Below are 56,409 nucleotides of genomic sequence, written 5' to 3' on the forward strand. Positions count from 1 at the left end.
TTTAGTTGCATAAGCGTGCGCCAATTCAACAAATCATAGTCGAACCTGGACTGGCGGGTCCGGGCCGACCCATGGACTACGAAGGAGGCTGGAACGATGAGCGTGGGGCTGTCGGGCCATGCGGAATGGGATCGCATCAAGAAACGCCTGCGGGCGGAGCTTGGCGAGGATGTCTTCAACAGTTGGTTCGCAAGGGTGGATCTGGAATCGATCGCGGACGGCGCGGCGCATCTGTCGGTGCCGACGCGCTTTCTCAAGAACTGGCTGCAGAACCGCTACCGCGACCGTCTCCTGGCCCTCTTCAAGGAGGAGTTCGAGGGGGCGCGGCAGATCGAATTCACCGTCCGCTCGGCGATCCGTCCGCGGACGCCCGGCGCGGCGGTCGGCGCCGAACCCTATGACGGACCGACGCTCGATCCGCGCCCGGTCGCCCAGGCGCCGCAGCCGCTCAAGGTGCAGCGCGAGGCCGTCTTCGCCGAGGTCAGGACCGACGACGCCCTCTATGGCTCGCCGCTCGACCCGCGCTACAGCTTCGACACCTTCGTGGAAGGCCGTTCGAACAGCCTGGCGCTGGCCGCGGCCCGGCGCGTGGCGGATTCCCGTCCCGGGGAAGCCGTCGGCTTCAACCCTCTCTATCTTCATGCCGCCGTCGGGCTCGGCAAGACCCACCTCCTGCAGGCCATCGCCCGGGCGGCGAAGGAGCAGGGCCGGCGCGTGCTCTACCTGACCGCCGAGCACTTCATGTACCGCTTCGTGGCGGCGCTGAAGTCGCAGACGGCGATCGCCTTCAAGGACGGCCTGCGCGGCATCGACCTCCTGCTGATCGACGACATGCAGTTCCTGCAAGGCAAGCAGGTGCAGCAGGAGTTCTGCCACACCTTGAATTCGCTGATCGATGGCGCCCGCCAGGTCGTCGTGGCCGGTGACCGGCCACCGGTCGAGCTTGAAACGCTCGACGAACGGGTTCGCTCGCGGCTCGGCGGCGGCCTCTTGATCGAACTGCATGCGCCCGATCTCGACCTGCGCCGGCGCATCGTGTCCGGCCGGATCGCGGCGGCGCGGCGCAGCTATGCGGCGCTCGCCGTCTCGGACGCGGTGATCGACTATGTCGCCGAGAACGTCACCTCGAGCGGTCGCGACCTCGACGGCGCGGTCAATCGCCTAGTCGCCCACAACCAGCTGACCGGCGAGCCGATCAGCGTCGAGATGGCCGAGACGGCCCTGCGCGACCTCCTGCGCGTGCGCGAGGCCAAGCGCGTCAAGATCGAGGACATCCAGCGCATCGTCTGCAAGCAGTACAACGTCTCCAAGGCCGATCTCCTGTCGAGCCGGCGCACGCGCACCGTGGTGCGGCCGCGCCAGATCGCCATGTATCTGTCCAAGACGCTGACGCCGCGCTCCCTGCCGGAGATCGGCCGCCGCTTCGGCAACCGCGACCACACCACGGTGCTGCATGCGGTGCGCAAGATCGAGGACATGATCAAGACCGACCGCGCCTTCCAGGACGAGGTCGACGGGCTGAAGCGCCAGATCGATCTCTGAGCCTGCCGACCTGCGCCACATTCGGAAGCCGCCCCCGACCGAGGGCGGCTTTCGGCGTTTCGGCGCCTGGCAGGCGCCGGTCGGCACCGGCCACCCCTGCGAAAGGCGCGACCGCGCCCCGCGCCCGCGCGGTTGCGCCGCAGAGGCGGGCTCTCTATAGCTCCAGCCTGGACAGGAGGAGCGCCATGGCCGACATGCGGCTGATCGTGGTGGGAGCGGCCGGCCGGATGGGCAAGACCCTGATCCGGACGATCGCCGGCATGGAAGGCGTGACGGTGGCCGGGGCCGTGGAGCGGGCCGGCTCGCCGGAGATCGGGCGCGACGCCGGGCTCCTCGCCGGGCTCGAACCGCTCGGCGTGACGGTCACGGACGATCCGCTGCCGCTGTTCGCCGCGGCCGAGGGCGTCCTCGACTTCACCAGACCGGCCGCGACGCTCGAATTCGCCGAACTGGCCGCGCAGGCGCGCATCGTCCATGTCATCGGCACGACCGGCCTGTCCGACGCCGACAACGACCGCATCCGCGCCGCTGCCCGCCACGCGGTCGTGGTCAAGTCCGGCAATATGAGCCTCGGCGTCAATCTGCTCGCGCTCCTGGTGCGACAGGCCGCCCGCGCGCTCGATGCGGATTTCGATATCGAGGTGGTCGAGATGCACCACCGCATGAAGGTCGACGCGCCCTCCGGCACAGCGCTGATGCTCGGCGAGGCCGCCGCGCGCGGGCGCGGCATCGATCTCGGGGATCATGCGGTCAGGAGCCGCGACGGTCATACCGGCGCCCGCCGGCGCGGCGACATCGGCTTCGCGACGCTGCGCGGCGGGACGGTCATCGGCGAGCACGCCGTGGTGCTGGCCGGCGAGTTCGAGCGCGTGGAACTGGTCCACAAGGCCGAGGACCGCTCGATCTTCGCCCGCGGCGCCGTCAAGGCCGCGCTCTGGGGCCGCGGTCGCAAGCCGGGCCTCTATTCCATGGCCGACGTGCTCGGCCTTTCCGACGACTGACCGGAGTCTCTCGATGGACCGTCTCCTGGTGCTGTGCCGCCACGGCGAAAGCGAGTGGAACAAGCTCAACCTGTTCACCGGCTGGAAGGATCCGGGCCTGACCGAGAAGGGCGTCGCGGAAGCCCGCGCGGCCGGCCAGAAGCTGAAGGCGCTCGGGCTCGGCTTCGACCTCTGCTACACCTCCGCCCTGAAGCGGGCGCAGACCACGCTCGACCTGATCCTCGCCGAACTTGGCCAGACCGGCCTGCCGATCACCCGCGACCAGGCGCTCAACGAACGCGACTACGGCGAACTGTCGGGCCTCAACAAGGACGACGCCCGCCAGCGCTGGGGTGAGGAGCAGGTCCATATCTGGCGCCGTTCCTACGACATACCGCCGCCGGGCGGCGAAAGCCTGAAGGACACGGCCGCACGCGTGCTGCCCTATTTCGAGGCCCATATCATGCCCGACGTGATGGCCGGCCGGCGCGTGCTGGTCGCCGCCCACGGCAATTCGCTGCGCGCGCTGATCATGAAGCTCGAAGGCCTGACCGGCGAAGAGATCATCAAGCGCGAACTCGCCACCGGTGTGCCGATCGTCTACCGCTTCGCCGAGGACGGCTCGATCCTGTCGCGCCAGGACCTCGCGGCCTGACCGATCGCGACATCCCGTTGCCGGCCCGGGTCTCGGGCCGGCCCGGACCGCCGTGCCGGCTCGGAACCGCCCTGCCCATGCGGGCGAGCGGCACGATGCCCGGATTCGGGACAGCACGCCACCCGTCCGGATAAAGGCCTACCGGGTCGAGACTCTGACCTCGGTCAAGGCATCCGCCCCTCAAATCGCTAAGATGAGTTATGGTCGCCGTGAAGGGCGGCCAACGGCATTCACGGCCTGACACAGCATGCAGCCGCCGTGCACCGGACGGTTGTCCATGGGGCGCCGCGGGATCCGGCAGACGGCCTTGGGCCGAACGGGAGTTCTGAAGGTGAGCCGGATGCCTCGGCGCAGGTACGACCTAGCCACGACGGCAGCGCTCGGTGCCGTTCGCCGCGAGGTCGCATCCGCCCTCGGCATGCTGGTCGTCCTGGCCAATCTCGTCGTCGCCATGGCCGTCGCCGCCGGTGTCCCGGCGGCGGGGGCGCAGGCCGCCACCGCCCGCGCGCTCGATCCGCTCGGCGGCGGCCGCATCGTCATCTGCACCGGCGCCGGCCTGGTCATCCTCGACCGCGACGGCCGCCCGATCGGCGAGGAGCCCGGCGGCGCGGTCTGCCCCTATTGCCCGCCCCTGATGGGCGGATCGATCGACCTCCCAGCGGAACTTCCGCTCGCCGAAAACGCCCGAACGACGACTGCCGCAGGGTTTGTACCCGCTCCGGCGCGCGTCCGGCCGACCATCGCTCGCAGCCGCGGCACGCCGCCGACGGGCCCTCCGGCCCTCTGACGGCAATCTTCCGTCGCCGGCCTGTGCCGCCCCGACCGCCCCGCCTTGCGCGCGCGACGGATCACGAGCCGGCCGGCCCCGTCTCCTCGCCGCGAGGTTTTCCCATGACCGGCTTTGCCGCCGCACTGGCCGCGTTTCTGCGCGCCGCGATCCGCCCGCAGACCCCGCTGGCCCGCGCGATCGTCGCCGCCCTCGCCCTCAAGCTCTGCGTCGTCATCGCGATGCGGGCCTATCTCATCGGGACCGATGCCGTCGTGCCGGTCGACGAGGCGGCCATGTCCCGCCTGATCGCCCCGGCGCCGAACCGGTCCCTCCCCTGACAGTCGGGGCCTCCGAGCCCCTTGCCATAAGGACAAGCCATGCTGGATATCGATCCGGTGGGGCTGGCGCGATTGCAATTCGCCGCAACCGCCCTCTACCACTTCCTGTTCGTCCCCCTGACGCTCGGCCTCTCCCTTCTGCTGGCCATCATGGAGAGCGTCTATGTCATGACCGGTCGCGTCATATGGCGCGAAATGACGCAATTCTGGGGCAAGCTCTTCGGCATCAACTTCGCCCTGGGCGTCGCGACCGGCATCACGATGGAGTTCCAGTTCGGAACCAACTGGGCCTACTATTCGCACTATGTCGGCGACATCTTCGGCGCGCCGCTGGCCATCGAAGGCTTGATGGCCTTCTTCCTGGAGAGCACGTTCGTCGGCCTGTTCTTCTTCGGCTGGGACCGGCTTTCAAAAGTCGGTCACCTGACGGTGACATGGCTCGTCGCCATCGGCTCCAACATTTCGGCGCTCTGGATCCTGGTGGCCAATGCCTGGATGCAGAACCCGATCGGCTCGGCCTTCAACCCCGACACAATGCGCATGGAGCTGACCGATTTCGGCGCGCTGCTGCTCAATCCGGTGGCCCAATCGAAATTCGTCCATACGGTCTCGGCCGGCTACGTCACCGGCGCGGTCTTCGTCCTGGCGGTGTCGGCCAACTATCTCCTGCGCGGGCGGCATCGCGCCTTCGCCATGCGATCGATGATCGTGGCCTCGGCCTTCGGGCTCGCCTCGGCCCTGTCGGTGGTCGTGCTCGGCGACGAGAGCGGCTACACGGTCAACGAGCATCAGCACATGAAGATGGCGGCCATCGAGGCCATGTGGGAGACCGAGAAGGCCCCGGCGGGCTTCACCCTGTTGGCGCTGCCCGACCAGCAGCGGCAGGCCAACACGGCCGAGGTCAAGATCCCTTGGGCGCTCGGGTTGATCGCCACGCGCTCCACGAGCCAGGAAATTCCCGGCATCAAGGATCTGGTCAAGAAGACCGAAGCCCGGATCCGCGACGGATTGGTCGCCTACGACGCCTTGGAGCGCCTGAAGACCGACCGGACCGACAAGACCGCCCGGGCGACCCTGGTCGCCCATGCCGACAATCTCGGCTATGCACTGCTCCTGAAGCGGCATATCGACGAACCCCGCCGGGCCGACGATGCCACGATCGCCCGGGCCGCCCTCGACACCGTGCCGAACGTCGTGCCGCTATTCTGGGCCTTCCGGATCATGGTCGGGCTCGGCTTCTTCTTCATTGTCCTCTTCGCCATCGCCTTCTGGCTTTCGACCCGGCGCCGCTTCGAGCATCCCGCCTTCCTGAGGCTCTGCCTGTGGAGCCTGCCCCTGCCCTGGATCGCGGCGGAACTCGGCTGGTTCGTCGCCGAATACGGGCGTCAGCCCTGGGCCATCGACGGTGTCCTGCCGACCCGGCTCGCCGCCTCGGCGCTGTCGCTGCCGCAGGTCTCCTTCACGCTGGCCGGCTTCGTCCTCTTCTACACGACGCTTCTGGTGATCGAGGTGAAGCTCATGCGCAAATATATCGTCATGGGTCCCGTCGCCGCGCTCGACATCCGTCCGCGCCCGGCCGGCGCCGCCCTTCAGCCCGCCGAATGAGGAGGGTCGCCCCATGAACATTCCCGTCGACTATGAAATCCTCCGTCTGATCTGGTGGCTGTTCCTCGGCATCCTCCTGATCGGCTTCGCGATCATGGACGGCTTCGATCTCGGAGCGGCGACGCTCCTGCGCACCGTCGCGCGGACCGACAACGAACGCCGGCAGGTGCTGAACGCCATCGGCCCGGTATGGGAAGGCAATCAGGTCTGGCTGATCCTCGGCGGCGGCGCCATTTTCGCCGCCTGGCCGGCCGTCTATGCGACGGCCTTTTCGGGCTTCTACATCGCCATGTTCCTGGTCCTGGCGACCCTGATCCTGCGTCCGGTCGGGTTCGAATATCGCAACAAGATCGCCGATCCACGCTGGCGCACATCCTGGGATTGGGCGCTTTTCGCCGGAGGATTGGTGCCCTCGCTGGTCTTCGGCGTCGCGATCGGCAACCTCCTCCAGGGCGTCCCGTTCCGCATCGACACCGACATGCGCGTGCTCTACGAGGGATCCGGCCTGTTCGAACTGCTGAACCCCTTCGGACTGCTGTGCGGACTGGTCTCGCTCGCCATGCTGACCGGGCACGGCGCCGTCTTCGTCGCCCTGAAGACCGTCGGGCCTGTCGCGGACCGAGCCCGGTTGGCCGGCGCCTTGTTCCCTCTTCTCCATGTGCTGCTGTTTACCCTGGCGGGCCTCTGGATCGCCAAGGGCCTGCCGGGCTATGCGCTCGTCGGTGCGGTCGCTCATGACGGACCGTCCAACCCCCTCGTCAAGGAGGTGGCGATCGTGCCGGGCCAGTGGCTGAAGAACTACGAAGCCTGGCCGCTTCTGAAGATCGCACCGATCGCCGGTCTCGCCGGATCGATTCTGACCGCCGTCCTGGTCGTCGTCAAACGGCCTGGCCTCGCCTTCGTGACCTCGGCCGCCGCCATCTTCGGCACGATCGCGACCGTCGGCGTCAGCATGTTCCCCTTCCTGATGCCGTCCTCGATCGAGCCCAAGGCCAGCCTGACGATCTGGGACTCGTCCTCGAGCCAGTTGACGCTGTTCGTCATGCTGTGCGCGACCCTGCTCTTCCTGCCGATTGTCCTCGCCTACACGGCCTTCGTCTTCCGCGTCCTGCGCGGCAAGATGACGGCCGAAGCGATCGAGGCCAATTCCACGCACCTCTACTGAACCGGGAGACCGTCAAGATGTGGTATTTCACCTGGGTGCTCGGCCTCGGCTTCGCCTGCGGAGCCGCCATCCTCAATGCCATGTGGCACGAGTTGCACCTGCCCGATCCCGGTCACACGGACTGACGGCGATCGGCGGCAGGCCGGCTCCCGCGCCGGCCTGCGCAGCCCGAACGGACGCGGGCGGCGGCCGCTGTCCGCCCGCCCTTCGCCGACGATGCCGGCCGGTCGCCGGGGTCAGACAGGCAGGGCGCCGTTGGCCTTGAGGACTTCGCCGGCGAGATAGAGCGAGCCGCAGATCAGGATGCGCGGCGCCTCGTCCGACTGCCAGCCGGAGGCGAGGCGGGCGAGCGCCGCCTCCAGGCTGTCGACCGGCTCGGCCGAGAGCCCGCCGGCGGTCGCTGCCGCGGCCAGATCCTCGGGCGTCCGGGTCTCGTGCCCGCCGTGGATCGGCACGGTGAAGACATGGCGGGCCAGCCCCGCGAAGGGCCGGAAGAAGCCGACCGGATCCTTGGTCTTGAGCATGCCGGCGACCAGGAACAGCGGGCGCGGCACGCGCTCTTCCAGATCGCCCATCACCTGCGCGACCACCTCGCCGGCGCCCGGATTGTGGCCGCCATCGAGCCAGACCTCCGCGCCGGCCGGCGCCAGCGCCGTCACCGGCCCGGGCCCGAGCCGCTGCATCCGCGCCGGCCATTCGACCGTATCCAGGCCGCGCCCGATCGTCTGGTTGTCGGGCGCGATCCCGGCCGCGCGCAGGGCCGCGACCGCCGTGCCGGCATTGACGAACTGGTGCGCGCCGAGGAGGCGCGGCGCCGTCAGGTCGAGCAGGCCGTCGGCGTCCTGGTAAACCAGCCGGCCGTTTTCCGGACCTGCAATCCAGTCCTGGCCGCCGAACTGCACGCGCACGCCCTCGCGCGCGGCGCGCCGCTCCAGGATCGTGACCACCTCGGGCGTCTGCGGCGACGAGACGGCCACCGCGCCGCGCTTGATGATGCCGGCCTTCTCGGCGGCGATCTTCTCGATCGTGTCGCCGAGGAACTTCTCGTGGTCGACCGAGATCGAGGTGATCACGCTGACCAGCGGCGCCGGGATGACGTTGGTGGCGTCGAGACGCCCGCCGAGGCCGACCTCGAGCAGGGTGTAGTCGGCCGGATGCTCCGCGAAGAGCCGGAAGGCGGCGACCGTCGCCAGTTCGAAGAAGGTGATCGGCCGGCCCGCATTGACCTGTTCGGCCTCCAGGATCGCGGCGGCCAGCACGTCGTCATCGGCGAGCCGCCCGCCGCCCGGATGGGCGATGCGGATGCGCTCGTTGAATCGGACCAGATGCGGCGAGGTGTAGACGTGGCAGGTCTTGCCGGCCGCCTCCAGGATCGCGCGGCAGAAGGCCGTCACCGAGCCCTTGCCGTTGGTCCCGGCGACATGGATCACCGGCGGCAGGCGGTGGTGCGGATTGCCGAGTTCGGCGAGCAGGCGCTCGATCCGTTCCAGGCCGAGATCCCACCCTGCCGGGATCGCCATGGTCAGGCGATCCAGGAGGGCATCGAGGGCCGAAGGGGGCATCGCCAGGACAGCTCCGGAAGGGGCGCGGACGGGCATCCGCGGGCCGGGCACGGCAGACGGCGGTCAGGCCGCGGGCTGCTCGACCTCGACGGGTTCGAGTTCGACGACCTCGACCTTGGGCGTCTTGGTCAGGACGTGGCAGAGGCGCGACAGGGTCGCACGCAGGTCCTGGCGTTGGACGACCATGTCGACCATGCCGTGATCGAGCAGATATTCCGAGCGCTGGAAGCCGTCGGGGAGCTTCTCGCGGATGGTCTGCTCGATGACGCGCGGCCCGGCGAAGCCGATCAGCGCGCCCGGTTCGGCCAGATGCACGTCGCCCAGCATGGCATAGGAGGCGGTCACGCCGCCGGTGGTCGGATTGGTCAGCACGACCAGATAGGGCAGCTTCGCCTCGCGCAGCGCCTGGATCGCCGCGGTCGTACGCGGCATCTGCATCAGCGACAGGATGCCCTCCTGCATGCGCGCGCCGCCCGAGGCCGCGAATAGGATGAACGGCGCCCGCCGCTCGACCGCCGCCAGCATGCCGGTAACGATCGCCTCGCCGGCGGCCATGCCGAGCGAACCGCCCATGAAGTCGAAATCCTGCACGGCGGCGACCACGGTCATGTCGTCGAGCTGGCCGATGCCGAGCAGGACCGCATCCTCGTTGCCGGTCTTCGCCTTGGCGTCCTTGAGGCGGTCGGTATAGCGGCGCTCGTCACGGAACTTCAGCGGGTCGACCGGCGACGGCGGCACGGCGATCGACTCGTAACGGGCACCGTCGAACAGGACCTCCAGCCGGCGCCGGGCCGGCATGCGCATGTGATAGCCGGAGGAGGGAATGACGAACTGGTTCGCCTCCAGGTCGCGATGGAAAACCATCTCGCCGGTCTCCGGGCACTTGATCCAGAGATTGTCCGGCGTCTCGCGCTTGGCGAGCAGGCTCTTGATCTTGGGTCGGACGACGTTGGTCAGCCAGTTCACGGGGGTCGGTCTCCGAGGCCTCGACGAGGCCGGTCAGGCGACGGCTCGACGGCCGGACGCTGTGGCGTCGCCGGTCGTCGAATAGGACTGAATTCCGGCCATCCGAGGGCCGGCCCGCCGCATGCGGGGCCTCTCGAATAGGCCGAAGCGAGGCCGGACGCAACGCTGCCGCCGACATCGGCTCGCCCGTGGGCGCCATGTCGCGGGACGGGCGGCGCCGGCGGTTCGGATCAGGCAGCGGAGCGCTTCGCCGCCCGTACGCCGGCGGCCAGTTCGCCGACCAGCGCCTCGACGGCCGGCACGGTCGCCCCGGTGGCGCGGTCCTCGGCATCGAGGCTGCCCTTGATGGCGGACACGATGGCCGAGCCGACCACCACGCCGTCGGCGTCCTGGCCGATCCGCTGCGCCTGCTCGGCGGTCTTGACGCCGAAGCCGACCGCGACCGGCAGGCCGGTGTGCCGCTTGATGCGCTCGACCGCGCCGCCGACCCGGACCGCGTCCGGCGAGGCCGTGCCGGTGATGCCGTTGATCGAGACGTAGTAGACGAAGCCGGAGGTGTTGGTGAGCACGGCCGGCAGGCGCCGGTCGTCGGTGGTCGGCGTGGCCAGACGGATGAAGTTGATGCCGCGCGCCATGGCCGGCAGGCAGAGTTCATCGTCGGCCTCCGGCGGCAGGTCGACGATGATCAGGCCGTCGACCCCGGCCGCCTTGGCGGCGTCCAGGAAGGCCTCGGGGCCCCAGGAGTAGATCGGATTGTAGTAGCCCATCAGCACGATCGGGGTCGTCTGGTCGGTCTCGCGGAAGGCGCGCACCATGGCCAGCGTCCGCACCATGGTCTGCCCGGCCTTCAAGGCGCGCAAGCCGGAGGCCTGGATGGCGGGGCCGTCGGCCATCGGATCGGAGAAGGGCATGCCCATCTCGATCACGTCGGCCCCGGCGCCCGGCAGCGCCTTCAGGATGGCGAGCGAGGTGTCGTAGTCGGGATCGCCGGCGGTCACGAAGGTGACCAGGGCCGGCCGCCCGGCGGCGGCGGTCTCGGCAAAGCGTCGGGTGATGCGGCTCTCGGTCATGACGGATCCCACGGATTTCTCGCCGATGTCATCGACGAGGAAGGGGTCGAATGCAAGGGGTCGGCGGGCCCGCGACGAGGCGGGCCCCCGGACGGGTGCCGTCACATGTCCTGGCCGAGATGCTTGGCCACGGTGAACACGTCCTTGTCGCCGCGGCCGCACATGTTCATCAGGATGATCTGGTCCTTGGCCATGGTCGGGGCGAGCTTGATGACATGGGCGAGCGCATGGCTCGGCTCCAGGGCCGGGATGATGCCCTCCAGGCGGGTGCAGACCTGGAAGGCGTCAAGCGCCTCGCGGTCGGTCGCCGGCACGTAGGAGACGCGGCCGGTGTCCTTGAGCCAGGAATGTTCCGGCCCGACGCCCGGATAGTCCAGGCCGGCGGAGATCGAATGGCCTTCGAGGATCTGGCCGTCGCCGTCCTGCAGCAGATAGGTGCGGTTGCCGTGCAGCACGCCCGGCCGGCCGCCCGCCATGGAAGCGGCATGGCCGTTCGGCACGTCGAGCCCGTGGCCGCCGGCCTCGACGCCGAAGATCTGCACGTCGCGGTCGTCCAGGAACGGATGGAACAGGCCGATCGCGTTGGAGCCGCCGCCGATCGCCGCCACCAGCGCGTCGGGCAGGCGTCCCTCGGCCTCCAGCATCTGCGCCTTGGCCTCGGTGCCAATCACCGACTGGAAGTCGCGCACCATGGCCGGATAGGGATGCGGGCCGGCCGCGGTGCCGATGATGTAGTAGGTGTCCTCGACATTGGTGACCCAGTCGCGCAGGGCCTCGTTCATGGCGTCCTTCAGGGTGCCGGCGCCGGAGGTGACCGGATTGACGGTGGCGCCGAGCAGCTTCATGCGGAAGACGTTCGGCTTCTGCCGCTCGACGTCGGTCGCGCCCATATAGACCGTGCAGGGATAGCCAAAGCGGGCCGAGACGGTCGCCGAGGCGACGCCATGCTGGCCGGCGCCGGTCTCGGCGATGATCCGGGTCTTGCCCATGCGCCGGGCGAGCAGGATCTGGCCGAGGCAGTTGTTGATCTTGTGGCTGCCGGTATGGTTCAGCTCGTCGCGCTTGAAGTAGATTTTCGCGCCGCCGAGATGCTCGGTCAGGCGCTCGGCGAAGTAGAGCGGGCTCGGCCGACCGGTATAGTGCTTGCCCAGATGCTCCAGCTCGGCGTGGAAGGCCGGATCGTTCCGAGCTTCGTCATAGGCCTTCTCCAGTTCCAGGATCAGCGGCATCAGCGTCTCGGCGACGAAGCGGCCGCCATAGAGGCCGAAGAAGCCGCGGTCGTCCGGGCCGGAACGGAGTGTATTGGGCGTGATGGTCACGGGAGCGGTCCTCGGGCAGGTCATTCTGTGGGAAGGTCGGTCAGGCGGTCGCGGCAGCCGGCGCCCGCCATCGTACGGCGCTCACGAAGGCGCGGATGAGATCCGGGTCCTTGACGCCGGGGGCGCTCTCGACGCCGGAGGAAACATCGACGGCCGGCGCGCCGGTCAGGTCCAGCGCCTCGGCAACATTCGCCGGGTCCAGACCTCCCGACAGCATCCAGGGCCGGCCCGGATCGAGGCCTCGCACCAGGCGCCAATCGAAGGATAGGCCGTTGCCGCCCGGCAATGCCCCGACCAGACCGGGCGGCGGCTTGGCGTCGAACAGGAAGCGGTCGACATGGGCGGCAAACGCGGGCACCGGCGCCAAATCGGCCGCCTCGCCGACCCGGATCGCCTTCATCACCGCAATCCCCATTCGCGCCCGGATCGCGCCCGCACGCGCAGGCGTCTCGGCGCCGTGCAATTGCAGGATATCCGGCCTGAGGCCGGCGACGATCGTATCGAGCGCCTCATCGGTGGCGTCGACCGTCAGCGCGACGACCTGCGCGCGGCCCCGCGCCGGGGCCGCCAGGGCGGCAGCGGTCTCGATGGCGACGTGGCGCGGGCTGCGCGGAAAGAAGACGAAGCCGAGCATGTCGGCGCCCGCGTCGAGCGCGGCAGCGACGGTTTCGGCGGTGCTGAGCCCGCAGATCTTGACGAGGGCTGGCATGGTCTTCGCGGCCGGGGGCTCCATTGGGGCGGTGATCACTGACACGGAACGGCGGCGGCGTCCACCTTTGCGTCGGACGCGGACCTGGCAACGCCTTTGCCGAAAGCGGTCGTCCGGTCAGTCTTCGGACAGGCGGTGTCAGTTAGACTGGGCAAGAAGGATCTTTCGATGCCTCGTCTGCGCCATTCCGTTGCGGTCGCACTGCTGGCCGCCATCGCCACACCGCCTCCGTTCGCCGCCCCCGCCGAACCGGGCCGCGCGTCTTCGCGGCCGGGCGCCGCACCGGCAGGGGACCGACCGGGCGGCGTACAGCGCCCCGAATCGGTTGCCGCCGATCACGAAAAAGCGCGGCAGGCCCTGGCACGCGGCGAGGTGAAATCGTTGGATGAAATCCTTGGTCTCGTCACATTGCGCGGGCACGACAACTTCGTCGAGGTCTCCCTCGATCGCACAGATGGCCGTTGGATCTACGCCATGACGCTGCTGACCGCGGGCGGTCGCTACCGGGTCGTGACGATCGACGCCGCAACAGCAAAAGTCCTCAAAGAAGAGCTCAAATAGATGCGCGTGCTCGTCGTGGAAGACGAAGACCGGATCCGCCGCGATCTGGCCGTCCAGCTCAAGAATGCCGGCTATGTGGTCGAGGAGGCTGCAGACGGCGAGAATGCCTGGTTCCGGGGCGACACCGAGGAGTTCGACGCGGTCGTGCTCGATCTCGGCCTGCCCAAGATGGACGGATTGCAGGTGCTGAAGCGCTGGCGCGACGCCGGCCGCGACATTCCGATCCTGATCCTGACCGCGCGCGGCAGTTGGACCGACCGGGTCGAGGGCATCGACGCCGGCGCCGACGACTATCTGGTCAAGCCGTTCCGGATGGAGGAGGTCGTCGCGCGGGTGCGCGCCCTGATCCGCCGCTCGGCCGGCCGGGCTAACCCGGTCCTGTCCGCCCATGGCATCACGCTCGACACACGGCGCGCGCGGGCGACCGTCGACGGCCAGCCGATCCCGCTGTCGCCGCTTGAATTCCGCCTGCTGTCCTATCTGCTGCACCATCGCGGCCGCGTGGTCAGCCGGGCCGAACTGGTCGAACACATCTATCACGAGGATGTCGAGCCGGATTCGAACGCGCTCGAGGTTCTGGTCGGACGCGTCCGGCGCAAGGTCGGCTCCGAGGTGATCGAGACCCGGCGCGGCCACGGCTATCTGGTCTCGACCGACTGATCCTCGCGGTCCCGCGGCAGTCGGCAGTCGGCAGTCGGCAGTCGGCAGTCGGGGCGGATATCCCGGCCGCGGCCCTTGCACGCCTGCGGTCCCCGGCTATCTTCCGCTGAAGCCTCAACCGACCGGGTCCGACGGATCCCGGTCAGACCCCGCACCTATGGACGGCCTTTGGTCCCCGGCTCGCTCCGCCTCAGGCTGATTCTCTCGGCCGTGATCTCGTCCGCCCTCGCGGTGGCGGCGGCCGGCGTCGCGCTCGTCGTGCTGGCCGACCGGCATGTCGAGCGCCGGCTGGTGCAGGAGGTCGGCGCCCATCTCGACCAGCTGACGGCGCTCCTGCGCGTCGGCTCGCGCGGGCCGGAGGTGATCGACGACCTTGCCGATCCGCGCTTCGTGCGTCCCTTCTCGGGCCTCTATTTCCAGATCGTCGAGGGTGGCGAGGTCAAGATCCGGTCGCGCTCGCTCTGGGACCAGACCCTGCCGGTGCCGCCGGAGGCGCCGGAAGGCGAGGTGCGCGAACTGAAGGGACCGCGCGACCAGGCGCTGATGACGCTGGAGCGGCGCGTCGCGATGGCGGCGGAGGGCGGCGACCTGCGCAATTTCCGCCTGTTCGTCGGCGAGGACCGCGCCGAGATCGACGGCTTGGTGTTCGACTTCGCGCTCGAAGCCGCCGCCTTCCTGTTCGTGCTGGTCGCCTTCCTGACGCTGGCCGGCTGGGCCTACATCACCGTCGGCCTCAAGCCCCTGGAAAATCTTCGCGATCTCGTCCTCCAGGTGCGCCGCGGCAAGACCCGCCGTCTCGACGGCGCCTTCCCGAACGAGGTCCTGCCGCTGGTCGAGGAGCTGAACGGGCTGATCGACGCGCAGGAACAGGCGGTGGAGCGGGCCCGCGCACGCGCCGGCGACCTCGCCCATGGCCTGAAGACCCCGCTCGCCGTGCTGTCGGCCGAATCGCGCTCCTTGCGCGAGCGCGGCGAGACCGAGGCGGCCGACGCGATCGACATCGAGGTCGCCGGCCTGTCGCGCTTCGTCGAGCGCGAACTCGCCCGCTCGCGCGCCGCCGCGGTGCCCTATCTGAACCGGCTCGATCTCTCGCGCGCGCTCGACCGCATGGTCGGCGCGATGCAGCGCCTGCCGCGTGGCGACGAGTTGGACTGGCTGGTCGAGATCCCGCCCGGGCTGACGGCGCCGCTGCATCCCGAGGACGCCAACGAGATTCTCGGCAATCTCCTCGACAATGCCCGCAAATGGGCCGTCAGCCGGATCGAGGTCAGCGCCCTGGCGGCCGGCGAGCGTATCGAGGTGGTCGTCGCCGACGACGGGCCCGGCGTGCCGGAGGCCCGGCGCGAGGCGGTGCTGAAGCGCGGCATCCGGCTCGACGAGACCGTGCAGGGATCGGGGCTGGGCCTCTCCATCGTCGACGATCTGGTCACCAGCTACCGCGGCACGCTGGCGCTGTCGGAGACGCCGGGCGGTGGCCTGACCGTTCGGGTCGAACTGCCGCGCAGCGGGAGCGCAGCGGAGGCGGAGTGATCCGCCCCCGTTCGGGCCAAGGGTTGTCCCCCGGCGACTTTCAAATCGGCCAAAGCCGCCCCGCCCGTTTCAGCGCGATCAGGGCTTAGCGGCCGGAGCCCCACCGCGTTGCGCGCCCGACAGTGCCCCGCCGAGAATCGCCGCCGCTCCGGACAGGCCCGACCCATCCGAGGTGACGACCGTCTGCGGCACCAGCCGGGAGATCAGCCCGACGATCTCGGGCTTGCGTTCCAGGGTCAGCAGCACCTTCTCGAGCGCCTGCAGCATGGCGACCCGGTCCTGACCGAGCACGCCGGCCTGGGCCATCTGGCCCTTGGCCAGCTCTTCCAGGAACTTGCGCTCGGCGCGGCCGAGGGCCTCGCGCTCCTGTTCGCGCTGGCCGGCGACCTGCACGGCGATCTGGCTCTCCACCAGGCGCGGCTGCTCGTTGGCGGTGGCGCGCGCCTGCTCGGTCTCGATGCGCTTGGTCTGGGCCGCCGTCTCGCGGACATAGGATTGCGACAGCTGGTCGGCGAGTTGCTGGCGCAGCCGGGGGATCAGGATTTCGGGCGGGATGGAGGGCTCGCCAAGCCGGATCTCGCGGATGTCGACGCCGGCCTTGCGGCCTTCCACGCGGATGATCGACGCGATGGTCTGCTCGATCGCCTCGCGGTTCTCGATCAGGTCGAGCACGCGCGTGGAACGGACCTCGAAACGCGCCGGCTGGGCCAGCGATCCGTCGGCGTTGCGCACGGGCACGCGGATCGCCGAGCCGGAGACGGTCCTGACCACCGAGCGGATCGCCGGGACCAGGATGCGGTCCTCAATCTCGCGCAGGCCGCCGACGCTGCCGACCACGATCGGTGCGTCCTGCGGATCGACCTGGACCAGGACGCGCAGTTCGATCGGGATGTCCCAGCCCTCGATCTTGACGAAGACCGCGCGGTCGGCGGCGCTCTGGGGCACCGGCTCGTTCGACGAGCGTTCGTTCTGGCGGATGTTGCCCTGCTGGTCGACCGACAGATCGACCGCGCGCTTGAGGTAGCCGCCCTTGAACTCCCAGGTCTGCACGCGGGTATCGACCAGGGTGACCTCATAGGCGCGCTTGTTCATGTAGAAGGCGCCGGGCAGCAGCGGCTCCTTCCAGATGCCGACGCAGCCGCGCGGCACCAGCGGCACCGACAGGCTCTCCGAACTCGGCACCTGCACCACCGCCGGCGTCGCCTGCCCCCCGACCACCGGCGCGGCCGTGACGCGCTCCTCGCGGCAGACGACGCCGGGGGTCGCGACGTTGGACTTGACCACGCCGACATGGCCGGCCGGGATCAGCGTGGCGGGCGTGTCCTTGTCGACCTTCACGTCGAACAGATAGCGGTTCAGCCGGTAGGAGCCGGGTTTCAGCACCGTCTCCTGGGGGCCGCGATAGCCGCCCTTGCGCAGGAAGCTCTCCGCATCGAGCATCTCGGCGAGCCGGTCGTCCGGGATGGTCGGCGCCATGAACATGCCGGCCGGCATCGGCGCGCCGTCGACCGCGGTGACCTGGCCGTAATAGCCCTCGGGCACGTCGACCAGCGGCAGTTCCTCGATCTGGTAGAGCACGCGCACGAAGGGGATGACGTGGAAGCCGGGGCCGAGCACGGTCGCCTGCGGCCCCTTCTGGCCCGGCAGCGCGACGACATGGCCGGGCGGCAGCTCCTGGAAGGCATAGACCCGCTTGAGATGCCCGACCTGATCGGCCGCGACGTAAACGAAGGATGTGTTGGCCAGCATCAGGAGGCCGAGCGCGATGAAGCCGAGCCCGATCACGCCGCGCCCGAGGCCGGCCATCAGCGCCAGCACCGGGTTCTGCGGCCCCGCCGCGGCACGCCCGGTGTCGGATGCCGAGCCGTGGCGGAAAAAGAGATAGAGCCCGATCGCAATGGCGACGGAGCCCGAGAAAATCCACATCATGGCCGGGTCTCTCCCGAAGACCGCATCCCCCGGGATCAGACTATGCTGACGTTACGACGCTCACGCAACGCATGCAGACATTCATTCTGAAGCATGCTTCCCGGCGCCCGGTCGGACCGCGAGCGCAGCCGCGAGCCGCGTCCAGGCCGCTTCTGATCCGGGCAGGCCGAAGCGCAGCCAGGTCGGCTCGGCGAAGGCGCGGGTCAGGATGCCGGCCTGCGCGAGCCGGTGATGCAGGTTCGCCGCGTCGTCATGGCGGGCGAGCCGGAACAGCGGCGTGCCGCCGACGATCGTGCAGCCGGCTCCGACGAGCAGGCGATCGAGCCGTGCCGCATCGGCCTCCAGCCGCGCGGTGGCGACTTCGAGCCAGGCCCGATCGGCGAGTGCCCGCGCCCCGATCTCGAGCGCCGGCCCCGGCACCGCCCAGGGGCCGAGGGCGGCGCCGAGGCGTGTGACCAGCGCGGCATCGCCGAGCGCGAAGCCGAGGCGCAGGCCGGCCAGCCCATAGGCCTTGCCGAAGGAGCGCAGCACCAAGGTCCCCGCCGGCCGGAGCGGCAGGAGGCCGGCCGGAAACGATCCGGGTTCGGGCCGGATCACGTCCATGAAGGCTTCGTCGACCACCAGTGTGCCGCCGGCCGCCACGACGGCGCGCGCGATCTCCGCGAGCGCCGCCGGCGCGATCAGCCGGCCGTCCGGATTGTTCGGATTGACGATCACGGCCACATCGGCGCCGACCAGCGCGGGAGCCTCGGCGACCCGCTCGACCCGGCGCCCGGCCCGCCGCCAGACCGCCTCGTGCTCCTGGTAGGTGAAGCCGAGGACGCGGACATCGGGTCCCGGCAGCAGGTCCGGCAGACGCTGGATCAGGGCCTGCGTGCCGGGCGCCGCCACGATGGCGGTTTCCGGTCCGGCCCCATAGGCGACCCGGGCCGCGGCGATCAGCCGGTCGGCCGCGTCCCGGCCGGGCAGGCGCGTCCAGGCCTCGACGGCGATCGCGCCGACCGGATAGGGCACCGGATTGATGCCGGTGGAGAGGTCGATCCACGGTTCCGGTGCCTGAGGATGGAGGCGGCGGGCAGTCGCCAGATCGCCGCCGTGAAGCACGACCGCGCCTGACGCGCCCGGTGCGTCGGACGCGACCGCCCCGCCGGCCTCCCCGATACTGTCCATCAGAATTCGATCCCCTGCTGGGCCTTCACGCCGGCGGCGAAGTGATGCTTGACCAGGGTCATCTCGGTGACCGTGTCGGCCGCCTCGATCAGCTCCGGCTTGGCGTTGCGCCCCGTGACCACGACCGTCAGATCCGGCCGGCGGGCCTTCAGGGTCTCGATCACCTCGGCGAGCGGGAGGTAGTCGTAGCGGAGCGCGATGTTCAGTTCGTCGAGGACCAGGAGGCGGATCGCCGGATCGGCCATCAACTCGCGCGCCTTGTCGAAGGCGCGGGTGGCGGCGGCCACGTCGCGGGCGCGGTCCTGGGTCTCCCATGTGAAGCCCTCGCCCATCGAATGCCAGCGCACCTGTTCGCCGAAGCGGTCGAGCGCATGCCGCTCGCCGGTGTCCCAGGCGCCCTTGATGAACTGCACCACGCCGACCGTCCAGCCATGGCCGAGCGCGCGCATGACGAGGCCGAAGGCGGCCGTCGACTTGCCCTTGCCGGGGCCGGTATGGACGATCAGCAGGCCCTTTTCGGCGATGGTCTTGGACGCCACCTCGGCATCCTGGACCGCCTTGCGCTTGGCCATCTTGGCGCGGTGGCGGGCTTCGTCCTCGGTCTCATCGGTCATGGCGGTCTCCTCGCCTGCCTGAAGACCACGACGCCGCCGCCCCGGCAAGCCGGCAGGCGACGCGACCCGTCGCAACGCCGGCATCGCGGGATCGGGGCTTCGGGGACGATTGACAGGAACGGGATGCGGCGCTCATAAACGACGATGCGTTGGTCCCTCATTCGGACGAGGGTGAAAAGGGAATGCGGTGATCCCGGAAGGGCCTCGGCTCGACGGGCGAACCCGCAGCTGCCCCCGCAACTGTAAGCGGTGAGCTGTGCCGCCGAACGCCACTGGTCCCTCGGGGTCGGGAAGGCGGCGGCCTCGGCGACGACCCGCAAGCCAGGAGACCTGCCGGCGCATCCGATCCATCCAGGTCCGCCGGAGGGGCGGAGAGGAGAAGACCATGACCGTCAGCATCGCCGCCGCCACGACCGCCAGCACCGAAACCGGCCTCGCCGAATCGGGTCTCGATCGCGTTGCCGCCCTCAAGGCCGCCGCGGTCGCCGCGCTGATGGGCCTCGCGCTGGTCTTCACGACCGGCTTCGCGCATCCGGAGCTGCTGCACAACGCGGCGCACGATTCGCGCCACGCCATGAATTTCCCCTGCCACTGACGGCCTGATCGTCATGCTCGGACGGGTGCTGTGGGTCGGCCTGTTGGCCGGCCTCGCGGCAGGACTTGCGACGGCGGTCCTGCAGCACGTCACAACCACGCCCCTGATTCTGGTGGCGGAGACCTACGAGACCGCCACCCCGCACCAGCACGGCGCCGTGCCGGGCCATGGTTCGGTCGGCGATGTCCTGGCCGGTCGTGCCCTGCCGGAGGGTTCGGTGCGGGTCGCCCACAATCACGGCACGCCGGCCGCCACCGCGACCGATGCGAGCGCCGCCCCGGCCGAGGCCGGCGAGGGCTGGAAGCCCGAGGACGGCTGGCAGCGCACGGCGGTGACCGCGCTGGCCACCATCCTGACCTCGATCGGCTGGGCCCTGGTGCTGATCGCCGGCATGCTGATCGCCGGCGACCGGATCACGGTGCGCAGCGCGGTCGGCTGGGGCGCGGCGGCCTTCGCGGCGACCGGACTTGCGACCGGGCTGGGGCTCGCCCCGGAACTGCCGGGCTCGGCGGCCGGCGATCTGGTCGCCCGCCAGGTCTGGTGGATCGGCGCTGCAGCGGCGAGCGCGGCCGGCCTTTACGGCCTGCTCCGCCTGCACTCGATCGGGGCGCGGATCGGCAGCCTGATCCTGATCGCGATCCCGCATCTGGTCGGCGCGCCGCATCCGGCCAAGTACGAGAGCACGGTCCCGGCCGAGCTGGCGGCCCACTTCGCTGCCTCCTCGCTGGCACTGACGGCCGCGATGTGGATGCTGATTGCCTGCGCGGTCGGCATGATCTGGGAGCGGTCGGCGCACCGTGCCTGACCAGGGCGAGAAGGGGCGCGACATGGTCGACACGACGGTCACCATCCTGGTCTGCGCCAATTGTCGCCGGGCCGACGAGCCCGGCGAACCGCGCGACGAGCGCTCCGGCGCCCGCCTGGCCCGTGCGCTCGCGGCCGCCGCCGAGGGCGCGCCGGGTGTGACGGTACTGCCGGTCGAATGCCTGAGCGTGTGCAAGCGCCCGGTCACGATCGGGTTCTCAGCGCCCGGCAAGTGGACCTACGTCTATGGCGATTTCGCCGAGACCACCGACGCGGCGGCCGGACGCATCCTCGCCGCCGCCGAACAGTATCGCGCCGCGCCGGACGGGCTGATCCCCTGGAAGGAACGCCCCGACGCGCTGAAAAAGGGCGTCGTCGCCCGCATCCCGCCCATCCCCGCCCCCGCCGAGGCCGCAGAATGAACCCTCCCACGCCTTCTCTCGCCAAGGTTCCGGTGACCATCGTCACCGGGTTCCTGGGTGCCGGCAAGACCACGCTGATCCGGCACGTTCTGGAGACCGTGCGCGGCCGCCGGCTGGCGCTGATCGTCAACGAATTCGGCGATGTCGGCGTCGACGGCGAGATCCTGAAGGCCTGCGGGGTCGAATCTTGCCCGGAGGAGAATATTGTCGAATTGGCCAATGGCTGCCTGTGCTGCACCGTGGCCGACGACTTCGTGCCGGCCATCGAGGCGCTGCTCGCCCATCCGAACCGGCCGGACCACATCATCGTCGAGACCTCGGGCCTGGCCCTGCCGAAGCCGCTGGTCAAGGCCTTCGACTGGCCGCCGGTGCGTGCGCGGCTGACCGTCGACGGCGTCATCGCGGTGGTCGATGCCGCGGCGGTGTCGGACGGCCGTTTCGCCGACGATCCCGAGGCCGTGCAGGCCCAGCGGGCGGCCGACGAGGCCGTCGACCACGACAATCCGCTCGAGGAGGTCTACGAGGACCAGCTCCTGTGCGCCGACCTGATCATCCTCAACAAGGCCGATCTGATCGCCACCGACGAGGTCGGCCGCATCGGCGCGGAGATCGGCGCCGCCATCCCGCGCGCGGTCAAGATCGTGGCGACCCGCGACGGCAAGATCGACGCCGCCGTGCTGCTCGGCCTCGGCGCCGCCGCGGAGGACGATCTCGCCGCACGGCCGTCGCATCACGACGGCGAGGCCGATCACGACCACGACGATTTCGACAGCTTCGTCGTCGAACTGGCCGAGACCGTCGACCCGTCCGCGCTGGTTTCGCGGCTCGCCGACATCGCCGCCGCCCATGACGTGCTGCGCATGAAGGGGTTCGTGGCGGTCGCCGGCAAGCCGATGCGGCTCCTGGTGCAGGGCGTCGGCACGCGCTTTCGGCGCGATTTCGACCGCGCCTGGGCGACCGGCGAGGCGCGCCGCAGCCGGCTGGTGGTGATCGGCCGCAAGGGGATCGACCGCGCGGCGATCGAGGCGGCGCTCGCCGCCTGACGCCCGCATCGCCGACAGGCGGGGAGAGGGAGGACCGGTGCATCTCGTCGCGGAGGACGTGCGTTCGCTCGATGAAACCGAGGCGGCCGTGGATCTCGGCCAGTCCCCGGGCGAGATCGTCGTGCTGTCCTTCTCCGATTCCGATCTCGGCGCGGTCGCGGCGGCCGCCGCAGCCGTCCCGGAACTGCCCAGCCTGCGCCTGGCCGCGCTCGGCCGCCTGAAACACCCCTATTCGGTCGACCTCTATCTGGAGAAGACCTGCGCGGGCGCCCGCGTGATTGTGGTCCGCTGCCTGGGCGGGGCCGACTACTGGCGCTACGGCGTCGACGAACTGGCCGTGCTCGCCCGTGCCCGCGGCATCGCGCTCGCCGTCGTGCCCGGCGACCATCTGCCGGATCTGCGCCTCGAGCGGGCCTCGACGCTGCCGCCCGACGATCTCGGCCGCATCTGGACCTGGTTCCAGGAGGGCGGCCCGGACAACATGGCCTCGCTGCTCGGCTTCCTCGCCGACAAGGCCGGACGGCCGCGCCCCTGGGCCCCGCCGGTGCCGGTGCCGGCGGCCGGCCCCTTCGCGGCGGCCTGCCGGGACGCTCCCGCCCCGGACGCCCCGCGCGCGCTGGTCGTGTTCTATCGCTCGCAGCTGCTGGCCGGCGACACCGCCCCGCTCCTGGCCCTGGCCGACGCGCTCCAGGCGAGCGGCTTCGCGGTCGCCACGCTTGCCGTGACCAGCCTGAAGGACCCGCGCGCCATCGAGGCCGTCGCGGCCGAGATCGCCGCCCGCCCCCCCGCCGTGATCGTCAACACCACCGCCTTCTCGGCGCGGCTGGATGCCGGCGCTTCGGCGCGGCTCGACGCGGATTCTGCGTCTGCGGCAGCGCCCGAGGCCGCCGACGGCACGGTGCTCGACCGGGCCGGCGTGCCGGTGCTGCAGGCCATCCTGCCGACCACCCCGCGCGCCGCCTGGGCGGAAAACCGCCGCGGGCTGGGCGCCGCCGATCTGGCCATGAATGTCGTCCTGCCGGAACTGGACGGGCGCATCCTGGCGCGCGCCGTCTCGTTCAAGGCGTCGGAAGCGCCTGTGCCGGGGCTCGATTTCGCCATCGTGCGCCATCGGCCCGAGCCCGACGGCATCGCCTTCACGGCCGATCTCGCCGCCGCCTGGGCGCGCCTCGGGGCGAAGCCGCCGGCCGCGCGCCGAGTGGCGATCGTGCTGTCCGACTATCCGGGCAAGGGCGGCCGCACCGGCTATGCGGTCGGCCTCGACACGGCGGCGAGCCTGGCCGCCATCGTGGCCGGCCTGTCGGGTGCCGGCTATCGCGCCGCGGGTTTCCCGCCGGACGACCACCTGATGGCCGCCCTGGAAGGCCGGTTGGCCGCCCTGGAGGGCCGGTGGGGCGAGCCGGAGGGGCAAAACGCCGAGCCGCCGGCCACGCCCGCAGGCCCCGCGCTCGACCTCGACACCTATCGCCGGCTGTTCGCGGCCCTGCCGGCGGACTTCCGCGCCAGCGTGACGGCGGCCTGGGGCGATCCGGCGGAGGACCCGGCCGCGGCCGGCGGCGCCTTCCGGTTCCGGACGCTCGGCGCCGACGCGGTTGCCGGCACCGGCGTCGTGGAGAACGCCGGTGCGGTCGTCGCCGCGGTGCAGCCGGATCGCGGGCGTTCGGGCGCGCGCAAGAGCGACTACCACGATCCGAACCTGCCGCCCTGCCACTTCTATGTCGCCTTCTACCTCTGGCTCCGGCACGTCTTCCGGATCGACGCGCTGGTCCATCTCGGCACCCACGGCACGCTGGAATGGCTGCCCGGCAAGTCGGTCGCCCTGGCGGCGGACTGCGCGCCGGCCGTGCTCGCCGGGCCGGTGCCGGTGATCTACCCGTTCATCGTCAACAATCCTGGCGAGGCCGCGCAGGCCAAGCGGCGGATCGGCGCTGTCACGATCGGCCACCTGACCCCGCCGCTTGCCCGCGCCGGCCATCATGGCGCCGCGGCCGAGATCGAGCCGCTGCTCGACGAATATGCCGAGGCGCAGGGGCTCGATCCGCGCCGCGCGCGCCGTCTCGCCGCCGCCATCCTGGACAAGGCCCGCGAGACGGGACTGGCCGGCGAGGCCGGCATCGGGCCGGAGATCGAACCGCGCGAGGCGCTGGCCCGGCTCGATGCCTGGCTGTGCGACCTGAAGGACATGCGCATCGGCGACGGCCTGCATGTCTATGGCCGCGCGCCCGCGGGCGAGCCCCGCCGCAGCACGGTCGCGCTGCTCGCCGAGGCGACCGGGGCGACGCCCGAGACCGTCGCCGACCGGCTCGACCGCTCGGCCGCGGCCGAGACGGCCGCCCTGTTGGCGGCGCTTGCGGGCCGCTTCGTGGCGCCCGGCCCGGCCGGAGCGCCGGTGCGCGGCCGGCTCGACGTGCTGCCGACCGGGCGCAACCTGACCGCCGTCGACCCGCGCGCGATCCCGACCGCGACCGCCTGGGAGATCGGCAGCCGTACCGCCGCGGAGGTGATGACCCGGCACGCCCAAGAGCACGGCGAATGGCCGCGCCGGATCTTCGTCGACCTGTGGGGCTCGGCGACCTTGCGCACCGGCGGCGACGATCTCGCCCAGGCCTTCGCCTATCTGGGCGTCCGGCCGGTGCGCGATCCCGGTTCGAGCCGGGTTTCCGGCTTCGAGATCCTGCCGCCCGCCCGGCTCGACCGGCCGCGCGTCGACGTGACCTTGCGGATCTCCGGCCTGTTTCGCGACGTGTTCCCGGCCCAGATCGCGCTCTTCGACGAGGCCGCCCGTGCGGTCGCCGGCCTCGACGAGGACGACGACTTCAATCCCCTCGCCGCCGCCCGCCGCGCCGGCGAGGCCGAGGCCGCCCGCATCTTCGGCGCCGCGCCGGGCGCCTACGGGTCCGGGCTGTCCGATCGCATCCAGACCGAAGGTTTCGCCGACCGCGCCGATCTCGGCGCCGCCTACCTGTCGGCCTCCGCCTTCGCCTATGGGGCCGGCCACGACGGGGTCGCCGAGCCGGAGCGGTTCCGCGACCGTGTCGCGGCCGCCGATGCCTTCGTGCATGTCGAGGATGACGGGCACCGCGACATCCTCGATTCCGATGCCTTCGCGACCCATGAGGGCGGCTTCTCCGCGGCCGCCGCCTCGCTCGGCGCCAACCCGGCGCTCTACCATGCCGACACGACCGGCCCCGGTCCGGCCAAGGTCAGGACGCTCGGCGAGGCGATCGCCCGGGTGGTGCGCGGGCGGGCGATCAATCCGCGCTGGATCGCCGGCCAGATGCGCCACGGCCATCGCGGCGCGGCCGAGATCGCCGAGACGGTCGGCAATCTCTACGCCTTCGCGGCGACCACCGAGGCGGTGACCAGCCGCCAGTTCGATCTCGTCTACGACGCCACGCTCGGCGACGACGCGGTGCGCGATTTCCTGCTCGCCGCCAACCCGGCTGCCGCCCACGCCATCGCCCGCACCTTCGCGTCGGCACGCCGGCGCGGCTACTGGCAATGCCGGCGCAACGCCCCGCTCGCGCTCCTCTCCGAACTGACCGGGGACGCCGCATGACGCATGCATCCCCAGCCCCCCTGCCCCACCGCGTCAAGGGCTGGTGCCCGGGCGCACTCCGGCCGATGGCGACCGGGGACGGGCTCCTGGTGCGGCTGCGGATCTCTGGCGGGCGCCTGTCGGCCGACCGCCTCGCCGCGGTGGCGGCACTGGCCCGGCGCCACGGCAACGGGCTCGTCGACCAGAGCCAGCGCGCCAACCTGCAACTGCGCGGGGTGACCGAACGGGCCTGGCCGGACCTGATCGCTGCCCTGGGCGATCTCGGCCTCCTCGACGCGGATGCCGAGGCGGAGGCGATCCGCAACATCGTGCCGAGCCCGCTCGCCGGTTGCGACCCGACCGCGCCGGTCGACGGCGCGGCGATCGCCGAGGATCTGGAACGACGGCTCGGCGCCGACCCGACGCTCAAGGCCCTGCCGGGCAAGTTCGGTTTCCTGGTCGACGAGGGCGGGCTCTTCCCGCTCGACGGGACCGCGACGGATATCCGCCTGACCGGGCTGCCCGACAGCCGGGTCCTGATCGCGCTCGGCGGCAGCGCCGCCACGGCCGTTCCGGCGGCCATCGTGCCGGAAGCCCAAGCCGGGGCGGCCGCCGTCGCCCTGGCGCAGGCTTATCTCGCCCTGCGGCAGCCGGAGGAACGGCGCCTCGCCGCCCTCCTCGCCCGGATCGGCGCGCCGGCCCTGGTCCGTGCGGCCGGGCTCGCGCCGATCGAGGCACCACCCCCTGCCCCGCAGCGCGGCGCAGCGCCGGTGGTCGGGTTTCATCCTCTGCCGTCCCGCGACGGGCGCGGCTTCCTGCTGCTCGCCGCCCCCTTCGGGCGCTGGGACGCCGACCAGCTCGACGCGCTCGCCGATCTCGCGCGCCGCTTCGGCGACGGCGACCTCCGCCTGACGCCCGGCCGCACCGTGGTCCTATCCGGCATCGCGGTGGCCGCGCGCGCGGCCGCCCTCGCCGCAGCGGCAGGGGCCGGGATCGTCACGACGCCGCAGGATGCGCGCCTCGCCGTGGTCGCCTGCGCGGGTCGGCCGGATTGTTCCTCCGGCCTGCAGCCCGCCCGGACCGATGCCGCCCGTTTCGCCGCCGCGGCCGCGCGCCTGCCCGGCGGCGGCGTGCGCCTGCATGTCTCCGGCTGTCCGAAGGGCTGCGCGCGGCCAGGCCCCTCCGCCGTGACGCTGGTCGGCCGGGAAGCCGGCTACGATCTCGTGCTGAACGGCGCGGCCGACCAGAGCCCCCAGGAATCCGCCCTCTCGGCCGAGGACGTGCTTGCACGGCTCGCCGCTCTGGCCGACAAGGGCCGACCATGACCGACCATCGACCCGCCACCCGCGACCACCATATCCGCGACGGACAGGCCATCTACGACCGCTCCTTCGCGATCATCCGCGCCGAGGCGGATCTGGCGCGCTTCTCAGGTGACGAAGAGAAGGTCGCGGTGCGCATCATCCATGCCTGCGGGATGGTCGAGATCGCCGCCGATCTGGCCTTCTCTCCAGGCGCCGTCGCGGCCGCCAAGGCGGCGCTCGCCGCGGGCGCGCCGGTGCTGTGCGATGCCAAGATGGTCGCCAACGGCGTGACCCGGTCGCGCCTGCCGGCCGACAACGACGTCGTCTGCACCCTCGACGACCCGTCCGTGCCCGACCTCGCCCGTCGCATCGGCAACACCCGCACGGCTGCCGCCATGGAACTCTGGCGCGAGCGGCTGCCGGGTTCCGTGGTGGCGATCGGCAATGCACCGACCGCGCTGTTCCGGCTCCTGGACCTGCTCGACGAGGGCGTGGCGCCGCCGGCCGCCGTGATCGGCATGCCGGTCGGCTTCGTCGGGGCGGCGGAATCCAAGGAGGCTCTGATGGCGGACGGGCGGGTTCCCTATCTGGTCATACGCGGGCGCAAGGGCGGCAGTGCCATGACGGCAGCGGCAGTCAACGCGGTGGCGAGCGAGCGGGAATGAACCTTTTCGATCCCGCCTTCGTCCCCGATCGTGCGCCCGGCCAGACCGTCGGCACGCTGCATGGCATCGGCCTCGGCCCGGGCGATCCGGAGCTTCTGACCGTCAAGGCGGTCCGGCTGATCCGCGCGGCACCGGTGGTTGCCTATTTCGCCAAGAAGGGCCGGCGCGGCAATGCCCGGACGATCGTCGATTCCTGGCTCGCCCCCGGCGTCGAGGAGATGCCGCTCGAATATCCGGTGACGACCGAGATCGGCTTCGCCGAGGAGGGCTACCGGCGCGAGCTCGGCGGCTTCTACGAGGAGGCCGCCGCCCGGCTCAGCGCGGTGCTCGCTTCGGGGCGCGACGTGGCGCTGCTCGCCGAGGGCGATCCACTGTTCTACGGCTCGTTCATGCATCTCTTCGTGCGCCTCGACGGCCGCTTCCCGATCGCGATCGTGCCGGGCGTCACCGGCATGTCGGGCTGCTGGACGGCGGCGCGCAGCCCGATCACCTGGGGCGACGACGTGCTCACCGTGCTGCCCGGCACGCTGCCCGAGGCGACCCTGGTCGAGCGGCTGAAGGCGACCGACGCGGCCGTGGTGATGAAACTCGGCAGCCATTTCGCCAAAGTCCGGCGCGCGCTCGCCGAAGCCGGCCGCGACGGCGAGGCGGTCTATGTCGAACGCGGTACCATGGCGGGCGAAACCGTGATGCGGCTCGCCGACAAGCCCGACGACGACGCGCCCTATTTCTCCATCCTGCTCGTGCCCGGAAACGGGAGGCGGCCGTGACCGGCGCCTCTGCGGGTTCGGCGGACAATGCTCCGGCAACTGTTTCTCCTGCGGCCGGTCGCCTGCGCGTCGTCGGCCTCGGTCCCGGCCCGGCGCGCTGGCTGACGCCCGAAGCCGCCGAGGCACTCGAGGCGGCGACCGATCTGGTCGGCTACGGCCCCTATGTCGACCGGGTGCCCGAGCGGCCCGGCCTGATCCGCCATGCCAGCGACAACCGGGTCGAGATCGACCGCGCCCGCCATGCGCTGGAACTCGCCGCGGCGGGCCGTTCGGTCGCGGTGGTCTCCGGCGGCGATCCGGGCGTCTTCGCCATGGCGGCGGCCCTGTTCGAGGCGATCGAGGCCGGCCCGGCGGCCTGGCGCTCGCTCGATATCGAGGTCGATCCCGGGATCAGCGCCATGCAGGCGGCCGCCGCCCGGCTCGGTGCGCCGCTCGGCCACGATTTCTGCGCCATCTCGCTGTCCGACAACCTGAAGCCCTGGGACCTCGTGCTGCGCCGGCTGACCGCCGCGGCGACGGGCGATTTCGTGATCGCGCTCTACAATCCCGCCTCCAAGGCCCGGCCCGACCGCATCTTCCAGGCCTTCGACCATCTGAGAAGCCTGAAGGACCCGGCGACCCCGGTCGCCTTCGCGCGCGCGGTCGGCCGGCCGGACGAACGCATCCGCATCGCCGCGCTCGGCAGCGCCGACCCGGGCCTCGCCGACATGGCGACGCTGGTGATGATCGGCTCCAGCGAGACCCGCCTCATCGACCGGCCCGGCCGCGATCCCTGGCTCTACACGCCGCGCCAGGCCGGGGGCGCCCGGTGAGCGAGGCCACGCCGGGGCGCTGGCTGACCCTGATCGGCCTTGGCGAGGACGGGCTCGACGGCCTCGCGCCGACGGCACGGCGCCTGCTGGCCGACGCGGAGCTGGTCGTCGGCGGTGCCCGCCACCTGCGTCTCGCCGGGCTCGATCCCGATCGGCCCGCCGGTTCCGGCCCGCAATGCCGCGCCTGGCCATCGCCGCTCACGGACGCGATCCCGGACATTCTCGCCTGGCGCGGCCGCCGGGTGGTGGTGCTCGCCTCGGGCGACCCGTTTCACTATGGCGTCGGCGCGACGCTTGCCGCCCATGTGCCGGCCGACGAGATGCTCTGCCTGCCGGCGCCGTCCGCCTTCGCGCTCGCCGCCGCGCGGCTCGGCTGGGGCCAGCAGGATTGCACGCTCCTGTCGCTGCACGGGCGCAGCTTCGAGCGCATCATCCCGGCCCTTCAGCCCGGCACCCGCATCCTGGCGCTCAGCTGGGACGGCACCACGCCCGGCCGTATCGCCGCGACGCTCGCCGCCCGCGGCCTCGGCGACACGCGCCTGACCGTGCTCGAATGTCTCGGCGGCCCGCGCGAGCGCATCCGCACGACGACCGCGGCCGGCTTCGATCTCGACGGCGTCGATCCGCTCAACACCGTCGCGCTCGAAGTGGTCGCCGGACCCGGCGCCTGGATCGTGCCGCGCACGGCCGGCCTGCCCGACGTGGCTTTCGAGAGCGACGGGCAGATCACCAAGCGCGAGATCCGGGCCGTCACGCTGTCGGCACTCGCGCCCCGGCGCGGCGAACTCTTGTGGGATGTCGGCGCCGGCTCGGGCTCCGTCGGCATCGAATGGATGCTGGCCGATCCGAGCCTCGCCGCGATCGCGATCGAGCCGCGACGCGACCGCGCCGCGCGGATTGCCCGCAACGCGGCCGCACTCGGCGTGCCCGGCCTGAACATCGTCGACGGCGCGGCCCCCGCGGCGCTCGACGGCCTGCCGGCGCCCGACGCGATCTTCGTCGGCGGCGGTGCCACGGCCGACGGCGTGATCGAGGCGTGCCTCGCGGCGCTCAAACCGGGCGGGCGGCTGGTCGTCAACGGCGTCACGTTGGAGGCGCAGGCCCGGCTTTCCGACGAGCGGCGGCGGCGCGGCGGCGAGCTCGTCATGCTGCAGGTGGCGCGGGCCGAGCCGCTCGGCGGGTTTCTGGGCTGGCGGCCGGCCATGCCGGTGGTGCAATGGCGGATGGAGAAGCCATGAGCGGACGCGGGGCGAGGCTGGCGATCGGCATCGGCTGCCGGAGCGGGGTCCAGGGACCGGCCGCGGCAGCGCTGATCGAGCGGGCGCTGGCGGCAGCGCGCGCGCTTCCCGAAGCGTCCGGCTTCGCGGCCGGCGCGGCGGTGTTCACGGCGGTGGAGAAGCGGGCCGAGACCGGTCTGGTCGAGGCGGCCGCGCGGCTCGGCCTGGCGCTGGTCTTCCTGCCGCGCAATGCGCTCGAAGCCGTCTCGGACGGCGCCGTGACCCGGTCGGAACGCGTCGTGCAGCTGTTCGGCGTGCCCTCGATCGCCGAGACTGCCGCGCTCGCCGGCGCCGGCCCGGGCGCGCGGCTTATCGTGCCGCGCATGGCCTCGGACGGGATCACCTGCGCGGTCGCGGTGGCGGACGGGAGGGGCAGATGACGGTGCACTTCATCGGTGCCGGGCCAGGCGCCCCGGACCTGATCACCCTGCGCGGCCGCGACCTGATCGCCGCCTCGCCGGTCTGCCTCTATGCCGGCTCGCTGGTGCCGGCGGCCCTGCTCGGCCATTGCCCGCCCGGCGCCCGCATCGTCGATACCGCGCCCCTGTCGCTCGACGAGATCGAGGCGGAATTCGTCCGCGCCGCCGCGGCCGGCCAGGATGTCGCGCGGCTGCATTCCGGCGACCTGTCGGTCTGGAGCGCGCTCGGCGAGCAGATCCGCCGGCTCGACCGGCTCGGCGTCGCCTATACGGTGACGCCCGGCGTGCCGGCCTTCGCGGCCGCCGCCGCCGCGCTGAAGCGCGAACTGACGCTGCCGGAGATCGGCCAGTCGCTGGTGCTGACCCGCACGCCCGGCCGCGCCTCCTCGATGCCGCCCGGCGAGACGCTGGCCGGCTTCGCCGCCACCGGGGCGACGCTGGCGGTGCATCTCTCGATCCACGCGCTCGCCGAGGTGGTCGAGAACCTGTTGCCGCATTACGGGCCCGACTGCCCGGTGGCGATCGTCTACCGCGCCTCCTGGCCGGACGAGCGCATCCTCGAAGGCACGCTCGCCACCATCGCCGCAGCCGTCGCCGCCGACCCGATCGAGCGCACCGCGCTGATCCTGGTCGGCCGCGTGCTCGACGCGGGCCAGTTCCGCGAGAGCGCCCTCTACGACCCGGGCTACCAGCGCCGCTACCGCGGCCGCGGCGGGCCGGGCGAGGGGTGAGCCGGCGGAGGGGCAGTCGGCAGTCGGCAGTCGGCAGTCGGCAGTCGGCGACGACGGACCGGCGTCGGAGGGCTTATACAATCATATAAATCACGATCCTCACGTCTCGCATTTCACCTGCGACCCCGGAAGCCATCACGGCTCTGACGTCGATCACGAATTCGTTTTTCTCATCTTTTCAATGGCTTGAAAAATTCACGATAACGCCGATCCGGTCTGGCACGCGGCTCGCAATAGAGGGGCATGACAGACCGAAGGAGATCGTGTCATGGCCAACAAGTCCCTGTTCGCATCTTATCTCGGGAAGCTGATCCCGAAGGCGAATGCCAAAAATCGGCACGGGGCGCCGGCCTATGAGCTGTCGCCGCGCCACCGCCTCGCCCAGCTCGCCGCCACCGGCACGCTGAACGCGACCTTCTATGCGGATGCCCAGGAGCAGCTCGACGCGATCCTGGCGCTGGCCCGCGAGGTCGACGCGACCTTCATCGCCAAGACGGCGGTCTATGCCCGCCGCAAGGGGGCGATGAAGGACATGCCGGCGCTCCTGGTCGCGCTCCTGTCGACGATGGCGACCGACCTGTTCGCGCCGGCCTTCGTCCGCACGATCGACAACGGCCGCATGCTGCGCACCTTCGTGCAGATCATGCGCTCCGGGGCGGTCGGTCGGAAGTCGCTCGGCACGCGGCCGAAGCGGATGGTCCAGGCCTGGCTCGAACAGGCCTCCGAGGTCGAGTTGATGCGTGCCGCGGTCGGTGCCGATCCGTCGCTCGCCGACGTGGTCAAGATGGTGCATCCCCGCCCGGCCGATGCCGGACGGCGCGCCTTCTACGCCTGGCTGATCGGCAAGCCCTACGACGTGGCGGCCCTGCCGCCGCTCGTCGCCGCCTTCGAGGCCTTCAAGCGCGATCCCTCGCTCGAGGTCCCGGAGGTGCCGTTCCAGATGCTGACCTCGCTGCCGCTGACCGCGGCGCATTGGGCGGCGATCGCGGAGCGCGGGGGCTGGCAGATGCTGCGCATGAACATCGCCACCTTCGCGCGCCACGGCGTGTTCGAACGGCCCGGCATGGTCGAGCGGATCGCCCGCCGGCTGGCCGACCCGGCCGAAATCCGCCGGGCGCGGGCGCTGCCCTACCAGCTCATGGCGGCGCACGCCATGGTGGCCGGAACGGCGCCGGAGCCGATCGTGGCGGCGCTGCAGGACGCGCTGGAGATCGCCATCGCCAACGTGCCCAAGGTCAAGGGGCGCGTGGTCGTCTGCCCGGACGTGTCCGGGTCGATGTCCTCGCCGGTGACCGGCTATCGCCGCGGCTCGACCACGGCGGTGCGCTGCGTCGACGTGGCGGCGCTGGTGGCGGCGGCCTTCCTGCGCGCCAACCCGGACACGGAGGTGCTGCCGTTCGAGGTCGACGTGATCAAGCTCCGGCTCGATCCGCGCGACACGGTGACCACCAACGCGGCCAAGCTGGCGGCGATCGGCGGCGGCGGGACGAACTGCTCGGCCCCGCTCGAACTGCTCGTCAAGCGGCATGCCAAGGTCGATCTGGTGGTGCTCGTCTCGGACAACGAGTCCTGGGTCGACGCCGCTGAGGCGCGGGGCTCGACGGCGGTGATGCAGGCCTGGACCCGGCTCAAGTCCTACAACAAGGACGCCAAGCTGGTGTGCATCGACCTGCAGCCCAACGCCACGACCCAGGCGGTCGAGCGGCCGGACATCCTCAATGTCGGGGGCTTCTCCGACGCGGTGTTCGAGACGATCGGCGCCTTCATGGAGGGCCGTTCCGCCGCCGACCACTGGGTCCGCGAGATCGAGGCGACCAAGCTCTGACCCGGCCGGCCGATGCCGATCGGCCGGACCACCCAAAGACGCCGCCGGCATCCGCCAGCTGGGCCGACCGCCCGGCATCGCCCGGCCGGTCGGGCCATCGACAAGCCCCTGCCGGGTCCGCCCGGCAGGGGGGACGGCCGGGGGGAATGCTTCCGGGGACTCCATCGCTTCTCACGATCCAAAGTCCCAGGGTATCGACTCGTCCCCCCGATCCGCTCTTTCCGAGCCCTGCCGCCCGGGATCCCCGGCGATCCCGGCGGCCGCGCTCCCAACCGCCCGGCGATAGGGGCCGGCCGTCCGATCCGAACCGGCCGGCACCCGCCGGACGACTGATACGAACCGCCGGCCGACCGTCAACCAACCCCCGCCGGGTTCGCCCGGCAGGACCGAACAAGCCGGGGGGAATGCCTCCGGGGACTCCATCGCTCCAAGGACCATAGTCCCCGGAACGAACTCGTCCTCCCGGCTTGCTCTCGCGCGCGGCCTCGCGCCCGCCCGGCATCCGGATCACCCGATCCGGATGACCGGGGTGGCGCCGGCCCGCAAATTCGAAGCCTGGCCTTCGCGTCCGCACGCCCAGTCCGGACGCGAAGGCGACGACGGCCCGAACCGGGCGGAGGGAATGCGGCATGGGACTCCATTCTTTGGGTGAACGACGGTCCCGTGCCTTGACTCGTCCCTCCGACCGGTTCGGACTGATATCCGGCCGAGACGAATGCCGAAGGAACTCCATCCAACGTGAATGTCGCGGGTTCAAATCCCGCCGGACCGGCAACGGGCCGTAGCTCAGCGGATAGAGCGTCATGTGCGATTCCTTCAAACCCTCGTCGTCTCGGCCACTTTTTCTGGAATGCGCGGCGTCTTCGGGGGCCGCGGCGAATGCAGGCGGGACTTCATCGGTAAGCCCCAGGGCGAGAGGTTCGACTCCTCACGCCGACTGCCGGCAGCACGGTTCGATCGGGCCACCCGGCCCGACCGGCACCATTGTGCTCTCGGCCAGCCGGCGTTAACCCCGCCGCCTCTCGTCGCCGCGGCTCCTTTCGCACCCGCATCCCGATTCCGGCCGCCGGGCCGTGACGAATGCCGACGAAACTCCATCATTGTGCTGACCGGGTCGCGGGTTCGAATCCCGCCGGGTCCACCCTCGGGTGGCCCGTAGCTCAGCGGTAGAGCAGGGGCCGACGGCTCTCCGGAGCCCGAAGCCACGTTTCGTCCCCCTCGTCGTCACGGCCTAGCCGCCGGAATTGCTAAGCCAGCCGCGGTCTTGGCGAAATGCTGCGTCCGCGAAGTGTTAGCCGTCACTGCTTGAAACAGTGTTCGCGATGCCATCTAAGGAAATGTGGATGCGGGCGTTCGAATGCTCGCTGCGGTACGATGGCGCGACCACTTCGGTTGACGAAAGCGCGCACGCTATCCGGGTCGTTGGCCTGTCGGGATACCAAGACTTCCAGATCATCCGCCAAGCTGATTAGGCCACGATCAAACATCCAATGGGCAGTGCCTGAAAGCGCAAGGCCGTTACCGACGATATCGGGACCGCCTGCCTGAACAGGCTTGATATGCGCTGCGGCCACTTCCGCCCGTCCGCCCCCATTAATCAATTTCAGGCCGCTGATCGCACATCGCTCGTTATAAGCACGCAGAACCACGCTTCGGAAGACGCGATCCCGAACGATCCGCGACGACAGGAAACTGACGCGCTCGCGGCTTTCCTCGAAAGCGAAAGGCGCCTGATCTTCGCCGAAACCGTCCTGCGGCCGGTCCGCGTCGGTCCTTGGCAGCAGCGGTTCGGAAACGTCCAGGCCACGCGCGAGAATCCGATCGAAATCGTTAGGCGACAATGGGCGGACCGCCCACTGAGCGCGCCCTGAAATTTTCCCGTCCTCATTCAAAAGCCCGTGCTCGACGAGATCCTCGCCATCCCTGAAGGGCACCGAACTTGCGAAGTCGAGATAGCTGCCCGGTTCAATCAGTGCCAGAAACATACCGCGTGTGATTGGATCTGGCACCACGCGCTCGACCTTGGCGATGGCGAAATAGCCGCGTGTGTCCGCCACTTTGCTTGGCTCATAATAGACGATCCAGTTAGCCACACAGGCTTCCACCCGCCCCAGATACTGAGGCGGGAACTGGTAACGCTCAGCCGGACTGTCGTCGTAGATCGAGTCGGTACGGTGGATAAAGACGCCGAATCCCATGGCGCAACCCTAGCCCAGTCCTTAGGCGAAGGAACATCCCTCGCGATATCGAACGGTCTTCTTCACAGAAAGTCCCAAGGCTTCAGCGCCTGATACGGCTGATAACGAACAATCCCCTATGTCATCAAGACGGCCGCACCCACCCCTACGCCTTTCCCCTCATCTCCCCCGTTGACACCCGCCCACGGTCATCTTACCTTCCTTTCAAATAACAAAACGTCGTTTCAAATAATGAAATGACCGGGACGGAAACGGATGACGACCGAGGCGGACGACGCGTCGGGCAAGGTTGCGGGGGGGACCAGCACGCTGGATCTCGCGCTGCGGGTGCTCGACTTTCTGGTCGGCGAGAGCCGGCCCCAGGCGCTCGCGCAGATCGCGGCGGCGCTCGGGGCGTCGAAGTCGACCGTCTATCGCCATCTGGTCACGCTCGGCCGACACGGGCTGGTGCGCCAGGACCCGGAAACCGATCGCTACGAACCCGCCGTCAAGCTCGTCATGTGGGGCGAGGCCGTGCGGTCGCGCTTCGACGTGATGACGGCGGCGCGCGACGTGATGGTGCGCCTGCGCGACGAGACCGCCCAGGCGGTGACGCTGTGCGGGCGCATGGACGACGGCGGCGTGGTGGTGTTGGAACTGATCCAGGGCCGCACCGTCATCGAGTTCGGCACCCGGCCGGGCACCCGGCTCGACTATCACGCCTCCGCGCATGGCCGCGTCTGGCTCGCATTCGGGGCGGCCGCGCAGCGCGAGGCGGCGCTCGCCGGCCCGCTGCGCCAGTGGACCACGCACACAATCACGGATCCGGCCGCGCTCCGGCGCGAGATCGAGGCCATCCGGGCGCGCGGCTGGGCCACCGCGCCCGACGAGATCGTCATCGCCGTCAACGCCCTCGCCGCGCCGGTCTTCGACCATCGCGGCGAGCAGGTCGGCTCGCTCGCCATTGCCGGGCCGACGCAGTTCATCCCCTCACCCCCCACCGAGGCCCAGATCCGGGCCGTCCTCGCCGCCGCGCAGGACATTTCCCGGCAACTGGGCTGGAGCGCGAAGCCATGACCTATTCCCTGGCCGTCGATATCGGCGGCACCTTCACCGATATCGTGCTCAGGAAGTCCGACGGCTCGCTCACCGTCGACAAGACTCTGACCACCCATGACGACCTGCTGCGCGGCTTCTTCGGCGGCGTGCATGCGGTGCTGGCCAAGGCCGGCATCCAGGCCGGCGACGTGAACGGCGTCGTCGTCCACGCCACCACGGTGGTCACCAATGCGCTGATCGAGCGCAAGGGGCCGCCGACCGCGCTGGTCGTCACCGAGGGCTTCCGCGACGTGCTCGTGATCCGCAACGAGCACCGCTACGACATGTACGATCCGCAGATCGAGTTCCCCGAGCCGCTGGTGCCCGAGCACCTGACCTTCGGGTTGGCCGAGCGCACGCTCGCCGACGGCACCGTGACGCGCGTGCCGGAGGAGGCCGAGATAGAGGCCCTGGCGGCGGCGATCCGCGCGTCGGGCGCGCATTCGGTCGCGATCTGCTTCCTCAATTCCTTCGCCAATCCGGCCAACGAGACCAAGGTCGCCGGCGCGCTGGCGCGGTTGCTGCAGGATGTCTTCGTCTGCACCTCGTCCGACGTGGCGCCGCAGATCCGCGAGTATCCGCGCGCCTCGACCACCACCGTCAACGCCTATGCGATGCCGATCTCGCTGCCATACCTGAGACGGCTAACCACCCGCCTCGACCAGGAGGGCATCGGCCAGACGCCGCTGATCATGCTCTCCTCCGGCGGAGTCGTCGGCGCCGAGACGGCCGGGCGCAATCCGGTGCGCATGATCGAGAGCGGACCGGCCGCCGGGGCGCTCGCCGCCTGCCACTATGCCGAAATCCTCGGCATCGACCGGCTGATGTCCTTCGACATGGGCGGCACCACCGCCAAGGCCTGCCTGATCGAGAACCGCACCCCGCTGGTCACCGGCCTGTTCGAGGTCGACCGCCGCTATCGCTTCAAGGAGGGCAGCGGCATCCCGGTCACGGTGCCGTCGATCGACCTGATCGAGATCGGCGCCGGCGGCGGCTCGATCGCCCGCATCGACGATCTCGGCCTCCTCAAGGTCGGCCCGGACAGCGCCGGCTCCGATCCGGGCCCGGCCTGCTACGGCCGCGGCGGCCAGGGCGCCACCGTCACCGACGCCGACCTGATGCTCGGCTTGATCGACGCCGACAACTTCCTCGGCGGCGAGATGAAGCTCGACCGCGCCGCCACCGAAGCCGCGCTCACCCGCCTCGGCAGCGCGCTCGGCGCCTCGCCGGTGCAGGCCGCGCGCGGCATCTACCGGGTGGTCACCGAGGCGATGGCCAATGCGGCGCGCAGCCACGCCACCGACCGCGGCGTCGACTATCGCGGCCTGCCGCTGTTCGCCTTCGGCGGCGCCGGCCCGCTGCATGCCTGCGGGGTCGCCGAACTGCTGCAGAGCTCGTCCGTGATCGTGCCGCCGCAGTCGAGCGTGCTGTCGGCCTTCGGCACGCTGGTCACGCCGGTCCGGCTCGATCTGGTCCGCTCCGACCTGGTCCGACTCGATGCGGTCGACTGGGCGCGCGTCGAGCGCATCCTCGGCGATCTCGAGCGCGAGGGCCGCGCGGCGCTGCGCGAGGCCGGCTGCACGGATGCCGAGATGCGCATCCGGATCGGCGCCGACATGCGCTATTCCGGCCAGCAGAACGAGGTGCCGGTGACCTTCGCGGAGGATCCGCGCCGGACCCGCGACGTGGCCGCCATCGCGGCGATCTTCGCCGAGGACTACCGCGTCCTCTACGGCGTAAATCCCTCGCATGTGCCGATGGAGATCGTCACCTGGCGCGTGGTCGTCGAGGGCCCGCCGATCCGCTTCCATGCCGCCGGCCGCCCGGCCGCCGCAGCCGGCGAGCCGCGCCGCGTCCGCCCGGTCCATGCCTGGCAGGACGACCAGCCGGTCGCCGTCTGGAACCGGGCCGACCTCGCCGTCGGCCAGACCATCGAGGGCCCGGCGATCATCGAGGAGCGCGAGACCACCACGGCCATTCCGCCGGGCTGGAGCGCCACCATCGACCCCGTCGGCTGCATCGTCGCCACCAAGGCTTGAGGACCACGCCCGATGACCCGCGATCTCACCCGTATCGACGCCGTCGAGCTCGAAATCCTCTGGTCGAACCTGATCGGCATGGTGACCGAGCGCGCCAAGGCGCTGCAGCGCATCGCCTTCAGCCCGATCGTGCGCGAGGCCGGCGACCTCGCCTATGCGCTGTTCGACCAGCGCGGCCGCATGGTCGCCCAGGCCAATACCGGCACGCCCGGCCACATCAACTCGCTCGCTTTTGCCGGCAAACATCTGGCCGGCCTGTTCACCGGCAAGGTCGAGCCGGGCGACGTTCTGATCACCAACGATCCCTGGCTGTCGGCCGGGCACTTCTTCGACATCACCACGCTGACGCCGATCTTCAATGGCGCGGCGGTGATCGGCTGGGTCGGCTCGACCATCCACCACACCGATATCGGCGGCTACGGCATCGGCGCCGGCGCCCGCGACGTGCATGAGGAAGGGCTCTGGATCCCGCCGCTCAAGCTCTACGAGCGCGGCGTTCCGAATGCGGTGCTGCACGACATCATCCGCCGCAACGTGCGCACGCCGGACGCGGTCTTCGGCGATCTCGCCGCCCAGGTCTCGGCCGGCCGGACGGCCTCCGAGCATCTGGTCGCGCTGTGCGAGCGGCACGGCCTCGCCGATATCGAGGGGCTGTCGGACGAGATCCTGCGCCGCTCCGAAGAGGCCACCCGCGCGGCGATCCGCAAGCTGACGCCCGGCACCTATCACGGCGTCTCGCGCTTCGACGTGCCCGGCGGCGAGATCATCACCCTCAAGGCCGCGGTCACCATCGATGCCGAGGCCGGCCATGTCGTGGTCGATTTCGACGGCAGCTCGATGCAGACCACGACCGGCATCAACGTGGTGCTGAACTATACCCACGCCTATTCGACCTTCGCGGTCCGCTCCTGCCTGAACCCGGAGCTGCCGAACAATTCCGGCTCGCTCGCCCCGATCGAGGTGCGCGCCCCGCTCGGCTCGATCATCAATTGCGAGTATCCGGCGCCGGTCAACGCGCGCCACGTCGTCGGCATGTATGTGCCGATGCCGATCCTGAAGGCGCTGCACCAGGTCATGCCGGACCGGGTGCTGGCCGAGGGCTCGGGCGCGGTCTGGACCATCCAGATCCAGGGCAAACGCTCGGACGGACGCGCCTTCACCTCGTCGATGTTCAACTATTCGGGCGGCATGGGCGCACGCGCCGGCAAGCCCGGGCCGAGCGCGACCTGCTACCCGACCGGGGTCGCGGCCGTGCCGGTCGAGATCCTGGAAGCCTCGATGCCGATCGTGTTCGACCGCAAGGAGCTGCGCCGCGGCTCCGGCGGTGCCGGCCGGATGCGCGGCGGCGACGGCCAGTCGATCGGCTTCCACATGAACACCGACCAGCCCTGGCTGCTGAATGCCGTGCCGAGCCGCATGGAAGACGGTCCGGAAGGCATCGGCGGCGGCGAGCCAGGGGCGGCGGGCCGCTTCCTGATCAACGGCGAACCGGTCAGCCAGGCGCGCAAGCTGTCGATGAATCCCGGCGACACGGTGCTGCTGCAGACACCCGGCGGCGGCGGCTTCGGCCCGGCGGAATGAGGGATCGAGGGCGGCCGCAGAATGCCGCCCCGGTCGCGATCGTCGAGAATCCCCAAGAACATCCACGGAGGAAACGGCAATGGATACCAGAGACCAGATCAAGACCGCCCTGGCGGCGGTGCTTCTCTCGGCCGGGCTGGCGAGCCCGGCTGCGGCCGCCGACGGCGTCTACAAGATCGGCATCTCGGCCGGCCTGACCGGCTATGCGGCGACCGTCGATCGCGCCTGGCGCGACGGCGTCCAGATCGCCGCCGAGGCCGTCAATGCGCGCGGCGGCGTGCTCGGCCGCAAGCTCGAGGTGGTCGTCGAGGACAATCGCTCCGAGCCGCAGGAGGCCGTCACGGTCTACCGCAAGATGATCTCGTCCGACCAGGTCGACATCTTCATCTCCGGCTGCGTCTCGGCCGGCAACTTCGCCGCCGCCCCGATGGTGGTGAAGGCCGAGATCCCGATGATGCTGTGCTCGATCCTGCCGCAGCAGCCCGCGCAGGTGAAATGGGCCTTCTCGACCCTGCCGCCAGCCGGCTTCGAGGTCGAGAAGCGCTTCGAATACCTGAAAGACCAGACCGACATCCGCAAGGTCGGCGTGCTGCACGATCCGACCCCCTACGCGCTCCTGCAGAAGGGTGTCGCCGAGAAGGTCGCGGCCAAATACGGCATCGAGGTCGTCGCCGTCGAAGCCTACAAGCAGGACGACGCGGATCTGTCCGTGCAGCTCGGCAAGATGCAGGCCGCCGGCGCCGGCGCGGTGCTGAAGATCGGCCTCGGCGGCACCACGCTGACCGCCGCCAAGAACCTGAAGCAGCTCGGCTCCAAGATGCTGCTCCTGACCTCGCTCGAGGATCTCGCCGTGTTCCGCCCGGTCTCCGAGGTGCTTGGCGAGCAGTTCTTCTTCGTCGCCTCGCCGTCGCAGGTCTTCGAGACCCTGCCCGACGGCGCGCTGAAGACCGAGATCGGCAAGTTCCTGGTGCCGTGGCGGGCGAAGTTCGCCGATCGCGACCCGAACTGGGCCTCGCGCGGCTGGGACGGCGTGATGCTCGCGGTGGCGGCGATCGAGAAGGGCAAGTCGGCCTCCGGCCCGGCGGTGCGCGACGCCATCGAGACCATCACCGGCTGGCAGGGCACCACCGGCACCTATGATTTCGGCCCCGAGCAGCACCAGGGCATCACCAAAAACCCCTTCGTGATCGCCACCATTGCCGGCGGCAAGATCAAAATCGTGAAGTGATGGCGCCCGACCCGCACGCGCCGCTGCTCCAGGTCCGCGGACTGACGGCCCGCTACGGCCATGTCCGCGCCCTGGAGCCGACCGACCTGACCGTCGATCGCGGCGAACTCGTCGCGATCCTCGGCCCCAACGGTGCCGGCAAGTCGACGCTCCTGCGCGCCATCCTGGGCCTCGTCGCCAATGCCGGCGAGGTCCGCTCGGAGGGTGTGGTGCTGCCGCGGGCCGATCCGGTCGCGGTCGCCTCGGCCGGCATCGTGCTGGTGCCGGAGGGCCGCGGCATCTTCGGACCCATGACGGTCGCCGAGAACCTACGGCTCGGCGCCTACCGGGTCCGCGACCGGCGGGAGGTCGAGCGGCGGCTCGCGCGCACCTTCGAGCTGTTCCCGCGCCTCTCGGAACGGCTCGGCCAGACGGCCGGGTCGATGTCGGGCGGCGAGCAGCAGATGGTCGCCATCGGCCGCGCGCTGATGGCCGACCCGAAGGTGCTGCTGCTCGACGAACCCTCGCTCGGCCTCGCGCCGCGCGTCACCGCGGAGATCCTGGAAACGCTGCGACGGCTCAACCAGTCCGGCCTCTCCGTCGTGCTGGTCGAGCAGAAGGCGCCTCTGGCGCTGGAACTGGCGGTGCGCGTCCATCTCCTTTCGCTCGGCCGCACCGTCGCGGTGATCTCCCCCGATCAGGTGAAGTCGCATGACGAACTCGCCCGCTACTATTTCGCCTGACGCCGGCTCGCCGGGCCCCGCGCCGGAGGCCGAAGCGGAACCGACCCGGGCCCGCTCGGCGCTCGCCCTGGTGCTCGGCGCGCTGCCCTGGCTGGTCGCGGCCGGCCTGGTCGGCGCGGCCGGCTATCTCGGCGGCTATCTCGCCACCATCGTCGCCTTCGCGCTGATCTATGCGGTCTTCGTCACGGGGCTGAACATCTTCATGGGCTTCACCGCCCAGGTCTCGTTCGGCCACAACGCCTTCGCGGCGATCGGCGGCTACACCTCCGCGGTCCTGACGACGACCTATGAGTGGCCCCCGCTCGCTGCCTTCGCGGCCGGCCTTGCCGGCAGCCTCGCGCTCGCCGGCCTGATCGGCTGGCCGACGCTGCGCCTCAAGGGCCACTATCTCTCGATGGGGACGCTCGCGATCGGCCTGATCGTCTACGAGATCGCCGTGCAGTGGGAGAGCGTGACCCAGGGCTATCTCGGCATTTCCGGCATCCCGTCGCTCGGCATCGGCCGTTTCGAGGCAACCGGCGACCGGCAGATCCTGGCGGTTCTGACGGCCACCGTGCTCCTCGGCGCCTTCGTGGTCGCCCGCATGCGCCGGTCGCGCTTCGGCCGGGCGCTGGCGGCGGTGGCCGGCAGCGAGGAGGCGGCGCGCGCGCTCGGCATCGACGTGGCGCGCTACAAGCTTGCCTCCTTCCTGCTTTCCGCCGGCTTCGCCTCGCTTGCCGGCAGCCTGTTCGTGCATGTGGTCGGCTATGTCAGCCCCGAGGTGTTCGGGCTGCACATGGTCATCCTGGCCTTCACGATGCTCTATGTCGGCGGGCTCGGCACCGTGGTCGGGCCGATCATCGGCGCCCTGGTCATCTCGCTCCTGCCGGAGACCTTCCGCGGCTTCCGCGACTACCAGGATCTCGGCTACGGCGCGGCGCTGATCCTGCTTCTCATCTATGCCCCGCGCGGCATGGCCGGCCTGATCGACCTGGCCGCCGGAAGGAAGGCGTCATGACCGTCCGTCTCAGCGTCGAGGGCGCGACCAAGCGCTATGGCGGCCTGACCGCCGTGGACGATGTCAGCTTCGTCGTGCCCGATCGCGGCGTCACCGCGATCATCGGCCCGAACGGCGCCGGCAAGACCACGCTGTTCAACCTGATCTCCGGCGCGCAGCCGCCGACGGCCGGCCGCATCGTCTTCGAGGGCGAGGACGTGACCCGCCTGCCGCCCGAGGCCAAAGCGGCGCGCGGACTGGTGCGCACCTTCCAGCTGGTCAAGCTGTTCTCCGATCTGACCGCGGCCGAGAATGTCGCCGTCGGCACCCATCTGAAGACGCATGGCGGCTTCCTGTCGGCGGTGTTCCGGCCGCCGTCGGTACGGCGCATGGAGGCCGGCATCACCACCCGCGCGCGCGAATTGCTCGACCTGGTCGGGCTCGGCGCGGTCGCCGACCGCAAGGCCGCGACCCTCAGCTACGGCCGCCAGCGGCTGCTCGAGGTCGCCCGCGCGCTCGCCGCCGAGCCGAAGCTGCTGCTGCTCGACGAGCCGGCCGCCGGCCTCAATGCCGAGGAGAGCGCCCGGCTCTCCGAGGTGATCCGCAAGATCGCCGCCTCCGGGACGTCGGTGCTGTTGATCGAGCACGACATGACGTTGGTCATGAACACCGCCGACGACGTGGTCGTCATCGATTTCGGCCGCAAGATCGCCCAGGGCGCTCCGGCCGAGGTCAAGGCCAATCCGGCGGTCATCGCCGCCTATCTGGGCTGAGGAGAGAGCGGTGACCCAAGCGGACCTCGTCCTGCAAAGCCTCGTTTCCGGCCTCGGCATCGGTTGCGTCTACGGACTGATCGGCATCGGCTTCTGCGTCATCTACAACGCCAGCGGCATCGTCAATTTTGCCCAGGGCGCCTTCGTGATGCTCGGCGGCATGATCACCCATGTCCTGCTGGTGCGCTATCACCTGCCCTACGGGCTCGCCGCGCTCCTCGCCGTGATCGCCGTGGCGGCGGTCGGCGTGGTGCTCGAACGGCTGGTCGTGCGGCCTCTGTGGATGCGCAAGGCGCCCGTCTTCGTCATGATCCTGGCCACGCTCGCCGCCCAGATCGTGATCGAGCGGCTGACTTTCCTGCTCGTCGACGACCAGCCCAAGACCCTGCCGGTGTTCCTGGACTGGCCGCCGATCATGCTCGGGCGCGTCGCGATCAATTTCCAGTCTCTGTTCATCATCGCCGGGTCGCTGGTGATCGTGGGGGCGCTGGCGCTGTTCTTCAAGGTGACGCTGACCGGCAAGGCGATGCGGGCCTGCGCGATCGACCGGGAGGCGGCCCTGCTGCAGGCGATCCCGGTCTCGACCATGCTGGCGCTCGCCTTCGCGCTGTCGGCGGGGCTCGGGGCGGTCGCCGGCATCCTGCTGACGCCGACCCAGTACACCGCCTTCAATGTCGGCGTGCCCTTCGCGATCTCAGGCTTCATCGCCGCGATCATCGGCGGCTTCGGCCGGCCCTTCGGCGCCTTCGTCGGCGGGCTGGCGCTCGGCCTCGTGCAGTCGATCGCGATCCTATGGCTCGGCGCCGGCCTGAAGAGCGCCGCCGCCCTGTCGGTCCTGCTCCTGTTCCTGTTCGTGCGGCCCGCCGGCATCTTCGGCGCCGCCAAGTGACCCTTCTGTCGTAGGAGACGCCCATGCCGGCCCGTTCGATCGATTGGAACGCCCTCCCCTGGACCCCGGTGCGCCCCGGCGTCGACCGCAAGGCCTTCGGCGGCGACGGTGCCACCGTCACGCTGCACCGGCTGATGCCCGGCCACGAGCCGAAGCCGCATTCCCATCCCAACGAGCAGATCGCCTATATCCTGTCGGGCACGATCCGCTTCTTCGTCGGCGACGAGGAGCATCTGGTCGGTCCGGGCGGGCTGCTGGTCATCCCGCCCAACGTCGTCCACTGGGGCGAGGTCGTCGGCGACGAGCCGGTGCTGAATTTCGACGTCTTCACCCCGGCCCGGCCGGAATATTACTGAACGGCCACGGGAGGGCTCGGGCGATGAACATTGCGGGATGGCTCGCCGGCGCGGGACGCTCCGATCCGTCGCTGCCGGCGGTCGGCCACGGCACGCGTGCGGTGGCGACCTACGGGCAGCTGGCCGAGGCAACGGCGCGGCTGGCCGGCGGCCTCAACGGGCTCGGCGTCCGGCCGGGCGACCGCGTCGCGATCATCGCCAAGAACGAGCCCGACTATGTCGCCGCCCTGCACGCCGTCTGGTGGGCCGGTGCGGCCGCCGTCCCGGTCAATGCCAAGCTGCACCCGCACGAATTCGCCTATGCACTGGAGAATTCCGGCGCCGCGGTCGCCTTCGTGTCGGCAAGCCTGGAAGGCGCGGTCGCCGCGACCGCGCCGGCGGGGCTGAAGCACCTCGTTCCGCTCGGCGGCGCCCTGCATGCCCGCCTTGGTGCTTCCGAACCGCTCGACCTCGTCGAACGGGCCGACGATGCGCTCGCCTGGCTCTTCTATACCAGCGGCACCACCGGCCGGCCGAAGGGCGCGATGCTGTCGCACGGCAATCTCTCGGCCATGACGCATGCCTATCTGGCCGAGGTCGACCCGACCGCGCCGGGCGACCGCCTGCTCCATGCCGCGCCGATGAGCCATGGCTCCGGCCTCTACATGATGGCCCATGTCGTGCGGCGCGCCGTCAACGTGGTTCCCGAATCGGGCGGCTTCGAGCCCGACGAACTCTACGCGCTCGCCGCCCACTGGCGCCGCGTCTCGCTGTTCGCAGCCCCGACCATGGTCAAGCGCATGGTCGGCGGGCTCGGGTCCGGCGACCCGACCGCACTGCGCACCGTCGTCTATGGCGGCGGGCCGATGTATGCCGCCGACGCGGTCGAGGCGCTGGACGCGCTCGGGCCGTGCCTCGCTCAGATCTACGGCCAGGGCGAGACGCCGATGACCATCTCGACGCTGCGGCGCGACATGGTCGCCGACCGGGACCACCCGGACTGGCTGGCGCGGCTGGCGAGCGTCGGGCAGCCCTTCGGCATCGTCGAGGTCCGCGTCGCCGATGCGGCGGACATCCCGCTGCCGGTGGGCGAGACCGGCGAGGTGCTGGTGCGCGGCCCGACGGTGATGTCCGGCTACTGGGACAATCCGGACGCATCGATGAGGACGCTCGCCGGCGGCTGGCTGCATACCGGCGACCAGGGCGCCTTCGCGGCCGACGGCCTCCTGACGCTGAAGGACCGCTCCAAGGACGTGATCATATCCGGCGGCAGCAACATCTATCCGCGCGAGGTCGAGGAGGTGCTGCTGCGCCATCCCGGCCTGACCGAGGTCTCGGTGATCGGCCGCGCCGATCCCGAATGGGGCGAGATCGTCGTCGCCTATGCGGTGGGGGCGGCAACCCCGGAGGCGCTCGACGCGCTCTGCCTCGACCACATTGCCCGCTTCAAGCGGCCGAAGCACTATGTCTTCGTCGAGGCCCTGCCGAAGAACAACTACGGCAAGATCCTGAAGACCGACCTGCGCGCCCTCGACCGGAAGATGTCGGATCCGCAATGAAACGCACCCCCGTGTCGCCACGCGAGAGGCGCGTTCGACATATTCTGTAGATTGAAATTTAAAGGTATGGCGTTAGCCTGAGCCCGGGATAGGAACTGCTGCGATTCGTACAGGTTCCCGCTCAGGGCAAAGCCATGGTCGAAACCGATGTGCCCGGCGGCCAATCGCCGACCCTCACCGACGGCATTCTGGCGGCTGTTGATCCGACCCGGGCGTGCGACAGCATCCAGCGCGTCCTGAATGCGATCCGCTGCCATCTGGGAATGAATGTCGGTTTTCTGACCGAATTCATCGGTCCCAATCGCGTCTTCCGCTATGTCGACACCGACACGGTCTCGCTGCCACTCAAGGCCGGGCAGAGCCTCCCCCTGGAGCAGGGTTACTGCCTGAAGGTCGTCCAGGGTCGCCTGCCCACCCTGATCCCCGACACCCAGGACGAACCGGCCGCCCTGGCAATCCCGGAAACCGGCACGATTCCGATCGGGTCCCATCTGAGCGTGCCGATCCGGCTGCGCGACGGCACCGTCTACGGCACCTTCTGCTGCTTCAGCTTCGAGCCGCGGCCGTCTCTGAACGAACGCGACCTGGCCTTCTTCGCGACCATCGCGGACCTGGTGGCGAACCAGATCGACGAGCAGATCGCCGCCGCGCGCAGTCAGCGCGCCACGGCCGATGCCATCCAGGCCGTAATTGCTGAGGGCGGCCTCGACACCATGTTCCAGCCGATCCACCGTCTGGAAGACCGCTCGATCGCCGCCATCGAATGCCTGACGCGCTTTCCGGGCGCGCCGACCCGGCCGGTCGCCGAATGGTTCCACGATGCCGTCCAGGCCGGGTGCGGGCTGGAGCTCGAATTCGCAGCGCTGGATTCGGCGGTTTCGAAACTGAAGGCGCTGGACGGCCCGATCACCGCATCGCTCAACATGTCGCCGCGCGCCCTGCTGGCGCGCGATCTCGCGCCGATCCTGGACGGGCTCGACCTCGCCCGCATCGTCGTCGAGATCACCGAGCACGAACAGGTCTTCGACTATCCGCGCCTCAACCAGGTGCTGGACGGCCTGCGCGCCCGCGGCCTCCGGCTGGCGATCGACGATGCCGGCGCCGGCTATTCGAGCCTGCGCCACATCCTTCTGCTCCGGCCGGACATCATCAAGCTCGACCTCAGCCTGGTGCGCGGCATCGACGGCGACCCGGACCGGCAGTCGCTGGCCGCCGCCTTGACGCAGTATTGCCGCCGCTCCGGGATCGCCATCGTGGCAGAGGGCATCGAGACCGAGGCGGAACTCGCCACCCTGCGCGCCATGGAGATCGGCTTCGGCCAGGGCTATCTGATGAGCCGCCCCGGCCCGATCGCCCCATGGTTCCAGGCCTTCCGCGCAGCCGCGACCCCGACTTTGTAGCGCCCGACTTTGTAGCGGCCAACTTTGTAGCGGCCGACCCTCAAGCCGGAACGGCCAGCGCGGCCGCGATCGCCGGTTCGGCCGCCGCCATCGCGGCCGCGATTACGTCCATGTCGGTCTCGGTGATCTCGAACAGGCCGAAGCGCAGGCGGTAGCCCCAGTTGCCGTCGGCCGCGAAGGCGAGGACCGGCAGGAGCGGCCGGATCGGCGTCTCCCGCGCCGGCCACCAGGCGACATCGCGCCGGAACGGCACGAAGCCGCCGCCCATGTCGAAGCGGTAGGGCGCGCCCGGCACGACCCGCCCGATCGCCGTGAAGGCCTGCAGCCGGTCGCGGCCGCCGAAGGTCTCGGTCGGCGAATAGTAGACGACCCGGTCGCCCGGATCGATGCGCCGGAGCGGGCCGCCCTTGCCGTGGCAGACCTGCATGAAGCCGTCCGCCCGTCCCCGGCGGACATGCTCGGCCGAGGCGACCGCGACGAAGGCCCGGCTCATGCCTCACCCATCGCCATCACCCGCACGCGGTGGCCGTCCGGATCGAGGGCGACGAAGGTGCGGCCGAAATCCATCTGGGTCGGCGTCTGGGCGATGGCCAGCCCGCGCCCGCTCCAGTCGGCATGCAGCGCGTCGACCTCGGCGAAGCTGCCGACCGCCAACGCGACCTCGGCCCCGCCGCCTGTTGCGGTCGCAGCCGGCTCAACTGTGTGGCGCGACCAGAGGCCGAGCATCACGCCCTCCCGAAGCGGCAGCATGGCGAAGGTCGGCGAGACCTCGACCGGCGGCCGGCCGAGCAGGTCCGCATAGAATTCGGCGCTGGCCGGCGGGTTGTCGACATAGAGGATGACGAAGGTGAATTCGGCCATGACGGCTCTCCCGGTGTTGGTGTAACCGGGGCGGATCTAGGCGATCGGATTGTCAGGAGATGTCAGGAGCGAGTCCGGCCGGCCGGCGCGCATGCCGATGCCGCACTGCACAATCGATCGGCCTGCCGCTTGTCTGTGCAGGGGGCCGATTGACACGTTTCCCGACGTTTGATCAGATGGTCAAATATTGGAACTGGAACGGTTCCAGACCGGTAAATCGGTCGCAGACCATCAAAGCGGTCGCAGACCGCCAATACGGCCCCCGGGCGGGTGGGAGGACCTCGGATGAGCGCATTGCCGGACATCAGGAGCGGGCGCCTGACGCCCGAGGAGCTGGCGGAGAATTTCGCCGATCTGCATCACCCGCTCGACCGGTTCGAGGCGCGCGTGGCGGCCGAGCGCTGCCTGTTCTGCTACGAGGCGCCCTGCGTCACGGCCTGCCCGACCTCGATCGACATCCCCCTGTTCGTGCGCCAGATCGCCACCGGCAATCCGCTCGGCGCGGCGCGGACCATTCTGGATTCCAACATCATGGGCGGCATGTGCGCCCGGGTCTGCCCGACCGAGACCTTGTGCGAGGAGGCCTGCGTGCGCGAGGCGGCCGAGGGCAAGCCGGTCGAGATCGGCCTGTTGCAGCGCTTCGCCACCGACAGCCTGTTCGCGACCGGCCGCCAGCTGTTCCGCCGCGGCGCCCCGACCGGCCGGCATGTCGCCGTGGTCGGCGCCGGCCCGGCCGGGCTCGCCTGCGCGCATCGGCTGGCCGTGCTCGGCCATGAGGTCACCGTCTACGAGGCGCGCGACAAGGCCGGCGGGCTCAACGAATATGGCATCGCCGCCTACAAGGCGACCGACGGCTTCGCGGCCGCCGAGGTCGACTACATCCTCGGCGTCGGCGGCATCACGGTGGAGACCGGCAAGCGGCTCGGCCGCGACTTCACGCTCGCCGAACTGACCGACCGCTTCGACGCCGTCTTCCTCGGCCTCGGCCTCGGCGGCGTCAACGCGCTCGGCCTCGGCGACGACATCGCCGGCGTCGAGGATGCGGTCGCCACCATCGCTGAACTGCGCCAGACTGAAGACCTCTCGACCCTGCCGATCGGCCGCCGGGTGGTGGTGATCGGCGGCGGCATGACGGCGATCGACATCGCCTCGCAGGCCAAGCGCCTGGGTGCCGAGGAGGTGACCATCGTCTACCGGCGCGGCACTGATCAGATGAATGCCAGCGACTACGAGCAGATGGTGGCGCAGACCGACGGCGTTCTGATCCGCCACTGGCTGCGGCCGGCCCGCCTGCTGGCGACCGACGGCCGGCTCGCCGGGATCGTCTTCGACTATGTGGAAGAGCGCGACGGCCGGCTCGTCGGCACCGGCGAGAGCCTGGAGATCGCCTGCGACCAGCTGTTCCGGGCCATCGGCCAGACCTTCCTGGCCGGCGATCTCGGCGCCGGCCTGATCGCCATGGAGGGCGGCCGGATCAAGGTCGATACCGAGCGGCGGACCTCACTCGGCGCGGTCTGGGCGGGCGGCGATTGCGTCGCCGGCGGCGAGGACCTGACCGTGGCGGCGGTGGAAGACGGCAAGCAGGCGGCGATCGCGATCGATCGCGCGCTGCGGGCCGGCATGGCGCGCGTGGCGTGAGCGAGGGAGGAGACCATGGCTGATCTCAGTGTCCGCTTCTGCGGCGTCAAGTCGCCCAATCCGTTCTGGCTCGCCTCCGCGCCGCCGACCGACAAGGCCTACAACGTCGTCCGCGCCTACAAGGCCGGCTGGGGCGGCGTCGTCTGGAAGACGCTCGGCGAGGACGGGCCGCCGATCGTCAACGTCTCGGGTCCGCGCTACGGCGCGATCCATTCGCAGGACCGGCGCGTCTTCGGCTTCAACAATATCGAGCTGATCACCGACCGGCCGCTCGAGGTGAACCTGCGCGAGATCAAGGAGGTCAAGCGCGACTGGCCGGATCGCGCGCTGATCGTCTCGCTGATGGTCCCGTGCACGGAGGAGAGCTGGAAGGCGATCCTGAAGCGGGTCGAGGAGACCGAGGCCGACGGCATCGAGCTCAATTTCGGCTGCCCGCATGGCATGTCGGAGCGCGGCATGGGGGCGGCGGTCGGGCAGGTGCCCGAATATGTCGAGATGGTCACGCGCTGGTGCAAGCAGCACAGCCGGATGCCGGTGATCGTCAAGCTGACGCCGAACATCTCCGACATCCGCAAGCCGGCCGAAGCCGCCAAGCGCGGCGGGGCGGACGCGGTGTCGCTGATCAACACCATCAACTCGGTGATGGGCGTCGATCTCGACACCCTGACGCCCTGGCCGTCGACCGACGGCATGGCCACCCATGGCGGCTATTGCGGCCCGGCTGTGAAGCCAATCGCGATGAACATGGTCAGCGAGATCGCCCGCAACCCGGAGACCCACGGCCTGCCCATTTCGGCCATCGGCGGCATCGAGACCTGGAAGGATGCGGCCGAGTTCATGACGCTCGGCGCCGGCACCGTGCAGGTCTGCACCGCCGCCATGACCTACGGCTTCAAGATCGTCCAGGAGATGATCACCGGCCTGTCCGACTGGATGGATGCGAAGGGCTACAGCTCGGTCGACGACTTCGTCGGCGCGGCCGTGCCGAAACTGACCGACTGGCAGCATCTCAATCTCGACTATGCCGTCAAGGCGAAGATCGACCAGGATCTATGCATCCAGTGCGGTCGCTGCCATATCGCCTGCGAGGATACCTCGCACCAGGCGATCATGAAGGAGAAGGACGGCCAGCGGCATTTCGAGGTGATGGAAGAGGAATGCGTCGGCTGCAATCTCTGCGCTGTCGTCTGCCCGGTCGACCAGTGCATCACGATGGAACCGCTCCAGGCCGGCGCGATCGACAAGCGCACCGGATTGCCGGTCGGCGGGCACCGCACCTGGCTCGAACATCCCAACAATCCGATGGCCCGGAACCCGCGCGGGCCGGCCGTGCTTGAACCGGCCGAGTGAACGGGACCGGGTGAGCGCGATCGCGCGCGAGGGTCGGGTGAGGCCGCCCCAGGGCGCGGTCGGACATCGCGATCGTCGGAACACTCAAGGGCGGCGGCATCGACCGCCGCCCTCTCCGCAAAGAAGCCTCCTTTCGGGAAACGCCCATGCTGACCCTTCAGAATGCGATCGGCGCCGGCCGTGTCACCTCCGCATCCGCCCGCACCGCGCCGGTCTTCGATCCGGCGACCGGCGAGCAGACCGGCCTCCTGCCGCTGTCGACCCGCGCGGAGGTCGACGCCGCGGTCGCGGCCGCCAAGAGCGCCGCGCCCGAATGGGGCCGCACGCCGCCCTTGAAGCGCGTCCGGCACATGTTCAAGTTCAAGGAACTGCTCGACCGGCATGTCGCCGACATCGCCCGCGCCATCTCGAAGGAGCATGGCAAGACGCATGCGGACGCGCTCGGCGAGGTCGCGCGCGGCATCGAGGTGGTCGACTTCGCCTGCGGCATCCCGCACCTCCTGAAGGGCGAGTACAGCCGCAATGTCGGCCCGGATGTCGACAGCTGGTCGGATCGCGCGCCGCTCGGCGTCGTCGCCGGCATCACGCCGTTCAACTTCCCGGCCATGGTGCCGCTCTGGATGTATCCGATCGCGATCGCCTGCGGGAACACCTTCGTGCTGAAGCCGTCGGAACGCGATCCCTCGGCGCCGATGCTGGTCTGGGACCTGTTCCGCGAGGCCGGCTTCCCGGACGGCGTGCTGAATGTCGTGCACGGCGACAAGGAGGCGGTCGACGCGCTGCTCGACCATCCGGACGTGAAGGCGGTCAGCTTCGTCGGCTCGACCCCGATCGCCGAATATGTCTATGCGCGCGGCACCGCGAAGGGCAAACGCGTCCAGGCCCTCGGCGGCGCCAAGAACCACATGGTCATCCTGCCGGATGCCGACATCGACAAGGCCGCCGACGCGCTGATGGGGGCCGGCTACGGCTCGGCCGGGGAACGCTGCATGGCCGTCTCGGTCGCCGTCCCGGTCGGCGAGCGCACCGCCAACGCGCTGATCGAGGCGCTCGCCCCGCGCGTCCGGGCGCTGAAGATCGGCCCGGCCAGCGACCCGGACGCCGAGATGGGTCCGCTGGTCACCGAGCAGCACCAGCGCAAGGTGCTCGGCTATATCGACAAGGGTGTCGCCGAGGGCGCCGATCTCGTCGTCGACGGCCGCGGCTTCCGCCTGCAGGGCTACGAGAACGGCTATTTCGTCGGCGGCACGCTGTTCGACCGCGTCCGCCCGGACATGACCATCTACCGCGAGGAGATCTTCGGCCCGGTCCTGTCGGTCGTGCGCACCGGTTCCTTCGACGAGGCGGTCGGGCTGATCCAGGCCCACGAATACGGCAACGGCACCGCCATCTTCACCCGCGACGGCGATGCCGCGCGCGCCTTCGCCGATCAGATCGAGGTCGGCATGGTCGGCGTCAACGTGCCGATCCCGGTGCCGGTCGCCTACCATTCCTTCGGCGGCTGGAAGCGCTCGCTGTTCGGCGACCATTCGATCTACGGCATGGAGGGCGTGCGCTTCTACACGCGCCTGAAGACCGTCACCTCGCGCTGGCCGACCGGCATCCGCTCCGGCGCGGAGTTCAACTTCCCGAGCCTGAAGTGATCGCGGATGAGGGGACGTTCTCCCCTTTTGTCCCCATGAATTCTGTTATTTGAATTTATGAGAATTGAAGGCGAACGAACGCGGAAGACCGGCAGTACACAACGTTTCTGCCGGCCCGATGAACGGCCGGCTCAAGCCAGGTTCAGGACGCTCATGTCAGCTTCTCGTCATACGGTCGGTATCGACCCTTCAAACGAGAGAGACGCCCATGACCATCCTGCGCAAGACCCTCCTGGCCCTCGTCGCCACCGCCACGATCGCTGGCGGCACCGTCGCCGCCACCGCCCCGGCCCAGGCCGGCCACAAGCATCACCATGGCGGAGTCGTGGTGAAGTTCGGCCACAATCATCATCACGGCCACTGGGGTGGCGGCTATGGCGGCTGCTTCTACAAGCCGAAGCTGATCCACACGCCCTGGGGACCGGTCTGGAAGAACAAGCTGGTCTGCCCCTGGTATTGAGGCGCAATCGACAGGGATGACGGCAGGCACGGCTACGACGTGAGGTCGAGCGTACTCTGCAACATCTCGTCCGCCACCTGCATCACCTTCAGGGCCGCCCGGTAGTCCAACCGGGCGGTCAACTGCGTGACCGCTTCGGTTGCCAGATCGATATCCGGGGCGCCGACCATGCCGCGCGGATCGGCATCCGGGGAGGTCGGATCGTAGCGCAGGGCGAAGCCGGGCCGCTGCGGTACCAGGGTCGTGGTCACGCCGCCACCCGGGACCGACTGTTGGCTGACCACCATCGGTTGATAGGCCGTCGAGGCGCCGGTGCCGTCCGGGACAGTCCCGGTCGTCGACACGTTGGCGACGTTGGCGGCCGAGTTTTCCAGGCGGCGGACGGCCGCGTTGGCACCGGACAGGGCGATCGAGATCGCGGCGAGCGACATGGGACGGGACTCCTTGACCCAGCGTGAGCCTGCCAGGATCGCGTTGCGGGTCCCTTGCCGAATTCGAATCAATTCGAACGAATTCAACGTCACCTTGCCGGCCGGCCGGTGAACATCCGTCGCATCGCGCCTGCCGACCTCGCGCGCCGTGCCCGGATCGACGATCCCTGCCCCGGGGATCAGGCCGCGCCGATCTGGGCGAGCGCATCGGCGAGCGCCTTCATGACCTGAGCCTTGCGTTCCGCGTCGAGGGGCGGTGCGGCACTGCCGTCCGGCCCGGTCGCATAGACCACCGTCCCGCCGATCCTGACCTCGACCGGCTCCCGCCTGGGCTCTGCGGCCTGGGCCGGCGGGGCCGCCGATGGCGGCGGGGCGGCCTCGACATTCAGGAAGGCGACGCCGATCGACATGGCGGATTGCCACGCCTTGCGGCACGGGAATTCGCTGCCGTCCTCGAAACGCAGGGAAAACCGCTCGGGAAGCGTCGGCGGCCGGGCGAAGACGAGCAGCGCGCCGCCCTCGGACAAATTCCGGACGGTGCAATCCATCGTCGAGTGGCGATTGTTGAAGATCACCACCCCGCTCTTCAATACCCGGCGTCGCGGGTATTTCCTGTTCTCCGCCGACATGGCCTTCGCGATCCCGCTGATGTCCCGTCTGAGCTACACGCCAATGGGAGCCGAAACGCATTGCGCGTCAGGAGGGCAGCATGGTCCAAGGTGCCTAACGAAACCTTCCCTGTTCGGATTTTCGGTGTTTTCCCGAATGGTCTCGTTAACCGAGAATGAAGTTGGGCCGGTGCGACAGGCACCGCCGGCTTTTCGTCGGGCCTGTCGGCCGGCGGGAGTCCCATCCGTCCTCGGCATGGGCCGAAGCGTAGAGGTGAACACGCGATGTACTACGCCATTCTCTGCTACCATTCCGAACAGATCGTCTGCAGCTGGACCCAGGAGGAGGACGACGCGGTCCTCGGCCGGCTGGCCGTGGTCCACGAACAGCTGGCGCGCGACGGCCGGCTCGGCCCGGTCGTCCGCCTGCTGCCGACCACATCGGCCACCACGCTGCGCAAGGACAGCGATCCGCCGCTGGTCCTGGACGGCCCCTTCGCCGAGACCAAGGAGCAGCTGCTCGGTTTCTATGTCGTCGACTGCGACGATCTCGACGGTGCGCTGACGGTCGCCCGCGACCTCGCCCGCGCCAATCCGGGCGGCGCCTACGAGATCCGGCCGATCTCCATCTTCCGGCCGGGAGCCGTCGCGCCGTGACCTCTCCGGACCCGGTCGAAAGCGCGCTGACCGCGGCGCGGCCCAAGGCGATCGCCGCATTGCTGCGGCATTTCCGCGACCTCGACCTTGCCGAGGAGGCCTTCCAGGAGGCCTGTCTGCGCGCGCTCAGGACCTGGCCGGAGAAAGGGGCGCCGCGCGATCCGACCGCCTGGCTGATCTTCGTCGGCCGCAATGTAGCCGTCGACGCCCTGCGCCGATCGCGCCGCCTGTCGAGCCTGCCCGACGAGGACCAGCTGTCCGATCTCGACGATGCCGAGGCCGCCGTGGTGCGGCAGATCGACGAGGCCGACTATCGCGACGACATCCTGCGCCTGCTGTTCGTCTGCTGCCATCCGGATCTGCCGGCCGAACATCAGGTCGCGCTGGCGCTGCGCGTCGTGTCCGGGCTCTCCGTGCGCCAGATCGCCCGGGCCTTCCTGGTCGGCGAGAGCGCCATGGAGCAGCGCATCACGCGCGCCAAGGCGCGCATCGCCCGCTCGGGCGTCGCCTTCGAGGCGCCGAGCGCGATCGAGCGCACGGAGCGGCTGGCCGCCGTCGCGGCGATGCTCTACCTGCTCTATAACGAGGGCTACACGACCGCCGCCGAACCCGAAGGCCGGGTCCTCGCCGAGGAG

General features: G+C 70.2%; 53 protein-coding genes, 1 pseudogene and 1 riboswitch (1 of these 55 running past the window's edge). Of the genes and pseudogenes, 41 read left to right on the forward strand and 13 right to left on the reverse strand.

The window, feature by feature from the left end:
- Positions 1-96: 96 nt before the first annotated feature.
- The 8 genes from dnaA (at position 97) to cydX (ending at position 7,179) form a co-directional block, all read left to right on the forward strand.
- Positions 97-1,542, forward strand: coding sequence for a chromosomal replication initiator protein DnaA (gene dnaA, locus KL771_RS25380; RefSeq protein ID WP_261971303.1), 1,446 nt, complete (start codon positions 97-99; stop codon positions 1,540-1,542).
- Positions 1,543-1,727: 185 nt separating this feature from the next.
- Entirely contained in the window at positions 1,728-2,543 is an 816-nt protein-coding gene (gene dapB / locus KL771_RS25385) for a 4-hydroxy-tetrahydrodipicolinate reductase (protein WP_261971304.1), read from the forward strand.
- A 13-nt stretch (positions 2,544-2,556) separates the two neighbouring features.
- On the forward strand, positions 2,557-3,177 hold the full coding sequence (locus KL771_RS25390; protein WP_261971305.1) for a 2,3-bisphosphoglycerate-dependent phosphoglycerate mutase: 621 nt from the start codon (positions 2,557-2,559) through the stop codon (positions 3,175-3,177).
- A 340-nt stretch (positions 3,178-3,517) separates the two neighbouring features.
- Entirely contained in the window at positions 3,518-3,964 is a 447-nt protein-coding gene (locus KL771_RS25395) for a DUF2946 family protein (protein ID WP_261971306.1), read from the forward strand.
- Between the two features lie 104 nt (positions 3,965-4,068).
- Entirely contained in the window at positions 4,069-4,284 is a 216-nt protein-coding gene (locus KL771_RS25400; protein ID WP_261971307.1) for a hypothetical protein, read from the forward strand.
- A 42-nt stretch (positions 4,285-4,326) separates the two neighbouring features.
- Entirely contained in the window at positions 4,327-5,889 is a 1,563-nt protein-coding gene (locus KL771_RS25405; RefSeq protein ID WP_261971377.1) for a cytochrome ubiquinol oxidase subunit I, read from the forward strand.
- A 13-nt stretch (positions 5,890-5,902) separates the two neighbouring features.
- Complete coding sequence (gene cydB / locus KL771_RS25410) at positions 5,903-7,054, forward strand: cytochrome d ubiquinol oxidase subunit II (protein WP_261971308.1); 1,152 nt, start codon at positions 5,903-5,905, stop codon at positions 7,052-7,054.
- A gap of 17 nt (positions 7,055-7,071) precedes the next feature.
- Entirely contained in the window at positions 7,072-7,179 is a 108-nt protein-coding gene (gene cydX / locus KL771_RS25415) for a cytochrome bd-I oxidase subunit CydX (protein WP_261971309.1), read from the forward strand.
- 111 nt (positions 7,180-7,290) lie between these two features.
- On the opposite strand, the gene KL771_RS25420 is transcribed toward cydX, so the two are convergent.
- From KL771_RS25420 to KL771_RS25440, 5 genes and pseudogenes are all read right to left on the reverse strand, one after another.
- Positions 7,291-8,616, reverse strand: a complete 1,326-nt coding sequence (locus tag KL771_RS25420) for a bifunctional folylpolyglutamate synthase/dihydrofolate synthase (protein ID WP_261971310.1) — start codon at positions 8,614-8,616, stop codon at positions 7,291-7,293.
- Positions 8,585-9,582: pseudogene (accD, locus tag KL771_RS25425) on the reverse strand (acetyl-CoA carboxylase, carboxyltransferase subunit beta); the annotation flags it as partial. The pseudogene accD and the gene KL771_RS25420, both read right to left, overlap by 32 nt.
- Before the next feature lie 230 nt (positions 9,583-9,812).
- Positions 9,813-10,652: a tryptophan synthase subunit alpha gene (gene trpA, locus KL771_RS25430; RefSeq protein ID WP_261971312.1), complete on the reverse strand. Its 840-nt coding sequence runs from the start codon at positions 10,650-10,652 to the stop codon at positions 9,813-9,815.
- 101 nt (positions 10,653-10,753) lie between these two features.
- Positions 10,754-11,995 carry a tryptophan synthase subunit beta gene (trpB, locus tag KL771_RS25435; RefSeq protein ID WP_261971313.1) on the reverse strand — a complete coding sequence of 414 codons (1,242 nt, stop codon included), beginning with the start codon at positions 11,993-11,995 and terminating at the stop codon, positions 10,754-10,756.
- A gap of 16 nt (positions 11,996-12,011) precedes the next feature.
- Entirely contained in the window at positions 12,012-12,680 is a 669-nt protein-coding gene (locus tag KL771_RS25440; RefSeq protein ID WP_261971314.1) for a phosphoribosylanthranilate isomerase, read from the reverse strand.
- Positions 12,681-12,848: 168 nt separating this feature from the next.
- On the opposite strand from KL771_RS25440, the gene KL771_RS25445 reads away from it, so the two are divergent.
- The 3 genes from KL771_RS25445 to KL771_RS25455 all read left to right on the forward strand — a co-directional run bounded on the left by KL771_RS25445 (position 12,849) and on the right by KL771_RS25455 (position 15,431).
- On the forward strand, positions 12,849-13,241 hold the full coding sequence (locus tag KL771_RS25445; protein WP_261971315.1) for a PepSY domain-containing protein: 393 nt from the start codon (positions 12,849-12,851) through the stop codon (positions 13,239-13,241).
- Entirely contained in the window at positions 13,242-13,901 is a 660-nt protein-coding gene (locus tag KL771_RS25450; protein ID WP_054358775.1) for a response regulator transcription factor, read from the forward strand. It begins immediately after the preceding gene.
- Positions 13,902-14,111: 210 nt separating this feature from the next.
- Positions 14,112-15,431, forward strand: coding sequence for a sensor histidine kinase (locus tag KL771_RS25455; RefSeq protein WP_261971316.1), 1,320 nt, complete (start codon positions 14,112-14,114; stop codon positions 15,429-15,431).
- A gap of 78 nt (positions 15,432-15,509) precedes the next feature.
- Here KL771_RS25455 and KL771_RS25460 read toward each other — a convergent pair whose 3' ends face one another.
- From KL771_RS25460 to cobO, 3 genes are all read right to left on the reverse strand, one after another.
- Positions 15,510-17,360, reverse strand: coding sequence for an SPFH domain-containing protein (locus tag KL771_RS25460; protein WP_261971317.1), 1,851 nt, complete (start codon positions 17,358-17,360; stop codon positions 15,510-15,512).
- An 81-nt stretch (positions 17,361-17,441) separates the two neighbouring features.
- Positions 17,442-18,530, reverse strand: a complete 1,089-nt coding sequence (gene cobD, locus KL771_RS25465; RefSeq protein ID WP_261971318.1) for a threonine-phosphate decarboxylase CobD — start codon at positions 18,528-18,530, stop codon at positions 17,442-17,444.
- Positions 18,530-19,144: a cob(I)yrinic acid a,c-diamide adenosyltransferase gene (gene cobO / locus KL771_RS25470; RefSeq protein WP_261971319.1), complete on the reverse strand. Its 615-nt coding sequence runs from the start codon at positions 19,142-19,144 to the stop codon at positions 18,530-18,532. The genes cobD and cobO overlap by 1 nt, the downstream gene beginning before the upstream one ends.
- A 133-nt stretch (positions 19,145-19,277) precedes the next feature.
- Positions 19,278-19,496, forward strand: a riboswitch (cobalamin riboswitch).
- A gap of 33 nt (positions 19,497-19,529) precedes the next feature.
- Between cobO and KL771_RS25475 the strand changes: the two genes are divergently transcribed.
- From KL771_RS25475 to KL771_RS25535, 13 genes are all read left to right on the forward strand, one after another.
- Complete coding sequence (locus KL771_RS25475) at positions 19,530-19,739, forward strand: CbtB domain-containing protein (RefSeq protein WP_261971320.1); 210 nt, start codon at positions 19,530-19,532, stop codon at positions 19,737-19,739.
- A gap of 13 nt (positions 19,740-19,752) precedes the next feature.
- Positions 19,753-20,544: a CbtA family protein gene (locus tag KL771_RS25480; protein ID WP_261971321.1), complete on the forward strand. Its 792-nt coding sequence runs from the start codon at positions 19,753-19,755 to the stop codon at positions 20,542-20,544.
- Positions 20,537-20,965 carry a DUF1636 domain-containing protein gene (locus tag KL771_RS25485; RefSeq protein WP_315901526.1) on the forward strand — a complete coding sequence of 143 codons (429 nt, stop codon included), beginning with the start codon at positions 20,537-20,539 and terminating at the stop codon, positions 20,963-20,965. The genes KL771_RS25480 and KL771_RS25485 overlap by 8 nt, the downstream gene beginning before the upstream one ends.
- The gene (gene cobW, locus KL771_RS25490; RefSeq protein WP_261971322.1) at positions 20,962-22,008 is read left to right on the forward strand and encodes a cobalamin biosynthesis protein CobW; all 1,047 of its coding nucleotides are present in this window, start codon (positions 20,962-20,964) and stop codon (positions 22,006-22,008) included. The genes KL771_RS25485 and cobW overlap by 4 nt, the downstream gene beginning before the upstream one ends.
- A gap of 37 nt (positions 22,009-22,045) precedes the next feature.
- Positions 22,046-25,567 (forward strand): cobaltochelatase subunit CobN, encoded by a 3,522-nt coding sequence (gene cobN, locus KL771_RS25495; protein WP_261971323.1) that lies wholly within the window; start codon positions 22,046-22,048, stop codon positions 25,565-25,567.
- Positions 25,564-26,871 (forward strand): precorrin-3B synthase, encoded by a 1,308-nt coding sequence (gene cobG / locus KL771_RS25500; protein ID WP_261971324.1) that lies wholly within the window; start codon positions 25,564-25,566, stop codon positions 26,869-26,871. The genes cobN and cobG overlap by 4 nt, the downstream gene beginning before the upstream one ends.
- Positions 26,868-27,515 (forward strand): precorrin-8X methylmutase, encoded by a 648-nt coding sequence (locus tag KL771_RS25505; RefSeq protein WP_261971325.1) that lies wholly within the window; start codon positions 26,868-26,870, stop codon positions 27,513-27,515. The genes cobG and KL771_RS25505 overlap by 4 nt, the downstream gene beginning before the upstream one ends.
- The gene (locus KL771_RS25510) at positions 27,512-28,285 is read left to right on the forward strand and encodes a precorrin-2 C(20)-methyltransferase (protein WP_261971326.1); all 774 of its coding nucleotides are present in this window, start codon (positions 27,512-27,514) and stop codon (positions 28,283-28,285) included. The genes KL771_RS25505 and KL771_RS25510 overlap by 4 nt, the downstream gene beginning before the upstream one ends.
- Positions 28,282-29,097, forward strand: coding sequence for a precorrin-3B C(17)-methyltransferase (cobJ, locus tag KL771_RS25515; RefSeq protein WP_261971327.1), 816 nt, complete (start codon positions 28,282-28,284; stop codon positions 29,095-29,097). The genes KL771_RS25510 and cobJ overlap by 4 nt, the downstream gene beginning before the upstream one ends.
- Complete coding sequence (gene cbiE / locus KL771_RS25520) at positions 29,094-30,335, forward strand: precorrin-6y C5,15-methyltransferase (decarboxylating) subunit CbiE (protein ID WP_261971328.1); 1,242 nt, start codon at positions 29,094-29,096, stop codon at positions 30,333-30,335. Before cobJ ends, cbiE begins: the two co-directional genes overlap by 4 nt.
- Positions 30,332-30,754 (forward strand): cobalamin biosynthesis protein, encoded by a 423-nt coding sequence (locus KL771_RS25525; protein ID WP_261971329.1) that lies wholly within the window; start codon positions 30,332-30,334, stop codon positions 30,752-30,754. The genes cbiE and KL771_RS25525 overlap by 4 nt, the downstream gene beginning before the upstream one ends.
- Complete coding sequence (gene cobM / locus KL771_RS25530; protein ID WP_261971330.1) at positions 30,751-31,524, forward strand: precorrin-4 C(11)-methyltransferase; 774 nt, start codon at positions 30,751-30,753, stop codon at positions 31,522-31,524. The genes KL771_RS25525 and cobM overlap by 4 nt, the downstream gene beginning before the upstream one ends.
- A 268-nt stretch (positions 31,525-31,792) precedes the next feature.
- Positions 31,793-33,349 carry a vWA domain-containing protein gene (locus KL771_RS25535; protein WP_261971331.1) on the forward strand — a complete coding sequence of 519 codons (1,557 nt, stop codon included), beginning with the start codon at positions 31,793-31,795 and terminating at the stop codon, positions 33,347-33,349.
- A 1,298-nt stretch (positions 33,350-34,647) separates the two neighbouring features.
- Here KL771_RS25535 and KL771_RS25540 read toward each other — a convergent pair.
- On the reverse strand, positions 34,648-35,547 hold the full coding sequence (locus KL771_RS25540; RefSeq protein ID WP_261971332.1) for an HNH endonuclease: 900 nt from the start codon (positions 35,545-35,547) through the stop codon (positions 34,648-34,650).
- A gap of 255 nt (positions 35,548-35,802) precedes the next feature.
- Here KL771_RS25540 and KL771_RS25545 point away from each other — a divergent pair, with 255 nt between their 5' ends.
- The 11 genes from KL771_RS25545 to KL771_RS25595 all read left to right on the forward strand — a co-directional run bounded on the left by KL771_RS25545 (position 35,803) and on the right by KL771_RS25595 (position 48,126).
- Positions 35,803-36,603, forward strand: a complete 801-nt coding sequence (locus KL771_RS25545; protein WP_261971333.1) for an IclR family transcriptional regulator — start codon at positions 35,803-35,805, stop codon at positions 36,601-36,603.
- Positions 36,600-38,663, forward strand: a complete 2,064-nt coding sequence (locus KL771_RS25550; protein ID WP_261971334.1) for a hydantoinase/oxoprolinase family protein — start codon at positions 36,600-36,602, stop codon at positions 38,661-38,663. The genes KL771_RS25545 and KL771_RS25550 overlap by 4 nt, the downstream gene beginning before the upstream one ends.
- Positions 38,664-38,675: 12 nt before the next feature.
- Positions 38,676-40,244 (forward strand): hydantoinase B/oxoprolinase family protein, encoded by a 1,569-nt coding sequence (locus KL771_RS25555; RefSeq protein WP_261971335.1) that lies wholly within the window; start codon positions 38,676-38,678, stop codon positions 40,242-40,244.
- A 79-nt stretch (positions 40,245-40,323) separates the two neighbouring features.
- Positions 40,324-41,472: an ABC transporter substrate-binding protein gene (locus tag KL771_RS25560; protein ID WP_261971336.1), complete on the forward strand. Its 1,149-nt coding sequence runs from the start codon at positions 40,324-40,326 to the stop codon at positions 41,470-41,472.
- Positions 41,472-42,194 carry an ABC transporter ATP-binding protein gene (locus KL771_RS25565; protein WP_261971379.1) on the forward strand — a complete coding sequence of 241 codons (723 nt, stop codon included), beginning with the start codon at positions 41,472-41,474 and terminating at the stop codon, positions 42,192-42,194. Before KL771_RS25560 ends, KL771_RS25565 begins: the two co-directional genes overlap by 1 nt.
- The gene (locus tag KL771_RS25570) at positions 42,163-43,191 is read left to right on the forward strand and encodes a branched-chain amino acid ABC transporter permease (RefSeq protein WP_261971337.1); all 1,029 of its coding nucleotides are present in this window, start codon (positions 42,163-42,165) and stop codon (positions 43,189-43,191) included. The genes KL771_RS25565 and KL771_RS25570 overlap by 32 nt, the downstream gene beginning before the upstream one ends.
- Positions 43,188-43,943, forward strand: a complete 756-nt coding sequence (locus KL771_RS25575; RefSeq protein ID WP_261971338.1) for an ABC transporter ATP-binding protein — start codon at positions 43,188-43,190, stop codon at positions 43,941-43,943. Before KL771_RS25570 ends, KL771_RS25575 begins: the two co-directional genes overlap by 4 nt.
- 10 nt (positions 43,944-43,953) lie before the next feature.
- On the forward strand, positions 43,954-44,832 hold the full coding sequence (locus KL771_RS25580) for a branched-chain amino acid ABC transporter permease (RefSeq protein ID WP_261971339.1): 879 nt from the start codon (positions 43,954-43,956) through the stop codon (positions 44,830-44,832).
- A gap of 23 nt (positions 44,833-44,855) precedes the next feature.
- Complete coding sequence (locus KL771_RS25585; protein WP_261971340.1) at positions 44,856-45,188, forward strand: cupin domain-containing protein; 333 nt, start codon at positions 44,856-44,858, stop codon at positions 45,186-45,188.
- A 23-nt stretch (positions 45,189-45,211) separates the two neighbouring features.
- On the forward strand, positions 45,212-46,726 hold the full coding sequence (locus tag KL771_RS25590; protein ID WP_261971341.1) for an AMP-binding protein: 1,515 nt from the start codon (positions 45,212-45,214) through the stop codon (positions 46,724-46,726).
- Positions 46,727-46,860: 134 nt separating this feature from the next.
- Entirely contained in the window at positions 46,861-48,126 is a 1,266-nt protein-coding gene (locus KL771_RS25595; RefSeq protein ID WP_261971342.1) for a sensor domain-containing phosphodiesterase, read from the forward strand.
- Between the two features lie 40 nt (positions 48,127-48,166).
- On the opposite strand, the gene KL771_RS25600 is transcribed toward KL771_RS25595, so the two are convergent.
- Positions 48,167-48,619 carry an EVE domain-containing protein gene (locus KL771_RS25600; protein WP_261971343.1) on the reverse strand — a complete coding sequence of 151 codons (453 nt, stop codon included), beginning with the start codon at positions 48,617-48,619 and terminating at the stop codon, positions 48,167-48,169.
- Positions 48,616-48,987, reverse strand: a complete 372-nt coding sequence (locus tag KL771_RS25605) for a VOC family protein (protein ID WP_261971344.1) — start codon at positions 48,985-48,987, stop codon at positions 48,616-48,618. The genes KL771_RS25600 and KL771_RS25605 overlap by 4 nt, the downstream gene beginning before the upstream one ends.
- 285 nt (positions 48,988-49,272) lie before the next feature.
- Between KL771_RS25605 and KL771_RS25610 the strand changes: the two genes are divergently transcribed.
- From KL771_RS25610 to KL771_RS25625, 4 genes are all read left to right on the forward strand, one after another.
- A complete protein-coding gene (locus tag KL771_RS25610; protein ID WP_261971345.1) occupies positions 49,273-50,625 on the forward strand; it encodes an NAD(P)-dependent oxidoreductase in 1,353 nt (450 codons plus the stop codon).
- Between the two features lie 15 nt (positions 50,626-50,640).
- A complete protein-coding gene (gene preA, locus KL771_RS25615; RefSeq protein WP_261971346.1) occupies positions 50,641-51,975 on the forward strand; it encodes an NAD-dependent dihydropyrimidine dehydrogenase subunit PreA in 1,335 nt (444 codons plus the stop codon).
- 146 nt (positions 51,976-52,121) lie between these two features.
- The gene (locus KL771_RS25620; RefSeq protein WP_261971347.1) at positions 52,122-53,618 is read left to right on the forward strand and encodes a CoA-acylating methylmalonate-semialdehyde dehydrogenase; all 1,497 of its coding nucleotides are present in this window, start codon (positions 52,122-52,124) and stop codon (positions 53,616-53,618) included.
- 208 nt (positions 53,619-53,826) lie between these two features.
- Positions 53,827-54,078, forward strand: coding sequence for a sulfur globule protein precursor (locus tag KL771_RS25625; protein ID WP_315901527.1), 252 nt, complete (start codon positions 53,827-53,829; stop codon positions 54,076-54,078).
- Between the two features lie 32 nt (positions 54,079-54,110).
- Here KL771_RS25625 and KL771_RS25630 read toward each other — a convergent pair whose 3' ends face one another.
- The gene (locus tag KL771_RS25630) at positions 54,111-54,509 is read right to left on the reverse strand and encodes a flagellar basal body rod protein FlgC (RefSeq protein WP_261971348.1); all 399 of its coding nucleotides are present in this window, start codon (positions 54,507-54,509) and stop codon (positions 54,111-54,113) included.
- A 179-nt stretch (positions 54,510-54,688) separates the two neighbouring features.
- Positions 54,689-55,138, reverse strand: a complete 450-nt coding sequence (locus tag KL771_RS25635) for a PilZ domain-containing protein (RefSeq protein ID WP_261971349.1) — start codon at positions 55,136-55,138, stop codon at positions 54,689-54,691.
- A 264-nt stretch (positions 55,139-55,402) separates the two neighbouring features.
- Between KL771_RS25635 and KL771_RS25640 the strand changes: the two genes are divergently transcribed.
- Positions 55,403-55,774 (forward strand): YciI family protein, encoded by a 372-nt coding sequence (locus KL771_RS25640; RefSeq protein ID WP_261971350.1) that lies wholly within the window; start codon positions 55,403-55,405, stop codon positions 55,772-55,774.
- Positions 55,771-56,409: the 5' portion of an RNA polymerase sigma factor gene (locus KL771_RS25645; protein WP_261971351.1), read on the forward strand. It continues 615 nt past the right edge of the window; only the first 639 of its 1,254 coding nucleotides appear in the window; its start codon is at positions 55,771-55,773; the stop codon falls past the right edge of the window. Before KL771_RS25640 ends, KL771_RS25645 begins: the two co-directional genes overlap by 4 nt.

The organism is Prosthecodimorpha staleyi (assembly GCF_018729455.1).
GTDB classification, from domain to species: domain Bacteria; phylum Pseudomonadota; class Alphaproteobacteria; order Rhizobiales; family Ancalomicrobiaceae; genus Prosthecodimorpha; species Prosthecodimorpha staleyi.

Coding starts and splice junctions, on each gene's coding strand:
- dnaA (WP_261971303.1), top strand. CDS start 97: ATGAGCGTGGGGCTGTCGGGCCATGCGGAATGGGATCGCATCAAGAAA.
- dapB (WP_261971304.1), top strand. CDS start 1,728: ATGGCCGACATGCGGCTGATCGTGGTGGGAGCGGCCGGCCGGATGGGC.
- KL771_RS25390 (WP_261971305.1), top strand. CDS start 2,557: ATGGACCGTCTCCTGGTGCTGTGCCGCCACGGCGAAAGCGAGTGGAAC.
- KL771_RS25395 (WP_261971306.1), top strand. CDS start 3,518: ATGCCTCGGCGCAGGTACGACCTAGCCACGACGGCAGCGCTCGGTGCC.
- KL771_RS25400 (WP_261971307.1), top strand. CDS start 4,069: ATGACCGGCTTTGCCGCCGCACTGGCCGCGTTTCTGCGCGCCGCGATC.
- cydB (WP_261971308.1), top strand. CDS start 5,903: ATGAACATTCCCGTCGACTATGAAATCCTCCGTCTGATCTGGTGGCTG.
- cydX (WP_261971309.1), top strand. CDS start 7,072: ATGTGGTATTTCACCTGGGTGCTCGGCCTCGGCTTCGCCTGCGGAGCC.
- KL771_RS25420 (WP_261971310.1), bottom strand. CDS start 8,616: ATGCCCCCTTCGGCCCTCGATGCCCTCCTGGATCGCCTGACCATGGCG.
- trpA (WP_261971312.1), bottom strand. CDS start 10,652: ATGACCGAGAGCCGCATCACCCGACGCTTTGCCGAGACCGCCGCCGCC.
- trpB (WP_261971313.1), bottom strand. CDS start 11,995: ATGACCTGCCCGAGGACCGCTCCCGTGACCATCACGCCCAATACACTC.
- KL771_RS25440 (WP_261971314.1), bottom strand. CDS start 12,680: ATGCCAGCCCTCGTCAAGATCTGCGGGCTCAGCACCGCCGAAACCGTC.
- KL771_RS25445 (WP_261971315.1), top strand. CDS start 12,849: ATGCCTCGTCTGCGCCATTCCGTTGCGGTCGCACTGCTGGCCGCCATC.
- KL771_RS25450 (WP_054358775.1), top strand. CDS start 13,242: ATGCGCGTGCTCGTCGTGGAAGACGAAGACCGGATCCGCCGCGATCTG.
- KL771_RS25460 (WP_261971317.1), bottom strand. CDS start 17,360: ATGATGTGGATTTTCTCGGGCTCCGTCGCCATTGCGATCGGGCTCTAT.
- cobD (WP_261971318.1), bottom strand. CDS start 18,530: ATGGACAGTATCGGGGAGGCCGGCGGGGCGGTCGCGTCCGACGCACCG.
- cobO (WP_261971319.1), bottom strand. CDS start 19,144: ATGACCGATGAGACCGAGGACGAAGCCCGCCACCGCGCCAAGATGGCC.
- KL771_RS25475 (WP_261971320.1), top strand. CDS start 19,530: ATGACCGTCAGCATCGCCGCCGCCACGACCGCCAGCACCGAAACCGGC.
- KL771_RS25480 (WP_261971321.1), top strand. CDS start 19,753: ATGCTCGGACGGGTGCTGTGGGTCGGCCTGTTGGCCGGCCTCGCGGCA.
- cobW (WP_261971322.1), top strand. CDS start 20,962: ATGAACCCTCCCACGCCTTCTCTCGCCAAGGTTCCGGTGACCATCGTC.
- cobG (WP_261971324.1), top strand. CDS start 25,564: ATGACGCATGCATCCCCAGCCCCCCTGCCCCACCGCGTCAAGGGCTGG.
- KL771_RS25505 (WP_261971325.1), top strand. CDS start 26,868: ATGACCGACCATCGACCCGCCACCCGCGACCACCATATCCGCGACGGA.
- KL771_RS25510 (WP_261971326.1), top strand. CDS start 27,512: ATGAACCTTTTCGATCCCGCCTTCGTCCCCGATCGTGCGCCCGGCCAG.
- KL771_RS25525 (WP_261971329.1), top strand. CDS start 30,332: ATGAGCGGACGCGGGGCGAGGCTGGCGATCGGCATCGGCTGCCGGAGC.
- cobM (WP_261971330.1), top strand. CDS start 30,751: ATGACGGTGCACTTCATCGGTGCCGGGCCAGGCGCCCCGGACCTGATC.
- KL771_RS25535 (WP_261971331.1), top strand. CDS start 31,793: ATGGCCAACAAGTCCCTGTTCGCATCTTATCTCGGGAAGCTGATCCCG.
- KL771_RS25540 (WP_261971332.1), bottom strand. CDS start 35,547: ATGGGATTCGGCGTCTTTATCCACCGTACCGACTCGATCTACGACGAC.
- KL771_RS25545 (WP_261971333.1), top strand. CDS start 35,803: ATGACGACCGAGGCGGACGACGCGTCGGGCAAGGTTGCGGGGGGGACC.
- KL771_RS25550 (WP_261971334.1), top strand. CDS start 36,600: ATGACCTATTCCCTGGCCGTCGATATCGGCGGCACCTTCACCGATATC.
- KL771_RS25555 (WP_261971335.1), top strand. CDS start 38,676: ATGACCCGCGATCTCACCCGTATCGACGCCGTCGAGCTCGAAATCCTC.
- KL771_RS25560 (WP_261971336.1), top strand. CDS start 40,324: ATGGATACCAGAGACCAGATCAAGACCGCCCTGGCGGCGGTGCTTCTC.
- KL771_RS25565 (WP_261971379.1), top strand. CDS start 41,472: ATGGCGCCCGACCCGCACGCGCCGCTGCTCCAGGTCCGCGGACTGACG.
- KL771_RS25570 (WP_261971337.1), top strand. CDS start 42,163: ATGACGAACTCGCCCGCTACTATTTCGCCTGACGCCGGCTCGCCGGGC.
- KL771_RS25575 (WP_261971338.1), top strand. CDS start 43,188: ATGACCGTCCGTCTCAGCGTCGAGGGCGCGACCAAGCGCTATGGCGGC.
- KL771_RS25585 (WP_261971340.1), top strand. CDS start 44,856: ATGCCGGCCCGTTCGATCGATTGGAACGCCCTCCCCTGGACCCCGGTG.
- KL771_RS25590 (WP_261971341.1), top strand. CDS start 45,212: ATGAACATTGCGGGATGGCTCGCCGGCGCGGGACGCTCCGATCCGTCG.
- KL771_RS25595 (WP_261971342.1), top strand. CDS start 46,861: ATGGTCGAAACCGATGTGCCCGGCGGCCAATCGCCGACCCTCACCGAC.
- KL771_RS25600 (WP_261971343.1), bottom strand. CDS start 48,619: ATGAGCCGGGCCTTCGTCGCGGTCGCCTCGGCCGAGCATGTCCGCCGG.
- KL771_RS25605 (WP_261971344.1), bottom strand. CDS start 48,987: ATGGCCGAATTCACCTTCGTCATCCTCTATGTCGACAACCCGCCGGCC.
- KL771_RS25610 (WP_261971345.1), top strand. CDS start 49,273: ATGAGCGCATTGCCGGACATCAGGAGCGGGCGCCTGACGCCCGAGGAG.
- preA (WP_261971346.1), top strand. CDS start 50,641: ATGGCTGATCTCAGTGTCCGCTTCTGCGGCGTCAAGTCGCCCAATCCG.
- KL771_RS25620 (WP_261971347.1), top strand. CDS start 52,122: ATGCTGACCCTTCAGAATGCGATCGGCGCCGGCCGTGTCACCTCCGCA.
- KL771_RS25625 (WP_315901527.1), top strand. CDS start 53,827: ATGACCATCCTGCGCAAGACCCTCCTGGCCCTCGTCGCCACCGCCACG.
- KL771_RS25630 (WP_261971348.1), bottom strand. CDS start 54,509: ATGTCGCTCGCCGCGATCTCGATCGCCCTGTCCGGTGCCAACGCGGCC.
- KL771_RS25635 (WP_261971349.1), bottom strand. CDS start 55,138: ATGTCGGCGGAGAACAGGAAATACCCGCGACGCCGGGTATTGAAGAGC.
- KL771_RS25640 (WP_261971350.1), top strand. CDS start 55,403: ATGTACTACGCCATTCTCTGCTACCATTCCGAACAGATCGTCTGCAGC.